This window comes from Streptomyces sp. NPDC050610, from assembly GCF_040654875.1.
Taxonomy (GTDB): Bacteria; Actinomycetota; Actinomycetes; order Streptomycetales; family Streptomycetaceae; genus Streptomyces.
Genome location: NZ_JBFAIV010000027.1, coordinates 57,672 through 113,091 on the forward strand (window position 1 = coordinate 57,672; position 55,420 = coordinate 113,091).

52 protein-coding genes and 1 riboswitch (2 of these 53 only partly in view) are annotated in these 55,420 nt (G+C 71.6%); of the genes, 29 read left to right on the plus strand and 23 right to left on the minus strand.

The window, feature by feature from the left end:
• On the plus strand, nt 1–131 hold the 3' end of the coding sequence (locus AB0I22_RS28470; protein ID WP_363133802.1) for a M4 family metallopeptidase. Its footprint begins 2,644 nt before the window's first position; only the last 131 of its 2,775 coding nucleotides appear in the window; its start codon lies beyond the left edge, outside the window; its stop codon occupies nt 129–131.
• 139 nt (nt 132–270) lie between these two features.
• Here the strand turns inward: AB0I22_RS28470 and AB0I22_RS28475 are convergent, their stop codons facing one another.
• Nucleotides 271–1,611 (minus strand): PLP-dependent aminotransferase family protein, encoded by a 1,341-nt coding sequence (locus AB0I22_RS28475; RefSeq protein WP_363133803.1) that lies wholly within the window; start codon nt 1,609–1,611, stop codon nt 271–273.
• Nucleotides 1,612–1,827: 216 nt separating this feature from the next.
• On the opposite strand from AB0I22_RS28475, the gene AB0I22_RS28480 reads away from it, so the two are divergent.
• Entirely contained in the window at nt 1,828–2,211 is a 384-nt protein-coding gene (locus tag AB0I22_RS28480; protein WP_363133804.1) for an alpha-hydroxy-acid oxidizing protein, read from the plus strand.
• Between the two features lie 396 nt (nt 2,212–2,607).
• Here the strand turns inward: AB0I22_RS28480 and aroF are convergent, their stop codons facing one another.
• Complete coding sequence (aroF, locus tag AB0I22_RS28485) at nt 2,608–3,660, minus strand: 3-deoxy-7-phosphoheptulonate synthase (protein ID WP_363133805.1); 1,053 nt, start codon at nt 3,658–3,660, stop codon at nt 2,608–2,610.
• Between the two features lie 435 nt (nt 3,661–4,095).
• On the opposite strand from aroF, the gene AB0I22_RS28490 reads away from it, so the two are divergent.
• From AB0I22_RS28490 to AB0I22_RS28510, 5 genes are all read left to right on the plus strand, one after another.
• Nucleotides 4,096–4,623: a hypothetical protein gene (locus tag AB0I22_RS28490; RefSeq protein WP_363133806.1), complete on the plus strand. Its 528-nt coding sequence runs from the start codon at nt 4,096–4,098 to the stop codon at nt 4,621–4,623.
• 531 nt (nt 4,624–5,154) lie between these two features.
• Nucleotides 5,155–5,439 carry a hypothetical protein gene (locus AB0I22_RS28495; RefSeq protein WP_363133807.1) on the plus strand — a complete coding sequence of 95 codons (285 nt, stop codon included), beginning with the start codon at nt 5,155–5,157 and terminating at the stop codon, nt 5,437–5,439.
• Between the two features lie 275 nt (nt 5,440–5,714).
• Nucleotides 5,715–6,812: a 4-hydroxyphenylpyruvate dioxygenase gene (gene hppD / locus AB0I22_RS28500; RefSeq protein WP_363133808.1), complete on the plus strand. Its 1,098-nt coding sequence runs from the start codon at nt 5,715–5,717 to the stop codon at nt 6,810–6,812.
• Between the two features lie 5 nt (nt 6,813–6,817).
• Nucleotides 6,818–7,951, plus strand: a complete 1,134-nt coding sequence (locus AB0I22_RS28505) for an alpha-hydroxy acid oxidase (RefSeq protein ID WP_363133862.1) — start codon at nt 6,818–6,820, stop codon at nt 7,949–7,951.
• Nucleotides 7,948–9,252 carry a PLP-dependent aminotransferase family protein gene (locus tag AB0I22_RS28510; protein WP_363133809.1) on the plus strand — a complete coding sequence of 435 codons (1,305 nt, stop codon included), beginning with the start codon at nt 7,948–7,950 and terminating at the stop codon, nt 9,250–9,252. Before AB0I22_RS28505 ends, AB0I22_RS28510 begins: the two co-directional genes overlap by 4 nt.
• Nucleotides 9,253–9,350: 98 nt before the next feature.
• Here AB0I22_RS28510 and AB0I22_RS28515 read toward each other — a convergent pair whose 3' ends face one another.
• Nucleotides 9,351–10,379: a helix-turn-helix transcriptional regulator gene (locus tag AB0I22_RS28515; RefSeq protein WP_363133810.1), complete on the minus strand. Its 1,029-nt coding sequence runs from the start codon at nt 10,377–10,379 to the stop codon at nt 9,351–9,353.
• Between the two features lie 375 nt (nt 10,380–10,754).
• On the opposite strand from AB0I22_RS28515, the gene AB0I22_RS28520 reads away from it, so the two are divergent.
• A complete protein-coding gene (locus AB0I22_RS28520; RefSeq protein WP_363133811.1) occupies nt 10,755–11,207 on the plus strand; it encodes a DUF1801 domain-containing protein in 453 nt (150 codons plus the stop codon).
• Between the two features lie 106 nt (nt 11,208–11,313).
• On the opposite strand, the gene AB0I22_RS28525 is transcribed toward AB0I22_RS28520, so the two are convergent.
• Together AB0I22_RS28525 and AB0I22_RS28530 are read right to left on the minus strand one after the other, a co-directional pair.
• The gene (locus tag AB0I22_RS28525) at nt 11,314–11,700 is read right to left on the minus strand and encodes a cupin (protein WP_363133812.1); all 387 of its coding nucleotides are present in this window, start codon (nt 11,698–11,700) and stop codon (nt 11,314–11,316) included.
• 155 nt (nt 11,701–11,855) lie between these two features.
• A complete protein-coding gene (locus AB0I22_RS28530; RefSeq protein WP_363133813.1) occupies nt 11,856–12,788 on the minus strand; it encodes an oxidoreductase in 933 nt (310 codons plus the stop codon).
• A gap of 144 nt (nt 12,789–12,932) precedes the next feature.
• Between AB0I22_RS28530 and AB0I22_RS28535 the strand changes: the two genes are divergently transcribed.
• Together AB0I22_RS28535 and AB0I22_RS28540 are read left to right on the plus strand one after the other, a co-directional pair.
• Entirely contained in the window at nt 12,933–13,595 is a 663-nt protein-coding gene (locus AB0I22_RS28535) for a TetR/AcrR family transcriptional regulator (RefSeq protein ID WP_363133814.1), read from the plus strand.
• A 118-nt stretch (nt 13,596–13,713) separates the two neighbouring features.
• Nucleotides 13,714–14,574 carry a LysR family transcriptional regulator gene (locus AB0I22_RS28540; protein WP_363133815.1) on the plus strand — a complete coding sequence of 287 codons (861 nt, stop codon included), beginning with the start codon at nt 13,714–13,716 and terminating at the stop codon, nt 14,572–14,574.
• A 9-nt stretch (nt 14,575–14,583) separates the two neighbouring features.
• On the opposite strand, the gene pip is transcribed toward AB0I22_RS28540, so the two are convergent.
• The 7 genes from pip to AB0I22_RS28575 all read right to left on the minus strand — a co-directional run bounded on the left by pip (nt 14,584) and on the right by AB0I22_RS28575 (nt 21,188).
• Nucleotides 14,584–15,510, minus strand: coding sequence for a prolyl aminopeptidase (gene pip / locus AB0I22_RS28545; RefSeq protein WP_363133863.1), 927 nt, complete (start codon nt 15,508–15,510; stop codon nt 14,584–14,586).
• A 147-nt stretch (nt 15,511–15,657) separates the two neighbouring features.
• Nucleotides 15,658–16,824 (minus strand): M20 family metallopeptidase, encoded by a 1,167-nt coding sequence (locus tag AB0I22_RS28550; protein WP_363133816.1) that lies wholly within the window; start codon nt 16,822–16,824, stop codon nt 15,658–15,660.
• Nucleotides 16,824–17,510: a DUF1028 domain-containing protein gene (locus tag AB0I22_RS28555; protein WP_363133817.1), complete on the minus strand. Its 687-nt coding sequence runs from the start codon at nt 17,508–17,510 to the stop codon at nt 16,824–16,826. The genes AB0I22_RS28550 and AB0I22_RS28555 overlap by 1 nt, the downstream gene beginning before the upstream one ends.
• Complete coding sequence (locus AB0I22_RS28560) at nt 17,507–17,980, minus strand: RidA family protein (RefSeq protein WP_363133818.1); 474 nt, start codon at nt 17,978–17,980, stop codon at nt 17,507–17,509. The genes AB0I22_RS28555 and AB0I22_RS28560 overlap by 4 nt, the downstream gene beginning before the upstream one ends.
• On the minus strand, nt 17,977–19,455 hold the full coding sequence (locus AB0I22_RS28565; RefSeq protein ID WP_363133819.1) for a 4-hydroxyphenylacetate 3-hydroxylase family protein: 1,479 nt from the start codon (nt 19,453–19,455) through the stop codon (nt 17,977–17,979). The genes AB0I22_RS28560 and AB0I22_RS28565 overlap by 4 nt, the downstream gene beginning before the upstream one ends.
• A gap of 102 nt (nt 19,456–19,557) precedes the next feature.
• Entirely contained in the window at nt 19,558–20,070 is a 513-nt protein-coding gene (locus tag AB0I22_RS28570; RefSeq protein WP_363133821.1) for a flavin reductase family protein, read from the minus strand.
• A gap of 209 nt (nt 20,071–20,279) precedes the next feature.
• Nucleotides 20,280–21,188: a LysR family transcriptional regulator gene (locus AB0I22_RS28575; RefSeq protein WP_363133822.1), complete on the minus strand. Its 909-nt coding sequence runs from the start codon at nt 21,186–21,188 to the stop codon at nt 20,280–20,282.
• A gap of 247 nt (nt 21,189–21,435) precedes the next feature.
• Between AB0I22_RS28575 and AB0I22_RS28580 the strand changes: the two genes are divergently transcribed.
• From AB0I22_RS28580 to AB0I22_RS28595, 4 genes are all read left to right on the plus strand, one after another.
• Nucleotides 21,436–22,914 (plus strand): cytosine permease, encoded by a 1,479-nt coding sequence (locus AB0I22_RS28580; RefSeq protein WP_363133823.1) that lies wholly within the window; start codon nt 21,436–21,438, stop codon nt 22,912–22,914.
• Between the two features lie 83 nt (nt 22,915–22,997).
• Nucleotides 22,998–23,660 carry a hypothetical protein gene (locus AB0I22_RS28585; protein WP_363133824.1) on the plus strand — a complete coding sequence of 221 codons (663 nt, stop codon included), beginning with the start codon at nt 22,998–23,000 and terminating at the stop codon, nt 23,658–23,660.
• A gap of 284 nt (nt 23,661–23,944) precedes the next feature.
• On the plus strand, nt 23,945–24,709 hold the full coding sequence (locus tag AB0I22_RS28590) for a DUF3592 domain-containing protein (RefSeq protein WP_363133825.1): 765 nt from the start codon (nt 23,945–23,947) through the stop codon (nt 24,707–24,709).
• Between the two features lie 168 nt (nt 24,710–24,877).
• Nucleotides 24,878–27,253 carry an FdhF/YdeP family oxidoreductase gene (locus AB0I22_RS28595; protein WP_363133826.1) on the plus strand — a complete coding sequence of 792 codons (2,376 nt, stop codon included), beginning with the start codon at nt 24,878–24,880 and terminating at the stop codon, nt 27,251–27,253.
• Between the two features lie 99 nt (nt 27,254–27,352).
• Here the strand turns inward: AB0I22_RS28595 and AB0I22_RS28600 are convergent, their stop codons facing one another.
• Nucleotides 27,353–28,591: a molybdopterin molybdotransferase MoeA gene (locus AB0I22_RS28600; RefSeq protein ID WP_363133827.1), complete on the minus strand. Its 1,239-nt coding sequence runs from the start codon at nt 28,589–28,591 to the stop codon at nt 27,353–27,355.
• Nucleotides 28,592–29,077: 486 nt separating this feature from the next.
• On the opposite strand from AB0I22_RS28600, the gene AB0I22_RS28605 reads away from it, so the two are divergent.
• The 3 genes from AB0I22_RS28605 (at nt 29,078) to AB0I22_RS28615 (ending at nt 32,972) form a co-directional block, all read left to right on the plus strand.
• Nucleotides 29,078–31,369 carry an FdhF/YdeP family oxidoreductase gene (locus AB0I22_RS28605; RefSeq protein ID WP_363133828.1) on the plus strand — a complete coding sequence of 764 codons (2,292 nt, stop codon included), beginning with the start codon at nt 29,078–29,080 and terminating at the stop codon, nt 31,367–31,369.
• Between the two features lie 186 nt (nt 31,370–31,555).
• A complete protein-coding gene (locus tag AB0I22_RS28610; RefSeq protein WP_363133829.1) occupies nt 31,556–31,873 on the plus strand; it encodes a hypothetical protein in 318 nt (105 codons plus the stop codon).
• Complete coding sequence (locus tag AB0I22_RS28615) at nt 31,866–32,972, plus strand: response regulator (RefSeq protein WP_363133830.1); 1,107 nt, start codon at nt 31,866–31,868, stop codon at nt 32,970–32,972. The genes AB0I22_RS28610 and AB0I22_RS28615 overlap by 8 nt, the downstream gene beginning before the upstream one ends.
• Before the next feature lie 85 nt (nt 32,973–33,057).
• Here the strand turns inward: AB0I22_RS28615 and AB0I22_RS28620 are convergent, their stop codons facing one another.
• Nucleotides 33,058–33,840, minus strand: coding sequence for a TetR/AcrR family transcriptional regulator C-terminal domain-containing protein (locus tag AB0I22_RS28620; RefSeq protein WP_363133831.1), 783 nt, complete (start codon nt 33,838–33,840; stop codon nt 33,058–33,060).
• A gap of 119 nt (nt 33,841–33,959) precedes the next feature.
• Here AB0I22_RS28620 and AB0I22_RS28625 point away from each other — a divergent pair, with 119 nt between their 5' ends.
• Complete coding sequence (locus AB0I22_RS28625) at nt 33,960–34,829, plus strand: alpha/beta hydrolase (protein WP_363133832.1); 870 nt, start codon at nt 33,960–33,962, stop codon at nt 34,827–34,829.
• Nucleotides 34,830–34,966: 137 nt separating this feature from the next.
• Nucleotides 34,967–35,449 (plus strand): Rieske (2Fe-2S) protein, encoded by a 483-nt coding sequence (locus AB0I22_RS28630; RefSeq protein ID WP_363133833.1) that lies wholly within the window; start codon nt 34,967–34,969, stop codon nt 35,447–35,449.
• A 54-nt stretch (nt 35,450–35,503) separates the two neighbouring features.
• Here AB0I22_RS28630 and AB0I22_RS28635 read toward each other — a convergent pair whose 3' ends face one another.
• Nucleotides 35,504–36,208, minus strand: a complete 705-nt coding sequence (locus AB0I22_RS28635; protein WP_363133834.1) for a cysteine hydrolase — start codon at nt 36,206–36,208, stop codon at nt 35,504–35,506.
• A gap of 171 nt (nt 36,209–36,379) precedes the next feature.
• On the opposite strand from AB0I22_RS28635, the gene AB0I22_RS28640 reads away from it, so the two are divergent.
• Nucleotides 36,380–36,844, plus strand: coding sequence for a pyridoxamine 5'-phosphate oxidase family protein (locus AB0I22_RS28640; RefSeq protein WP_363133835.1), 465 nt, complete (start codon nt 36,380–36,382; stop codon nt 36,842–36,844).
• Between the two features lie 121 nt (nt 36,845–36,965).
• Here AB0I22_RS28640 and AB0I22_RS28645 read toward each other — a convergent pair whose 3' ends face one another.
• The gene (locus AB0I22_RS28645; protein ID WP_363133837.1) at nt 36,966–37,874 is read right to left on the minus strand and encodes a LysR family transcriptional regulator; all 909 of its coding nucleotides are present in this window, start codon (nt 37,872–37,874) and stop codon (nt 36,966–36,968) included.
• 74 nt (nt 37,875–37,948) lie between these two features.
• Between AB0I22_RS28645 and AB0I22_RS28650 the strand changes: the two genes are divergently transcribed.
• Nucleotides 37,949–39,025 carry a DMT family transporter gene (locus AB0I22_RS28650; protein ID WP_363133838.1) on the plus strand — a complete coding sequence of 359 codons (1,077 nt, stop codon included), beginning with the start codon at nt 37,949–37,951 and terminating at the stop codon, nt 39,023–39,025.
• Nucleotides 39,026–39,032: 7 nt separating this feature from the next.
• Here AB0I22_RS28650 and AB0I22_RS28655 read toward each other — a convergent pair whose 3' ends face one another.
• Nucleotides 39,033–40,364: an aminotransferase class I/II-fold pyridoxal phosphate-dependent enzyme gene (locus AB0I22_RS28655; protein WP_363133839.1), complete on the minus strand. Its 1,332-nt coding sequence runs from the start codon at nt 40,362–40,364 to the stop codon at nt 39,033–39,035.
• Nucleotides 40,365–40,400: 36 nt separating this feature from the next.
• Between AB0I22_RS28655 and AB0I22_RS28660 the strand changes: the two genes are divergently transcribed.
• Both AB0I22_RS28660 and AB0I22_RS28665 read left to right on the plus strand, forming a co-directional pair.
• Entirely contained in the window at nt 40,401–41,108 is a 708-nt protein-coding gene (locus tag AB0I22_RS28660; RefSeq protein ID WP_363133840.1) for a pyridoxamine 5'-phosphate oxidase family protein, read from the plus strand.
• A gap of 42 nt (nt 41,109–41,150) precedes the next feature.
• Complete coding sequence (locus AB0I22_RS28665) at nt 41,151–41,810, plus strand: FMN-binding negative transcriptional regulator (RefSeq protein WP_363133841.1); 660 nt, start codon at nt 41,151–41,153, stop codon at nt 41,808–41,810.
• 332 nt (nt 41,811–42,142) lie between these two features.
• Here AB0I22_RS28665 and AB0I22_RS28670 read toward each other — a convergent pair whose 3' ends face one another.
• The gene (locus tag AB0I22_RS28670) at nt 42,143–43,177 is read right to left on the minus strand and encodes an EamA family transporter (RefSeq protein ID WP_363133842.1); all 1,035 of its coding nucleotides are present in this window, start codon (nt 43,175–43,177) and stop codon (nt 42,143–42,145) included.
• 227 nt (nt 43,178–43,404) lie between these two features.
• Nucleotides 43,405–43,872 (minus strand): Clp protease N-terminal domain-containing protein, encoded by a 468-nt coding sequence (locus AB0I22_RS28675; protein WP_363133864.1) that lies wholly within the window; start codon nt 43,870–43,872, stop codon nt 43,405–43,407.
• A gap of 391 nt (nt 43,873–44,263) precedes the next feature.
• Here AB0I22_RS28675 and AB0I22_RS28680 point away from each other — a divergent pair, with 391 nt between their 5' ends.
• Together AB0I22_RS28680 and AB0I22_RS28685 are read left to right on the plus strand one after the other, a co-directional pair.
• Nucleotides 44,264–44,884 (plus strand): HAD domain-containing protein, encoded by a 621-nt coding sequence (locus tag AB0I22_RS28680; protein WP_363133843.1) that lies wholly within the window; start codon nt 44,264–44,266, stop codon nt 44,882–44,884.
• A 131-nt stretch (nt 44,885–45,015) separates the two neighbouring features.
• Nucleotides 45,016–45,444 carry an SRPBCC family protein gene (locus AB0I22_RS28685; protein WP_363133844.1) on the plus strand — a complete coding sequence of 143 codons (429 nt, stop codon included), beginning with the start codon at nt 45,016–45,018 and terminating at the stop codon, nt 45,442–45,444.
• Between the two features lie 84 nt (nt 45,445–45,528).
• Here AB0I22_RS28685 and AB0I22_RS28690 read toward each other — a convergent pair whose 3' ends face one another.
• On the minus strand, nt 45,529–46,221 hold the full coding sequence (locus AB0I22_RS28690; RefSeq protein WP_363133845.1) for a PadR family transcriptional regulator: 693 nt from the start codon (nt 46,219–46,221) through the stop codon (nt 45,529–45,531).
• 228 nt (nt 46,222–46,449) lie between these two features.
• Between AB0I22_RS28690 and AB0I22_RS28695 the strand changes: the two genes are divergently transcribed.
• A complete protein-coding gene (locus AB0I22_RS28695) occupies nt 46,450–47,271 on the plus strand; it encodes a PhzF family phenazine biosynthesis protein (protein WP_363133846.1) in 822 nt (273 codons plus the stop codon).
• An 87-nt stretch (nt 47,272–47,358) separates the two neighbouring features.
• On the opposite strand, the gene AB0I22_RS28700 is transcribed toward AB0I22_RS28695, so the two are convergent.
• Nucleotides 47,359–48,180, minus strand: a complete 822-nt coding sequence (locus AB0I22_RS28700) for a CPBP family intramembrane glutamic endopeptidase (protein ID WP_363133847.1) — start codon at nt 48,178–48,180, stop codon at nt 47,359–47,361.
• A gap of 211 nt (nt 48,181–48,391) precedes the next feature.
• The gene (locus AB0I22_RS28705; RefSeq protein ID WP_363133848.1) at nt 48,392–49,900 is read right to left on the minus strand and encodes a glutamate--cysteine ligase; all 1,509 of its coding nucleotides are present in this window, start codon (nt 49,898–49,900) and stop codon (nt 48,392–48,394) included.
• Between the two features lie 485 nt (nt 49,901–50,385).
• On the opposite strand from AB0I22_RS28705, the gene AB0I22_RS28710 reads away from it, so the two are divergent.
• Together AB0I22_RS28710 and AB0I22_RS28715 are read left to right on the plus strand one after the other, a co-directional pair.
• The gene (locus tag AB0I22_RS28710; RefSeq protein ID WP_363133849.1) at nt 50,386–50,982 is read left to right on the plus strand and encodes a hypothetical protein; all 597 of its coding nucleotides are present in this window, start codon (nt 50,386–50,388) and stop codon (nt 50,980–50,982) included.
• Between the two features lie 341 nt (nt 50,983–51,323).
• Nucleotides 51,324–51,530, plus strand: a complete 207-nt coding sequence (locus AB0I22_RS28715) for a DUF5999 family protein (protein ID WP_363133850.1) — start codon at nt 51,324–51,326, stop codon at nt 51,528–51,530.
• A 177-nt stretch (nt 51,531–51,707) separates the two neighbouring features.
• Here the strand turns inward: AB0I22_RS28715 and gcvP are convergent, their stop codons facing one another.
• The gene (gene gcvP, locus AB0I22_RS28720) at nt 51,708–54,602 is read right to left on the minus strand and encodes an aminomethyl-transferring glycine dehydrogenase (RefSeq protein WP_363133852.1); all 2,895 of its coding nucleotides are present in this window, start codon (nt 54,600–54,602) and stop codon (nt 51,708–51,710) included.
• Between the two features lie 188 nt (nt 54,603–54,790).
• A riboswitch (glycine riboswitch) is annotated at nt 54,791–54,888 on the minus strand.
• 125 nt (nt 54,889–55,013) lie between these two features.
• On the opposite strand from gcvP, the gene AB0I22_RS28725 reads away from it, so the two are divergent.
• A protein-coding gene (locus AB0I22_RS28725) for a PRC-barrel domain-containing protein (protein ID WP_363133853.1) crosses the window boundary here: on the plus strand, nt 55,014–55,420 show its 5' portion. Its footprint extends 10 nt past the window's final position; the window shows 407 of its 417 coding nt (coding positions 1–407); it begins with the start codon at nt 55,014–55,016; the stop codon falls past the right edge of the window.

Below are 55,420 nucleotides of genomic sequence, written 5' to 3' on the forward strand. Positions count from 1 at the left end.
GGGTGTCCTGTGCCCGCGGCGAACAGCTGTGGGCAGCCGCTCCCGGTGGCCGCCAGGTCGTCTGGATCGACAGCACGACCGGCACCTCGCGCCTGGTCACGCGGTCACGGCCGGCGGGGCGGTGCGGATAGGAGAGTGGCTGCCGGGGGCGGGGGCGGGAACGCGGTCACGTCGCGGCCCGCCGGCCGTCACTCCCTCCACACCAACACGCTGCGCACCGCACACCGCACACAACCGGACCCGCTCCCGGCCGGTCATCGGAGCTCTGCCTCAAGAGCGGTCGGGGGCCGTCCGCATCCGCTCGTCGATCAGCTCGGCAAGCCGGTCCAGTCCCTGCTCGATACGGTCCGGGGTGAGCGTGCTGATCGACAGCCGCAGTTGCCGGAAGCCCGCCGTGGTGCCGTAGAAATGGTGCATCGGCGTGAACAGCACGCCATGGCGGCCGGCCGCGTACTTCAGGAATTCGTCGTCCACCGTGAACGGAACGGTGACCACCACGAAGAACCCGCCCGTCGGCGCGTTCCAGGAGATCTCGGGGCGGTCGCCCAGCCGCTTGGCCAGCCCGTGCAGCACCTGGTTGAGATTGTCCCGGTATACGGCCGCCTCACGGTGATTTGCCGCGATCATGCTGCAACCGTTGCTGAGCAGCTTTCCGCCGATCACCGCTTGTCCGATGGGCGAGGTGTTCACGGTGAGCATGCTCTTGATTTTCGACAGTTCGTCGGCGAACAGCCTGCCGTCTTCGCCGCCCCCGCCCTCGTTGGTCACTAGTTGGTCGGCGACCGCATAACCCACCCGCGCGCCCGGCACACCGGTTTTGGCGAACGAACCCAGATAGACGACACGACGCCGACGGTCCAGTGCCTTGAGGGTGGGCGGCCGGCCGGGTCCGCTGTGGAACAGCCCGTAGGCGTTGTCCTCCAGCAGGAGGATGTCCTCGCTCTCGGCGATTTCCAGCAGCCGGCGCCGGTCCGGGATTTCCATGCTGACGCCTACCGGATTGGCGAAATCCGGCGTCACATAGCAGGCGCGAACCCGCTTTCCCTCAGCCCGCGCGGCCCGCAACTGGACCAGGAGGTCGTCCAGGTCGATCCCGGACTCGCCGGTGCGCACCGTCCGTACGGGCAGGTCGGCGAGGAGCGCCGCGCCGGTCAGCCCGACGTAGGTGGGGCTGGGAGCGAGCAGTACGTCCCGGTCGTCGGCGCGCAGCGCGCGCAGTACCAGGAACATCGCCTCCTGGCAGCCGACCGTGACGACCACGGACCGGGGGTCGATCTCGATGCCCTCGTCCACGGCGAGGCTGCGCGCGACGAGATCGGTGATGATTCCCTTGGTGTCACCGTACTGATAGAGCGTGCGGGCCACTTGAGCATCAGTCATTCCGCATTCGGTTCTGAGGTGGTCGCAGAAGACCCGCAGGTATTCGTGCACCTGGGCCACGTCGTAGAACCCTTCGTAGGGGCGCCCGGCCGCGAACGAGACGGCTTCCGGATAGGTGCCCGCGATCTCGTTCAGCAGGTTCATGGACTCCATCGACGCGTCGCCCAGCGATGCGTGCAGCGTGGTCGCGTTCAACTCGGCGAGTACGATTTCCGATTGCACGTTTTCCATGGATGGATTCTTTCTCACGGACGACAACGCACGGAGGGCGACTCGCTGGCGACAAGGCACGGCACGGCACGGCACGTCGCACCAATATCATCACCCAGAACCGCTCACGCAGCAATGGACGTTCGCCCCGGACAGGCAGGGACAGCAGCCCTGAAATCGCTGCCTGACGTGCAGTCACAGTAGCGTCGCGGCGTCATTCTTGACAGGTGCGTACCCATGACCCTCACCTGGTCGCACGTGGCCGAGCTCCGGTCCCGTACCCGCCTTCCGCTCATCCTCAAGGGGATTCTTGACCCCGTCGACGCGTTGCGAGCCGTGGAGTTGGAGGTGGATGCCGTCGTGGTGTCCAATCACGGAGGCAGGCAGTTGGACGGCGCACTGCCAAGCGTCGATGCGCCGGCGGAGGTCGCGGGGGCCGTCGGCGACCGCTGCGAGGTCCTGCTGGACAGCTGGGTGCGCGGCGGTACGGACGTCCTCAAGGCGCTGGCGCTCGGCGCTCCCTCCCTTCCTCCCTTCCTCCCTTCCTCCCTTCCTCCCTTCCTCCCTTCCTCCCTTCAGCATGTCGCCGCCGATGATGCGGCAGCGGTCCGCGACCGATAGGACCCCCAGGAGCACGGGGCGTGCGGTATACGAGCGCCGCTGCCGTGCGGGGCGAACCCGAAGGAGTCGCACAGGCAGGCGGCCGCCTGGTCGGCGTCCTCACCATGGAGTTCGATGTGATCGATCGCGCGAATTTCCCTGCCACTACCCCCTTTTGGAACGTGTGGGAACGTGGCAGGCCACGATTTCGGCGCGCGTGCGCCTGCCCGACTCTCATGGTTCCCGGCGCCGACGACTTCCGCCGTCCATCCGGACGTATTTCGCACTTGGACGCCGCTTGGACATTGCTCGGACGCCGCAGCGGTGAATTCCCGGTATCGGCGATCCCACGCTCCGCTCGGACGGCGAATTCAGCCGCCCGCTCCGCGGCCCTCGATGGTCGAATGGGCCGTATGGTCAGCTGAACCAAGAAGCCCCGTCCCGCGCCGGGGGCCGGGCGAGAGTGCGGCCCATCAGCGGCGCGAGCACTCCGACGGCGCTGGCGATGTCCTCGATATCGGCGTCCACCAGCGCCTGGTCGCCGTCGCACAGCGCCCTCTTCGGCTCGGGATGCACATCGATCATCACCCCGTCCGCGCCGACCGCGAGGGCCGCCCGGGTCAGCGGCAGCACCAGCTCGCGCCGGCCGCCGGAGTGCGACGGGTCCACGATCACCGGGAGGTGGGACAGCCGCTGGGCGAGCGGCACCGCGCTGATGTCGAGGGTGTTGCGGGTCGCGGTCTCGAAGGTGCGGATGCCCCGCTCGCAGAGCACGATGTCCAGGTTGCCGCGCTGCGCGATGTACTCCGCCGCCATCAGCCACTCCTCGATCGTCGCCCCGAACCCCCGCTTGAGCAGCACCGGCCGGCCCGCCGCCCCTACGGCCTGCAGCAGCGCGAAGTTGTGCATATTGCGGGTGCCGACCTGGAGCATGTCCGCGTAGGAGGCGACCAGATCGACGCCGGCCGCGTCGATCACCTCGGTCACCACCGGCAGCCCGGTCTCGGCCCGTACGTCCGCGAGGACGCGCAGCCCGGCCTCGCCGAGCCCCTGGTAGGCGTACGGCGAGGTGCGCGGCTTGAACGCCCCGCCGCGCAGCAGCGACGCCCCGGCGGCCTTCGCCATGTGCGCCGCGGCCAGCGTCTGCTCCGGCGACTCGACCGCGCACGGGCCCGCGATCACCGTGAGGGTGTCCGGGCCGATCGGCACGCCGCCGACACTGATCACCGAGCGGGCCGCATGGTGCTCACGGCTGATCAGCTTGTACGGCACCGAGATCCGCACCGCGTCCAGCACACCGGCCCGGCTGCGCAGATTCAGCGCCTCGAACGCGTCCACGTCCCCGACGAGTCCGACGATCGTGCGCGTCACCCCGCGGCTGACGAAGGCGTCGCCGCCCGCCGAACGCACCAGATCGACGATTCCGTCGATTTCCTCCTGTGTGGCCTCCGGGGCCATCACCACCACCATGAGAGGTTCCTTCCGTCGCTGAGACTCCCGGGCCGCGAAGAGCCCTGGGAGCGGATGAAAGTCATTCGGCGCGCTTGTACGGGGAAATCCGTGCGTCTTCGCCGTCCGGCCCGGGGCGGACGAAAGGAATCCGGGTTGAACACGTGCGCGGCCATCGCCGGGAACACCGTGCTTTTCGTTCAACAGGTTACGAGCCCCGGGAGGGCCGCTCAACAATTCCATGCTCCTTCCCGTCCGGATTCCCGCGGACGGTAGACTGAACGGAAAGGACCGGGCCGGAGCGGCACCCCTCCGCGGTTCGGGCGCCATGTACTTCGTGCACCATGTACGGGCCGGGAAGAGGGGTTCTTCCGGCTTCTTCGCACGGTGCGGAGAACGACCTGATCATTTGATGCGCGCCACGGCGGCGCTGTCGCCGGGGAAAGTGAGCAACCCATGGCCATGGTGGGCCTGTTCTGGATCGCCGGCGGCGACGTGTACGTAGGCGCGAAGCCGTCGGGTCCGGGCCCCGGGGTCCGGCTGGCCCCCGAGGGCGTGATCGCCCTGGGCGACGAGCAGTCCGGTCTCTGCCTATGGGAGGACGTGCGTGCCCTGACGGTGGCGGACGTCCCCGTGAGATCCCTGATGCGGCGGGTCGGCGCGGTCAAGGACGTGGCACTGGAGACGGTGCTGAACCTGGCTCTGCCGAACGGTCCCGGCCGGGTGGACGAGGCCCCGCCGCTGATGACGGTGCGTGTGGAAACAGCCTCCGGCACCCGCGAGTCGGCCGTTTTCGCGGCCGCCGCCGTCGGCTATCCCCCGGCAGAGGTCGAACTCTCCCGCGTACTCCTGTCCCGTCTCACGGAGGGCGAGGCGACGAAGGGCACGACGCTGGCGGCGATGGCGGAGTGGGGCCGCGCGTGGGAGGGGAAGCCGCCGCGCGGTCCGGAGCGCGAGGCGCTGTTGCGGAAGTGGGCGGGCTGACGCGGACGCCCCAGACGGCTTCCTCCGTGGGGGCGGTACGTACGCAACGACCGGGACAGCGTCGCCGGTGCCGTCCCGGCGGAAGACGCCGCACCCGCCGACACGGGTCCCGAGGCCCGGGGGTACCGAGGCCCCGGCGCCCAGCCGAGTGGCATAAAGCGGCCTGGACGGTTCCGGCCCTCCGTTTCGCCTTCCCGGAACTCTCGGCCCCGGGTGACTATTGATCAAGGGGAACGGCGGTCCCGGCCAACCGACCACCAGGGCTCCCCTTCTCGAAAGGCCGATCGTCCTGACGACCTGACTATTTCCTGGGGAATTTCCATGCCGCTTTCCGCTCGGATTCCTGGAACCACCCGCACCGCACTGGTCATGCCGATGGAGCTCAGCGCGGCCGATACGGGCATGAACGCCACGTGCCGCCCTGGCGCCGGTCCGAGTGACGAAGTCGGCCCGGCCCCGGACCGCGAACCGACCGCATCCGCCGCATAGCCCGGCCGGCCGATTCGGTCGAGCCGCCTTATGCGTCTCATCATGGTCACGCTCGCGCCGCGCGGCCGGCATCCGGCGCACGAGCCGCCGGCCGCCGAGATCTCGGATGTGATGTGGGTGTTCGCCACTCCCGACGCCCAACTGGAGCACGTGAGCATCCGGTCCGGCGACCGCTTCATCCATCTCGGGTTCTACAGCCGGCTGGACAGCGCGGCAGCGGCCGCGGCGACCACGGCGATCTGCCGCAGGGCCCTGGCGTCGTCGCCCGTCCTGCGCGGCTGGGAGGTGGCCGCGCTCAGACAAGCGCCCGAGAATCCGGATCTCTGACCATCCGACCGCCGACCGCCTGTTTCTTCGCCCGCCGATTCCCCGCCCGCCCGTCGCACTGACCGACGACGGCCGGGGCCCGCCCCCGGCGCCCTTGACCACACCGGGTTCCGGCACGACGCTCTGTCCTGCCCGGAGGGTCTTCCCCCTCCCCGCGCGAATTCCGGCGCTCACCCCGGCGCTCACCCCGGCGTTCGCCCCGCCTATTTCACTCCGCCCCTCTTTCGACCCTCATCCCTTCCCGGCATCCCCATTGCCCGACGAATGGTTCTGTCATGACCTACGCACCCGATTTTGGCCTTGGCCATGTCGAGTTCCGCGTCGCCGACCTGGCGGCGGCCTCGACCGAGATGACCGACCTCTACGGCTTCCGCCCGGTTGCCCGAGCCGACGCACCGGACAGTGTTTCCCTGGCCCTTCAGCAGGGCCGGATCACCCTCGTACTCGCCCAGGCCCGTACGGAGAGCCATCCGGCGGCCGACTATGTCCGGGCGCACGGAGACGCCGTGTCGGATATCGCGTTCACCGTGCCCGATGTGCCGTCGGCGTACGCCGACGCCGTGGAGCGCGGGGCGGTTCCGGTCGCGTCGCCGTCCCGGCGCGCGGACGGCCGTACCACCGCGGTGATCGCGGGCTTCGGCGACGTGGTGCACACCCTCACCGAAGCGGGCCGGCCCGCGGTGCCGCCCGCCTTCACCGCGCTCCCGGACGTCGTCGGCGCAGCCGCTCCAGGCGCGACCGGTCCAATCGAACTCCTCGCGGACATCGACCACTTCGCGGTATGCCTGGAGTCCGGCGACCTCGACCGCACGGTGGAGTTCTACACCCGCGTACTCGGTTTCCGGATGACCTTCACCGAGGACATCAAGGTGGGAGCGCAGGCGATGGAGTCGAAGGTGGTCCAGAGCCCCTCCGGCGAGATCACCCTCACCCTGATCCAGCCGGTCGCCACCGCCGCGCCCGGCCAGATAAACCGCTTCGTCAAGGACCACGGCGGCCCCGGCGTGCAGCACCTCGCCTTCTCCACCGCGGACATCGTCGAGACGGTCGGCACGCTGAACGGGCGCGGCGTCGGCTTCCTGTCCGTCCCCGATTCCTACTACGCCATGCTGCCGGGCCGGCTCGACCTGGCCCGGCACACCACCGCTCGGCTGCGCGAGCGCAACGTGCTGGTGGACGAGGACCACGACGGCCAGCTGTTCCAGATCTTCACGCGCTCCACCCACCCGAGCAACACGCTGTTCTACGAGGTGATCGAGCGCTTCGGCGCCCGTACGTTCGGCAGCGGCAATATCAAGGCCCTGTACGAGGCGGTCGAGGCCGAGCGGCTGGCGTCGGAAGGTCCGGAGGAGTCCGCGGGAGGGTCCCGGTGAGCGGCCTGGAGCAGACCGCCGCGGCCGGTTCCGTGCCGCTGTCCGTCGCGGACTTCGAGGCCGTCGCCGAGCGGCTGCTGCCCCCCGAGGTCTGGGACTTCATCGCGGGCGGCAGCGGCGCCGAACTGACCCTCGCGGCCAACCGGGCGGCCCTGGACCGGATCGGGCTCGTACCCCGAGTACTGGCCGGGGCGGCCGGCTGTGACACCGAGACCGAGCTGCCCGGGGCTCCGACCGCCGCCCTGCCGGTCGCGGTCGCACCGATGGCGTATCAACAACTCGCGCACGCGGAAGGCGAGTTGGCTACGGCTCGGGCAGCCGCGGGGGCCGGAGTGCCGTTCGCCCTGTCCATGCTGAGCAGCCGGCCGATCGAGTCCGTCACCGCTCTCGGCGGTATCACCTGGTTCCAGCTGTACTGCCTGCGCGACCGCGGGGCCACGGCCGAGCTGGTGGTACGGGCCGAGGAAGCGGGCTGCGCGGCGCTCGTCGTGACCGTGGACGTGCCCCGGATGGGGCGGCGACTGCGGGACCTGCGCAACGGGTTCGCCCTGCCGACCGACGTGGCGGCCGCCAACCTGGACCCGGTGAGCGTTCAGGAGACCCATGACCGGCGGCCCGGTGTGTCCGCGGTGGCCGAGCACACGGCCAGTGCCTTCGCGGCCGGGCTGAGCTGGGACGACCTCACCACGCTGCGGGAGCGGACCCGGCTGCCGCTGATCGTGAAGGGGATCATGGACCCGCGGGACGCCGTGCTCGCCGCCGACCTCGGCGCGGACGCCGTGGTGGTCTCCAACCACGGGGGCCGCCAGCTCGACTCCGCCGTGGCCAGCGTGGAGATGCTGCCGGCGGTGCGCGAGGCGGTCCCGGACCGCTGCCGAGTGCTGCTGGACAGCGGCATCCGCGGCGGTACGGACGTGCTCAAGGCCCTGGTGCTGGGGGCGAGCGGCGTCCTGCTCGGCCGGCCCGCCCTGTGGGGGCTGGCCGCCGGGGGCGAGGCGGGTGTGCGCCGGGTCCTCGACCTGCTCGGCGTCGAACTGCGCTCCGCCCTGGAGCTCGCCGGCTGCGCCGACCTCGCCGCCGTCCGGCTGCTGACGGCGCGGGTGCCGGGCGGCCGTACGTCCGAAGGCGGTACCCGATGACGACCGTCGAACCCGCCGCGTCCGTCCGGCTCGACCCGGCGGATCTGCACGCCTCGCTCCGCGATCCGGCGATGCTGTCGATGAACTTCCTCAACGAGGTGGCGAACCGGTTCCCGGACGCGATCTCCTTCGCGCCCGGCCGGCCCTGCGAGGACACCTTCGACCTCGCCGACCTGCACCGCTACCTCGACGCCTACGCCGGCTATCTGACCGAAACGAAGGGGTACGACCGGACGCGGATCCACCGGGAGCTGTTCCAGTACGGGCGCACCAAGGGCATCGTCCACGAGCTCATCGCGCGGCAGCTCGCCGTGGACGAGGGAATCACCGTGGACCCGGAGGCCGTCCTGGTCACCGTCGGAGCCCAGGAGGCGCTCTGGCTGGTGCTGCGCGCCCTGCGGGCCACGGACCGCGACGTGGTGCTGGCCGTGGCGCCCACCTACGTCGGACTGACCGGCGCCGCGCGGCTGCTGGACTTCCCCGTCCATCCGGTCGGCGAGGGCCCGGACGGTGTGGACCTGGACGACCTGACCGCCCGGATCGCGGCCGCCCGAGCCGAAGGACTGCGGCCCCGGGCGCTGTACCTCGTGCCCGACTTCTCCAATCCGAGCGGCCTCAGCATGACCGTACGCAGCCGCCGGCGGCTGCTGGAGATCGCGGCCGAAGAGGACCTGCTCCTGCTGGAGGACAATCCGTACGGGTTCTTCCAGGCGGTGGAGGGCGAACGGCCGCCGACCCTGAAGGCGCTCGACACCGGGCAGCACGTGGTCTATCTCGGGTCGCTGGCGAAGACCTGCTTCCCCGGCGCGCGGGTGGGTTTCGCCGTGGCGGACCAGCGGATCGCTGGGCCGGACGGCGGGCTGCTGGCCGACGAGCTGTCGAAGGCGAAGAGCATGCTCACGGTGAACACGCCGCCGGTGAGCCAGGCTCTGGTGGGTGGCATGCTGCTGGAGCACGAAGGCAGTCTGCTGCGGGCCAACCAGCGGCAGATCGGCATCTACCGGCGCAACCTCGACTGCCTGCTGCGCGGGTTGAGCACACGCCTCGGCGGCCTGGACGGCGTCCGCTGGAACACCCCCGCCGGCGGTTTCTTCGTGGGGGTGACGGTGCCGTTCCCGGTCACCGACGAGCTGCTCGACATCGCGGCGAACCAGCACGGAGTGCTGTTCACGCCGATGCGGCACTTCCATGACAGCGATGTGGCGGCGCATCAGATGCGGCTGTCGTGCAGCTATCTGTCGACGGACCAGATCGAGACGGGGCTCGACCGGCTGACGAAGTTGATCACCGAAAGGATCTGACGGCCGGCCTCCGTCCGGGACCCCGACCCGACATGCCCCGTACGCCCGCCGCGCGGCCGACCCGGCTCGTAGCGGGCGTACGGGGAAGGGCCGGGGCGTCAGAGCCAGCCGTGCTGTGCGGCCTTGACGCCCGCTTCGAAGCGGCTGCGCGCGCCCAGGCGTTCCATGATCGAAGCCATCATGCGGCGAGAGGTGCGGGGCGAGATGAAGAGCTGAGCGGCCGCGGACTCGTCGGTGTGCCCTTGCGCGATGAGCAGGAGCAGTTCCCGCTCCTGCTCCAGCAGCCCCGCCCGGCCGGCCGCACGGTCCGCGCCCAGCGGGGTGGCGACGTCCCAGACGCACTCGAAGAGCGCGACCAGTGAGGCGATCACTCCCGGTCTGGTGAGGCAGAGCGCGCCCTTGCGGGGGACGGCGGGGTCGATGGACAGCAGGGCGACCGAGCCGTCCACGAGGACCATGCCCGGCGGCAGGCTCGCCGACGTACGGAACTCGCCGCCGCGGCCGGTGAGCCAGCGGGCGTAGTCCAGAGCGGCCGGGTCCCGGCGGATGGTGTCCGGGCCGATGGTGCGGACGGCTATCCCGCGCCGGAGAACCGATTCGTCATTGCGGCGCGCGGCCGCCAGTGACGACGGCGACTGGGCGTCGCCCGACATGAACGTCACCACGGTGCGGGAGGCGTTGCACGAGAGCTGTTCGATCCGCCGCCGCACGGCTCGGAGTCCGTCGAGGCGCTCGGTGCCGTCCCCGTCGCCGTCACCGGCGCGGTCGCGGACGGTCCGGTCGTGAACGGTCCGGTCGTGGACGGGCCGCCGCCCGTTCTCGGCCAGCATGCGGGTGATCATCTGCTGGCTGTCGGCGATCCGCTGCTGCCGCTCCAGCAGCTCGTGCCGCTCCCTGGCGAGCAGTTCCTGGAGGCCGACGATGGGATCGACGGCGAAGAGCTGGCCGGGGTTGTCGTAGGACTCCCTGAGCAGCCTGTAGTCGAAGAGCACGTCCAGAGCGGCTCGAATGTCGTCGCTGGACAGCGAGAGGCGGGCGGCGAGTTCTTCGACGGACAGCTCCTGGTGGTCGAGCATGGCCCGGTAGACGGTTTCGGTGATCCCCTGCACGCCGAGAAACGGAAGCAACGTACGACTCCTTGGACAGCCGGCGGCTTCCGCCACGGGGCGCGCACGCGGCGTCCCGACCCGGCCCGCGCGACGGCCCCGCGGCCACCGCCGTCATTGCGGACACGCGGGTACGGCTCGATGCTCTTCTCTTCTTCGCCCGAGGAACGCGCCCTCCCGCGCCCTCCCCGTGAAAGCCCGAGGCTAACGGGCGGCACGAAGATCGGCTATGGCCCCTGCCGCTCGGCTCGCGACGCGCCGTTGTCAGTGCCCACGACTACGCTCGCTTTTCAGTCGTCATCGGTATGGCACGAGCCGATGACGGGGTGGTGAGCCATCGCCGCCGCGCGTCCGCGCCCACGATCGGGCTCCAGGGTCCTCAAGAGGAGATCTGCCATGAGCAGCGGCGACAGCAGCACGCACGAGGGATTCACAGCCGAAGAGCGGGCCGCGATGAAGGACCACGCCAAAGAGCTGAAGAAGGCTACCCGCCGCGGCTCCCGCGCGGACAAGGCTGCCGAGGCGAAGCGGGACGTACTCGCGAAGATCGCCGAGATGCAGGACTCGGACCGCGTCATGGCCGAGCGCGTCCACGCCATCGTCACGGCCGGCGCCCCCGAGCTCGCCCCGAAGCTCTGGTACGGAATGCCCGCCTACGCGCTCGACGACAAGGTCGTCTGCTTCTTCCAGAGCGCGGCCAAGTTCAAGGCGCGCTACGCGACGCTCGGCTTCAGCGACCTGGCGAAGCTCGACGAGGGCACGATGTGGCCGAGCGCCTTCGCCCTGACCGAGGTGACGGACGAGGCGGAAGCGCGCATCAGCGCCCTCGTGAAGCAGGCGGTGGGCTAAGGCTCCTGCTCGACGGCCCCAGGCCAGGGGCCCGCCGGCCTCTGCCGAGCGGCGGCGGGCGCCCAGTCCCTACGGGCGGTCCTCGCCGACCCCGTGCTGGCGGCCGTCAGCCGGTCCGAGGCCGCACTTGAGTGCCGTGGCGCAGGGTCAGTGACATCAGGTCGGTCGGCTCGTCCAGTTCGATGCGGTGCCAGCGGCCGCGCGGCACGATGAGGCAGGTACGAGGGGTCAGGCGGGTCATCTCCTCGGCGTCTCCCGAGCGCTCCGGCAGCAGGTAGAGGCGCATGCCGCCGGACAGACAGCAGACCACCTCTTCGGCCGCCGGGTGCATCTCCCAGTGATCGGAGTGGACATCCTGATCGGTCTCGGCTCGGAAGGCGGCCAGTTGCCAGGCGTCGGGATCCCCGGCCGTCCGGGGCTCCGCATCGGTGACCGTTCCGCTTTTGTGGAAGTGGATCGCGCGGGCGAACATGTCGATCGGTAAGGCGGTCATCGTCGTTCCTTTCAGTGGGGGCCGTCAGGCCGGTTCGACGGGGCCGTCGGGCCGGTTCGTCGGTGCCGTCAGGCCGGTCGGTGTGCCGTCGATTCACCGCGCCGTCGTTCCGTTGGGGTGCAGGCGCCTTCCGCGCACGGAATTGTCGCCAGGCTCTACGGGAGGAAGCGAACGCCGGTGAATTTCTCGGACAGCTCCCACAGCCGACGGGCGGTGCCGGTGTCCCGGATGGCGCGCTCCCGGTCGCGCCGGACGGGCTCGCCTCGTAGCTGGAGCGGGCCGTCGGGCACGATGTACGTTCCGCCCGGCAGGTCGGCGACGGTCGCCGCGTACAGGGAGGTCTTGGCGCCTTCAGGGGTGGGGCGGAAAGCGACGCGGATCAGCAGTCGGGCCAACGCTCCATAGAGTCGGCCCCGGTTGCTGTTGGCACCGCCGGTGAGCACGTTGGTGCGGGTGAGCCCGGGCGCGACGGCCATGCTGCGCAGCCTCAGGCTGGCGGCGTCGGCGCGGCGTTGCAGTTCGGTGGCGAAGTAGAGATTGGCGCGCTTGGACTGCACGTAGGCGAAGGCGGCGCGATATCGGCGTTCGGCGTTGAGGTTGCCCAGGTCGAAGCGGGCGAACCGCTGGCCTTCGCTGCTGACGGTGACCACTCGCGGTTCGGGCGAGGCACGCAGGTGAGGCAGCATCAGCCCGGTCAGGGCGAAAGCGCCCAGGTGGTTGATCCCGAACTGCGACTCGAAGCCGTCAGCGGTCCGGGCGAACGGCACCATCGCCACACCGGCGTTGTTGACCAGCAGATCGAGCCGGTCATGGTCCCAGCCGGCGGCGAAGGCTCGGATGGAGGCGAGGTCGGCCAGGTCGAGGCGGCGCACCTCGGCCCGCGCGCCGGGCACCTCGGCGAGCAGGCGGTCCAGGGCGGCCCGCCCCCTCTCGGGACTGCGGCAGGCGAGCACGACGTGGGCTCCCCGGCGGGCGAGCGCCTCCGCGGTGACCTGGCCAATGCCGCTGTTGGCCCCGGTCACCACCGCCAGGCGGCCGGATTGGTCGGGGATGGAATCGAAGGTCCAAGTGCGTGGAGCACGAGACATGGCCTTCCCTCTCCTGGTCAAGGGCGTCCTAGGTGTTCTGTCCATGGAGGTTGGTGACAGTCAAGAACCTGCGTATCGCTACTTCTAGTTGCGATACGCTGGAGCCTGACACGGCATCACCCGCTAGCGCAACTAGGAGTTGCAATGGAGTTGGCGTCCTCCGACCCCGTACGTCCGGTCGGGCGCGGTCGCAAAGCGCAGGCGGCGGTGCGCGCCGCCACCCTCGCCGAACTGCTGGACCGGGGGTACGCCGACCTGACGGTCGAGGGCGTGGCCCAGCGGGCCGGGGTGCACAAGACGACGGTCTACCGGCGCTGGAAGAACCGCGAGAGCCTGGTCGTCGACGCGCTGGCCGAGCACTTCGCCACCGACATCCCCATCCCGGACACCGGCTCCGTGGAGGGTGACCTGCGCGCGCTCGCGCAGGCGCTCGTACAGAGCATGACGAGCCCGGTGGGCAGGGCGGTGCAGACCGCGATGCTCTCCGACGCCGGCCGGCTGCCGGAGATCGCCGAGGCTCGGCGGGGGGTCCTCGCCGACCGGTTCCGGCGGGCCGAACCGGTGGTCGCGCGCGCCGTCGAGCGGGGCGAACTCCCGGCGGACACCGACCCGGCCGCGCTGTTCAGGACGCTGGCCGCACCGGTCTACTTCCGCTTGCTGATCAGCGCCGATCAGGTCGCCGAGGGCGCGGAGAACGCGGAGGACGCGGAGGGTGTCGCCGACGAGACCGTGCGGGTCGCTCTCGCCGCCGCCCGCGCCGGCGCACTGGCCCGGGCCCGGCCCGTAACAGACGGCGAACAGGCATGAACGGCGGCGCGCCCGCCCCCTGCTCCGCGCGGCGCGCGCTTCATCGATGACGGGCCGGTCGGGCAGCGGCCGCAGGTGGGCCGAAGGCCGGTGCGGGCTTCGGCGATAACCTGTGGGCATGGTCGAACTGGAGACCCGGGAGCTTGAGTACTTCATCGCGGTCGCCGAGGAGCTGCACTTCGGTCGTGCCGCGGTGCGGCTGTCGATCGCGCAGCCGGCGTTGTCGAAGGCGGTTCGACGGATCGAGACGCGGCTCGGGGTGCAGTTGCTCGTACGGTCGAGCCGTCATGTCTCGCTCACCCCGGCCGGTGAGGCGTTGCTGCGGCACGGCCGGCACGCGGTGAACGCGGTGAGTGCCGCGGTGCAGAGCGCGCGGCGGGCCGGTGACGCCGAGGCTCATCTGCGGCTGGTGATCAAGCCCGGGGGCGATGCCCATCTGCTGTCCGGGATGCTCGCCGAGTACGCCCGGCGGCCCGACGCGCGCCGGGTGGACATTCTGTTCAGCGGCGGCACCGATCGTGTGGACCATCTGCGCGACGGGAGAGCGGATGTGGCCCTGCTGTACGTGCCGTTCGACGACCTTGAGGGGCTGGCGCACGAGACGCTGTACGTCGAGGGGCGCGTCGCGATTCTCCCCGCCGGCCACCGGTTGGCCTCGCGTACCGAGCTGCGGATGGCCGATCTCGACGGCGAGACGATGCCGCGCTGGAAGGGCGTTCCCGACGACGGGACCGGGCCGGAGGTCGTGGACGTGACGCAGATGGCGCACCTGATCAGCGTCGGGCGCATGATCGCGGTCCTGCCCCGCTCGCTCATCGAACCCGTTCCCCCGGGGCTCGTCTGCGTCCCGGTGACCGACGGGGGCGACAGCCGGATCGCCATCGCGTGGCCCGAGCTCGACCGCCGCCCCCTCGTCGCCTCCTTCGTGGACGCGGCGGTGGCCGCGAGCCCCTCGGCCGCGACCGGAACCGCTGTCTGACCAGCCTGATCAGCCCTCGCCTGACGCGCCGAAGGCGTCCAGCGCCTCCAGCACATGCCGGCCCGTCGTCCCGGTCCCAAGGTGGCCCGCGTCCTCGACGGTGATCAGCCGTGCGTCAGGCCACGCCCGGGCGAGTTCCCACGCCGTCTGAAGGGGTCCGCCCATGTCGAGGCGGCCGTGGATCAGGACGCCCGGAATCCCGGCCAGCCGGCCGGCGTCGCGCAGCAAGGCGCCCTCCTCCAGCCACGCGCCGTGGGAGAAGTAGTGGGAGCAGATACGGACCAGGGCGAGGCGAGCGGCCGGGGGACGGTCGCCGTACGGGTTGGCGGCTCCGTTCGTCTCGCCCGACAGAACCGCGTCCTCCCAGGCGCACCAGTCAGCCGTGGCCTTGTTCCGTACGGCGGCGTCGGGGTGCTCCATCAGGCGCGCGTACGCGCCGACGATGTCACCGTCGCGCGGGGTGCCGGGAGCTCCGGCGAGGAAGCGTTCCCACTGTTCGGGGAAGAAGCGGCTCACGCCCCGGTAGAGCCAGTCGGTCTCGGAGCGCCGGGTGGTGGTGACGCTCGCGATGACGATCTCCGAGACGCGCCGGGGGTGCTGCTCCGCGTAGGCCAGGAGGAGGGTGGAGCCCCACGAGCCGCCGTGGAGCAGCCAGCGGTCGATGCCCAGGTGTTCCCGCAGCCGTTCCATGTCGGCGATCAGGTGCCAGGTGGTGTTGTGCCGCAGGTCGGTCGCGGGGTCGGCGGCGTGCGGGGTGCTGCGGCCGCAGCCGCGCTGGTCGAAGAGGACCACGCGGTACCGGTCCGGGTCGAAGAACCGGCGCACGCCGGTGCCGCATCCCGAGCCGGGCCCGCCGTGGACGACGAGCGCGGGCTTGCCGGCCGGGTTGCCGCAGACCTCCCAGTACACGGAGTTGCCGTCGCCGACGTCGAGCATCCCCGTCTCGTACGGCTCGATCGGCGGATACAGCTCGTTCAAAGGGGGCCTCCCGGCGGCTCTATGCGGGGGGGCGGACGACACAGGCCGTCCGCCCCCCGCTCAACAGTGGGACCACCGTAAAGCCGGTCGGCCGGCCTCGGCCCCTCAGCCGATGAGCCGCTCCCGCTCCCCCGCTTCCGAGGCCACCGCCGCCGCTGTCAGCGCCATCGCCGCGGCTCCGTCGATGACGGCGCGGTCCGCCTCGCCGCCGACGCAGTGTGCGGCGAACTCCTTCTGGTGGTTCACCGCGGGCAGCGAACCGATGCCGAGGTAGGGGTGGATGGCGGGCAGGACGCGCGACACGTTGCCCATGTCGGTGGAGGCGCGGTTCATCCGGGCGGCGGGGGTGCCTTCGTCGAAGCGGCGGCCCAGCTCCCGGGCCGTGCGCCGGTAGACGGCGAGCAGTCCCGCGTCGTTGCGGAACTCCGAGTACGGGGGGCTCTCCGGCTCGATCTCCAGCTCGCACCCCGTCGCCAGCGCGCCCGCCTCGAAGCAGCGCTCGACGCGCGGGCGCAGCCCGTCGAGGTGCTCCAGGGTTCCCGCCCGTACGTACCAGCGGCCCTCCGTCAGCTCCGGGATGGCGTTGGGCGCCTCGCCGCCGCGCGTCATCATGCCGTGCACCCGGGTGCCGCCCGGCAGTTGCTGGCGCAGCAGGCCGATCGCGACCTGGGCGAGGGTGAAGGCGTCGGCCGCGTTGCGGCCCTGCTCCGGGTAGGCGGCGGCGTGCGCGGCCTTGCCGTGGTAGCGGACCTTGAGATGGGCGACGGCGAACGGGTCCGCCTCCGCCACGTCGACGGGCCCGGGGTGGACCATCATCGCCGCGTGCACCCCGTCGAAGGCGCCGCGCTCCAGCATCAGGATCTTCCCGCCGCCGCCCTCCTCCGCCGGGGTGCCGAAGACCGTGACCGTCAGGCCCAGTTCGTCGGCGAACGGGGCGAGCCCCGCCGCCGCGCCGACCGCCGCCGCGGCGATGATGTTGTGGCCGCAGGCGTGGCCGAGGCCGGGCAGCGCGTCGTACTCGGCGCAGATCCCGATGTGCAGCGGCCCGGTTCCGGCGGTCGCGGTGAAGGCGGTGGGCAGCCCGGCCGTGCCGGTCCGGACGGTGTAGCCGAGGTCGTCGAGGGCACTCGCCGTCCAGCGGGCCGCCTTCTCCTCCTCCCAGGCCACCTCCGGGTGCGCGTGGACGCGGTGGCTGAGGGCCAGCACGTCATCGGCCGCCGCCGCGACGGCACGGCGGATGCCGCTCGTACGCCCCCCGGTGCTGTCCGTCATCACGCGTCCCCCGGCACGCCGAACGAAGGCGCCTCGCCGGGAGCGAGCGCGCGCTGGACGTACGGCTGTTCCTGCGGCTCCCAGATCTTCCACAGTGCGGCCAGTTCGGCGATCGGGTCGCCGTCGGTCCAGTCGACGCGGAGGTCTGTCACCGGCCACGGGACGTCGCCGGCGACGAGCAGCCCGGCCGAGCGCACCGGTCCCTGCTCGCCGCCCGCCGCGGCGCCCGCGCCGAGCGCGTCGACGAGGCGCCTGGCGAGCGGGGCGGCCGGGTCGGCGGTGAAGGCGTCGAGGACGGCGTGCGGTACGCCGGGGTCCGCGAGGAGGTTTCCGGCGGCGACCGCGTCGGGGCCGACGGCCTCCGCGTGCCGGCCCAGGGTGTGCGCCCCGGAGTACGCGGCGCCCGGCCCGTCGGCTCCGACGGCGGTCAACTGCCGGTAGGGGATGTGCGGGCGGTGCGCCTCGGCGTGCGTGGTCCCGCGGATCGCGGAGGCGGCGGACGCGCCGCCCGCCAGCAGGTCGAGCAGGTGGGCGCCGAGCCGCGGATCGGTGATGTTCTGCGAGCAGACGGCGCCCACGCCCGCCCGGACGTACGCGCAGCGGGCGGCGACGGCGGGGGACGAGGAGGTGACGGCGACCCCGAACTGTCCGGTGCGTGCGCAGCGCGCGGCGATCGAGAAGGTCATGCTCCCTCCCCCTCCCGTACGGCCGCGGCCCGCACGGCGGCCGCTTCGGCGCGGCGCTCCGCCGGGATCACGGCCGTGGCGTCGATCTCGACGAGCCATTCGGGCCGGGCGAGCGCGGAGACGACGAGGCCGGTGGAGACGTAGTGGACGCCCTTGAGGCGGCGGCCCATGACGCGGTAGACGGGTTCGCGGAACCGGATGTCCGTCAGGTAGACGGTGATTTTGACGATCTCGTCGAGGCGGCTGCCGCACTCCTCCAGCAGCATCGCGATGTTGGCCATCGCCTGCTCGGCCTGGGCCGCCACGTCGCCGACCCCGACGTTCTCGCGCGTATCGAGGTCCTGGCCGATCTGGCCGCGCAGATAGACGGTGCCCTCGGCGACGACGGCTTGCGCGAGGTCGTTGGAGAGGTCCTGTTCGGGGTAGGTGGCGGCGGTGTCGAAGGGGCGGATGCGGTCGTGGACGGTCACTTGGCGGCCTTCCTTCCCAGCGAGCCGAGCACGTTGTCGGAGAGCCCGGCCGCGTCCTTGACCAGGTCGAGCGGCCCGTCCCAGCCGAAGTTGCGGTAGACGGCGCCGAGGTGGGCGAACGGCGGCGACTGCGCGAAGAGCTGGAAGGTGAGCCGGTGGCCCGCGTAGTCGGAGTTCAGCAGGTCGCGGGCGTACGCGAGGAGTTTGCGGCGGTCCTCGGCGACCCAGTGCTCGTTGACCGAGTAGAACTTCTCCAGCCACGGCCCGGTCTCGGGGTCCTCGAAGGACGCCTTGTCCGGGGTGATGCAGATCTGGCCGCCGCACAGTTCGCGGGCGATGTGCATCATCTCGTGGAGCTGCGAGCAGGCCAGCACGCGGCCGGTGTAGAGGAGTGACTGATTGGGCATCAGCAGCCCGCCGGGGCTGGGCTCCGCCATGGCTACGGCGGCGGTGAGGTGCGCGTTGATGCCCTCGCGGTAGCAGGCGAGTGTGGCCAGCTTCTCCTGTACGGCCTGCTGCTTCTCCAGACCGGTCTGCTTCACGTTCCACAGCGCGGCGCCGATCATCAGGTCGGCGAGGCGCAGGTTGCGCTGGGTGAAGGCGTAGGCGCTGTAGCGGTGCAGGGTGGCGCGGATGAAGGTGGCGGCCTTGGTGTCGCGGTAGAAGAGGATGTTCTCCCAGGGGATTTCGACGTCGTCGAAGACGACCAGGGTGTCGACCTCGTCGAAGCGGTTGGAGACGGGGTAGTCGTCGACGGGCTTGGCGCCGCCGGCGAAGCCGGTGCGGCAGATGTACTTGAGCCCGGGGGCGCCCATGTCGAGCATGAACCCGAGGGCGTAGTCGGAGAGTTCGGAGTCGCCCCAGTTGGCGATGGTCGGCTTGGCGAACGCCTGGTTGGAGTAGGCGGCGGCCGTCTCGTACTTGGCTCCCCGCACGACGATGCCGCGATCCGTCTCGCGGACGGCGTGCAGCAGCATGTCGGGGTCCTGGTCCTGGGGGCGCTTGGAGCGGTCGCCCTTGGGATCGGTGTTGGCGGAGACGTGGAACGGGTCGCCGAAGCAGGCGAGGTCGATGTGGCGCTTGACGTTCTCGGCGTAGGCCGGGTTGATCTGGTTGAGGACGTCCTGGCCGTCGATGAGGGACCACACCTCGCCGATGGTCTCGTCGCCGACGCGGGTGACGACGCCGCCCGCGTCGGTGAGCACCGCGTCGGTGGCGGCCCGCTTGTCCTCCCAGTCCTGGCGGGTACGGGGCGGCTTCTGCTGTACAGCGTTGAGTTCGCCGCTCTCCTCGTCCTTGTAGGTCATGACGCCGCTGGTGGCCGGGTCGTGTGCCATGTCGTAGATCCGGGCCCGGATGTCGACGAGCGGCTTGAAGGCGGGGTGCGTGGGCACGTCCTCGATCTTCTCGCCGTTCATCCAGACCTCGCGGCCGTCGCGGATCGACTCCCGGTACTGCTCTCCGGTGCGGATCATCTCCGTACTCCTTGTCCTGGGCTCTCAGAAGGGGGCGGCGGGGTCGGCTGAGGCGGACGCCGTCAGGGGGTGGCTGCGTAGAAGGGGTGGGCTGCGGCGCCGTCAGAGGGGGCGGTGCGTGCCGTACGTACGGGCGTGGTGCACCAACGGGCGGGCGTCCGGGGAGACTGCGGCGGCGGTGACGGCGCCGAAGAGGACGCGGTGCGTACCGGAGACGACGGCGTCGCCGAGCCGGCAGTCGAAGACGGCGGCGGCGCCGCGCAGCAGCGGTGAGCCGGTGCCGAGGGTGTCCCAGTCGGCGCAGTCGAAGTCGTACGGCGTGCCGGCGGTGGGCCGGCCCGCGAAGACGTCGGAGACGTGGGCCTGTTCGGCGCTCAGGACGCTGACGGCGAAGTGGCCGTTGCGGGCGGCGGCTTCGGCGAGCGGGCTGCGTTCGTTGACGCAGACGAGCAGCGACGGCGGGTCCGCGGTGACGGAGCACATGGCGCTCACGGTCTGGGCGAAGCGGCCGGCGGGTCCTTCGGTGGCGACTACGGTGACGCCGGTCGCGGCATTGCCCATGGCCGCGATGAAGTCCTGCCGTGGGGTGATGAGTCGGTCCGGGGCGATGCTCATGGTCGGCCTCCCTCGGTGCGGTGGAGCGGGCTCGATGGGGGTGGAGCGGGCTCGGTGCGGTGGAGCGAGCAAGCGCTGCGGGCCCGCCGTGCGGGCTTGGCGGGCTCGGCTGACGACCACTATGGGCGGACCGGGTAATTCCGTAAAGCAGATCTTTTTTCTCAACTGCATCTGATGAACAGATGCAGCAAGTCGGCGACCCCTTCGGCTCACCCGCGAAGGGTCTCCCGGCAGGTCGCGGCGAACGCCTGCGCGCGGCCCGTCAGACGGACGCCGCGGAGCTTGGCCAGGACGACGGGAAGGGCCGGCAACTGGTCGGCGATGGGCAGGCAGACGACGCGGGAGCCGCCGTACGTGCCGTCGTGCGCGGGCCGCTGGTTGAGCAGCGACCAGCCGTATCCGGCGGCGACCATGGAGCGCACGGTCTCGTAGTTCGTGGTGCGGTGGCTGATCTTCGGCCGCACCCCGGCCTTGGCCGCCGCGGACTGGAAGTAGTCGCGGCTGACCGGCAGGTCGAGCAGGACCATGGGCTCGCCGCCGAGGTCGGCGAGTCTGACCCGGCGGCTGCCCGCGAGCCGGTGCCCCTCGTGGACGAGCGCGTACGGGGGCGCCATGGCCAGTACCTCGTGCTCGATGTCCGCGTCCAGTTCGAGGTCGTACAGCAGCCCCAGTTCGCACTGTCCGGTGCGCAGCAGCCCTTGGACGGCGGGGGTGTCGCCCTCGTGCACGTCGACGCGGACGGCGGGGTGGCGTTCGGCGAACCCCCGCAGCAGGCGCGGCAGGTAGAAGGGGGCGAAGGTCTGGAAGCAGCCGACGGCCAGGTCGCCGACGAGTTCCGAACCGAGGCTGCGCGCCGATTCGGCCAGTTCGTCGGCGTGTGTGAGGAAGCCGCGCAGCTCGTGCTGGAAGCGCTCGCCCGCCGCCGTCAGCTCCAGCCCCTTGGCGTGCCTGCGGATGAGGAGCTGGACGCCGAGTTCGCGTTCGAGGTGGGTCACGGCGGTGGAGACGGCGGACTGCGAGACGTTGATGCGCTGGGCCGCGGCGGTCATGGATCCGAGCTCGGCGGCGGCGAGGAAGTAGCGCAGCTGGACGAGGGTGAAGTTGGTGTCGTGGGGCATGCCCGGATTTTTACATCTGGAAATCCGATGCAACCCCCGTGAAAACAATGTTTGACCGGGGATTTGGAATCTTCGAGACTTCCGAACCACCCGACCTACCCGCGCTGCCCACCCGCACCGCCCCCCTCAGCACCCGCGCCGCCGGCACCCCCTCGGCCGCACCACGCATCGACAGCACCCCCACGGCCCGCACCGCCCACCCGCAGTACCGCACCGCTCTTCGCCCCTCACGTTCTAGGGAGTCCGCATGTCCGGTCCCGGAGGATCCGCACCCGACACCCCCGCCGCGGCCGAGGCGCCCGCCGTGCCGGACGCGCCCGCCACGGTGGAGCAGCACACGATCGACCACATTCCCGACGACGAGCGCCACGGGCGGGTCAGAGACCTGTTCACCATGTGGTTCGGGACGAACATCGCCCCGTTGCCGCTGGTCACGGGCGCCATGGGGGTGCAGGTCTTCCACCAGTCGTTCTGGTCCAGCGTGCTGGCGATCCTCGTGGGCCAGCTCGTCGGCGGCGTCTTCATGGCACTGCACTCGGCCCAGGGTCCGCAGCTCGGCGTGCCGCAGATGATCCAGAGCCGGGCGCAGTTCGGGGTGATCGGGGCGCTGGTGATCGTGGTCGTCGCGGCGGCCATGTACGTCGGCTTCTTCGCGTCGAACATCGTGCTGGCCGGGAAGTCCCTGCACGGTCTCGCGCCCGCCGTCCCCGTCAACGGCGGCATCGTGCTGGGCGCGCTGGGCTCGGCGGTGATCTGCTGGGTCGGCTACCGCCTGATCCACACCCTGAACAAGATCGCGACCTGGGTGCTGGGCCTCGGGATAGCCGTCGGCATCGCGGTCGTGGCCTTCCGCGGCCTGCCGGACGACTTCTTCACCCGGGGCGGCTTCACCTTCGCGGGCTGGCTGGCGACGGTGTCGCTGAGCGCGCTGTGGCAGCTCGCGTTCGCCCCGTACGTATCGGACTACTCACGCTATCTGCCGCGTACCGTCCGCACTCCCGCGACGTTCTGGGCGACGTACTGCGGCTCGTGTCTCGGCTCGACGCTGTCCTTCCTGGCGGGCACGGTGATCGCGCTCGCCGCGCCGGGCGCCGACGACACGGTCGCGGGCTTCGACAGCGCGGCGGGCGCGTTCGGGCCCGTCGTGCTGATCCTCTTCCTCTTCAGCGTCATCAACCACAACGCCCTCAACCTCTACGGCGCCGTGCTCTCCCTCATCACGATCGGCCAGACCTTCCGCGCCCACTGGACCCCGCGCCGCACCGCCCGCGGGGTGGTCTCCGGAACGGTTCTGGTCGCCGCGCTGCTGGTCGCGGTCGGCGTGTCCGACGACTTCGTCTCGCGGTTCGTGAACCTGGTGAGCGTCCTGCTGATCGTGCTGATCCCGTGGACCGCGATCAACCTCATCGACTTCTATCTCGTGCACCGGGACCGGTACGCGATGACGGACTTCTTCGCCGCCGACGGAGGCCGCTACGGCCGCTTCAACCGCACGGCGCTCTCGTCGTACGTCCTCGGCATCGTCGTCCAGCTCCCCTTCGTCTCCACCGACCTCTTCACGGGCCCCCTGGTCGCCCCATTGGGCGGCGCGGATCTCTCCTGGCTGATCGGCCTGGTGGTGACGGCCCCGGTGTACTACTTCTGGGCCCGCCCGCGCACGGCGGAGCCGGAGCCTGCGGTGCGGGTCGCCCAGGAGGAGCCGGTGCGCACGGCGCCGACCGCCTGACGGCGTTCCGCCGCCCGCGGGCGCGCCGGACCGGTCGGATCAATCGTACTAAGGTGCGACGTGCGACAGGTTCGAGGAGACGCGTGGAACAGCGGGTGCGCATACACAAGGTCCGGCTGGGCGGCGGCGAGGTTCGGGTGATCCGGCCGGCCCCGTCCCCGGCGCGGCTGGCGCTGCGCGACGACGGCCATTGGCTGTCGATGTACGCCGACCGGGAGGGCGCCGCCCAGCTCGCCGGCGCGTGGGCGCTGGCCGCCCGGTCCGCCCGTTCCCTGATCCATCTGCCGATACGGGCCAACCCCGCCCCCGACGGCGCGGTCGGCGACGGGGAGCCGGTCGCGCTGGACCTCGTCCTGCTCCACCACAGCCTGCAGTTTCCGGCCGCGGCGTGGAAACGGGTCCGGGCCCGGCTCGGCGACGGCGAACCTCACACCGCGACCACCCCCGACCGTGACGTCCCCGACGAGAGCGCCGTCGACCACCGGCGGCGGCAGTACCGGACCTACCGAGACCATCTCGGCTTCGACATCGCCGCGCACACCCTCTTCGTCGTGGGCAGCTCCACCGCCTTCCGCGAGCACGGCACCGCGCTGCGCGGCCTCGTCGACCAGGCCCCGTCATACCGGCACCGCCACCCGGACGCGGGGCACTTCTGCGTCGAGTTCACCCCCGGCCCATGGTCACGGTCGCGGACCCGCCGGCACGTACCCGGCCTGCTGCACATCGAGTACTGCCACGCCTGGTGAACGCGGCATCCTTTACCGCACCGCCGCCTCGGCAGGCCGCTCGCCAACGGCCCCGGCACCGGTGCCGTTTCCGCGAGTCGGCCGGTTCGGGCCCTTGCCTCACGGCGGGCTGTGCGGGCCGCAACCAGGCGGGCGGACGGGGCGTCTGCTTCTCCGAGGCGCCCGGGGGCATGAGACGTACGGCCGAACGGGTACGGCGACAGCGACAGCGACAGCGACAGCGACACAGTCAATGATGGCGTCCTCCATGAACGAGCCGAGGCAGGCCGTCGAGAGGAGTTGCCATGGTGCAAGTCAGACTGATCGGCCTCCTGTTCCTGCTGGCCGGACTCCTCGGCCTCGCGTCGGTGACGCCCCGCGACTGGCGATCGCGACAGCTCGGGCGGCGTGGGGTCCGTACCTCCGGCACCGTGATCGACCATGTCGCCGATGACGAGGGCGTCTCGACGATGGTGGTCGAGTTCCCCGTCGAGCGGGATCGGAGCGTCTCGATCTCCGTCCATCCGGTCGACAGCCCCCGGGGCGTCCTCCCCCTCGGTGAGCAGATCGAGGTCCTCCACCTTCGGGACACCCCGATGCGGGCCCGTACCGTCACAGCGTCGGGGGGCCTCTTGCGGGGCAACCCGTTGGTCGTGGTCGTACGGCTCATCCTCCTGTTCCTGGAGAAAGAGATCGGGGCCGAGAAGCGCCTTCGCCGGAGCCTGCGCGAAAACGGCGTTCCGGTCATGGCCACCGTGACGGGCTATCGGTACGACGGTGAGGACGAGGACCGACGGGAACCGGTTCTGTGCCCGCTGATCGAATTCACCGACCACCAGGGCCGCATACGGTCCTTCGTCGCCCGCGCGCACAGGGACGACGGTCTTCCTCCGATCGGCCGGGAGATGGCTGTGATCCACCTGCCGGGGCCGCCGCGGTGGCTCCGCCCCACCGAGGCCACCCCTTCCGACATCCCCTCGCGCACCGAGGTCACCGGCCGGTTCCTGCTGCTCTGCGCCTGCCTGGCGATCGGCGGGTATCTGTTCACGTTGTCGTCCTCGGATCTCTGACCGCGCCACGGCCGATCCGGGAAACCCGGCGGGGCCCGGGGAGTCAGGGAGGCCCGGAAGCCAGGGCTGTCCGGGAACCAGGGCCCTCCCCTCCACGCGCCTCGAATGGCGGGCCCGTATCGAGCGGCTTAGCCTGCCCGAAAGTGCCGTTTTGCGCATTACATCCGCATGGTGGACGTGGAAGGGTCGAGAGTCTTGAGCGCCGACACCGACGAGCAGCAGCCGCGCGATCCCGAAGCGGAGCCTGGAGCGAAGCCCGGAACGGGGCCAGGAGCGGGGCCCGCTCCCGAGGCCGGGCCGGAGTTCCGCCCGTACCGCCATCCCGCCGCGGGCTGGGGCGCCGCCAAGAGCGTGAGCCGCTTCCTGCTGCGCGAGCGCGCGCTGGTGGACGGGCCGCGGGCGATCATGCGGATGAACCATGAGAACGGCGGGTTCGACTGTCCCGGATGCGCGTGGCCGGACGACATCAAGGGCCTGCACCTGGACATCTGCGAGAACGGGATCAAGCACGTCACCTGGGAGATGACCCGCAAGCGGGTCGGCCGCGAGTTCTTCGCCGCCCACTCGGTGACCGAGCTGTCCGGCTGGAGCGACCACGACCTGGAGAACCAGGGCCGGTTGACCGAACCGATGGTCTACGACCCCGGCACGGACCATTACGTCCCGATCGGCTGGAAGGACGCGTTCGAGCTGATCGGCAGCGCTCTGCGCGGCCTGGACAGCCCGGACCAGGCGTCGTTCTACACCTCGGGGCGGCTCGGCAACGAGGCCACGTTCCTCTACCAGCTGATGGCCCGTGAACTGGGCACGAACAACCTGCCGGACTGCTCCAACATGTGTCACGAGGCCAGCGGCCGCGCCCTCCAGGCGTCCCTGGGCACCGGCAAGGGAACCGTCGACCTCAAGGACTGGGAGACCGCCGACGCCCTCTTCATCCTGGGCGTCAACGCCGCCTCCAACGCGCCCCGGATGCTCACCGCGCTCGCCGAGGCCCACAGCCGCGGCGCGCGGATCGTGCACATCAATCCGCTCGTCGAGGCGGCGGCCACCCGCACCATCGTCCCGCACGACTTCCTGGACATGGCCCTCTTCAAGTCGACCCCGACCAGCTCCCTGAACCTCCAGGTGCGCATCGGCGGCGACATGGCCCTGCTGCGCGGCATGGCCAAGGCGGTCCTGGAGCGGTCCGCGACCGAATCCAAGGCACTGGACCGGGAGTTCATCGACCGCCACACCGTCGGCTTCGAGGACTACCGCGCGCTGTGCGAGGCCACGCCGTGGGAGGAGATCGAGCGCCAGTCCGGGCTGAGCCGCTCCGACATCCTCAAGGCGGCGCGCGTGTACGGCCAGGCCGACCGCTCCATCATCAGCTGGTGTCTGGGCGTCAGCCAGCACGAGCATGGCGTCGACACCGTCCGGGAGATCGTCAACCTGTTGCTGCTCCGCGGCAATCTGGGGCGCGAGGGCGCGGGCCCCTCCCCCGTACGCGGCCACAGCAACGTGCAGGGCAATCGCACCTGCGGCATCGACCACCGGCCCGCCGACGCGTTCCTGGACCGCCTCGCCGAGGTCTGCGGGATCGAACCGCCCCGCGAGCACGGTCTGGACACCATCGGCACGATCGAGGCGATGCGGAGCGGCGCGGTGAAGGTGTTCGTCGGCATGGGCGGCAACTTCGCCCTCGCCGCGCCCGACACCTCGGTCACCTGCGCCGCACTGCGCAACTGCGACCTCACCGTGCAGGTGAGCACCAAGCTGAACCGCAGCCACCTCGTCCACGGTCGCCGGGCCCTCATCCTGCCGTGCCTCGGCCGCACGGAGAAGGACCATCAGCGCGCGGGCGTCCAGAACACGTCCGTCGAGGACTCGATGAGCATGGTCCACCTGTCGATCGGCATGAAGCGGCCCGCCTCGCCGCATCTGATGTCCGAACCGGCCATCGTCGCCGGCATCGCCCGCGCCGCACTGCCCGACAGCGCCACGCGCTGGGAGTGGTACGTCGAGGACTACGACCGTATCCGCGACACCATGGCCCAGGCCCTCCCCGGCTTCGAGGACTTCAACCGCCGCGTGCGCCTCCCCCTCGGCTTCCGCATCAAGCAGCCCGCCCGCGAACTGGTATTCCTCACCCCGTCCGGCCGCGCCGAGTTCTCCACCGCCGCCCTCCCCGACGTCGTGCCCGCCCCCGGCACGCTGGCGCTGGGCACCATGCGCTCCCACGACCAGTGGAACACCACCGTCTACTCCGACGACGACCGCTACCGCGGCGTCAAGAACCTGCGCACGCTCGTCTTCATGAACCGCGCCGACATGCGCGACCGCGGCATCGGCGACCTCGGCCCCGTGGACATCACCAGCACCGCGAAGGACGGCAGCCGACGGCACCTGCACGGCTACCTCGCCATCCCGTACGACATTCCGCGCGGCTGCGCGGCCGGCTACATGCCCGAGATGAACGTGCTGTGCGCGCTCGTCGACCACAGCACCCAGAGCGACCAGCCGATCATGAAGCACGTCAAGGTCACCATCGAACCGGCCGCCTGAGCACGGGGGACGTACGGGCGGACACCGCGCTCACGGCACGGGCACAGGCCCAATGCGCCCGCCGCGCTCACGGTACGGACGGACGTACGCGCCGCGCGCTCACCGTCCGGGCACCTCCAGGATCTCGACGTCGGCCCCCGCCCCCGCGCCGCCGGGCGGGACCGCCGCGAGGCCGTCGGCGAGCGCCAGCCCGCGCAGCATCGCCGGTCCGTCGAACGGGAGCGGCGCCACCTCGTGCCCCATGCGGCGCACCGGCACCAGCCGGGTGTCCCGGGGGTGCCCTGGCAGTGCAACGGCGGCGGTCATCCGGAGCGGCTCCGCGTCCGCGTGTCCGCCGAGGCGGCGCAGCAGCGGTACGGCCAGGGTCGCCGTGCCGGCCACGGCGGCCAGCGGGTTCCCGGGGAGACCGACGAGGCGGCGGGGCCGGCCGTCGGCGGCCGGCGGGAGTTCGGCGAGCAGCATGGGGTGGCCGGGCCGTACGGCGACGGAGTCGACCAGCAGCCGGGCGCCCGCCTCGGCGAGCGCGTCGTGCAGGAAGTCCACCGGTCCGGCGGCGGTGCTGCCGGTGGTGACGACGACATCGGCGGTGGAGTCGCGGACGGCTTCCCGCAGCAGTCCGAAGTCGTCCGAGACCCGGCGGCGTTCGGTCACCCGCGCGCCGTGATCGCGCAGCCAGGACGGCAGGAGCGGGCCGAGCGCGTCGCGGACCCGGCCGGCGCGCGGCGGGCCGGACTCCAGCAACTCGTCGCCGAGCACCAGGAGTTCCACGGTGGGGCGCCGGTGCACGGTCAGCCGGTCGTACCCGGCCGCCGCCGCGAGGCCCAGTACGGTCGCGGTCACGGTCGTACCGGAGGGGAGCAGCGGTTCGCCCGCACGGCACTCCTGGCCCCGGGGCCGGATGTCGCGGCCCGGCGCCACCGGTCCGGGACCGGCGGAACGGTCGAGCAGCGTGCCGTCGCGTTTGTCGGTCTCCCCGTGCTCCCGGCGCAGCACGGCGCTCGCTCCCGCCGGCAGCGGGGCGCCGGTGGCGATGGGCACGGCCGTACCGCCGCTCAGCGGCTCGGGCCGCCCGCCGGCCAGCACGCCGCCGCCGCTCAGCCGCCACGGGCCCGGCCCGGCCACGGCCCAGCCGTCCATCGCGGAGGTGTCGAACGACGGCAGGTCGGTGAGCGCCGTCAGGGGTTCGGCGAGAGCGTGGCCGAGCGCGTCGCCGAGATCGCGGACGACGACCGGCGACGGGCGTACAACACAGCTCTGGGCGGCCGACCTGGCCTCTTCCCACGTCGTGGCGGCCCGCCGGGTCGCGCTCTCCAGTGTGCTCGTACGTACCACGGTCATGCGCTCCCTATGCGACTCGCTATGGCTCATCCCTGATGGCCTCGCCCCCGAAGCCAGAATCCGCAGACCGGAAACCGGAAACCGGAAATCATGAGCCGAAAGAGCCGAAAGAGCCGAAATCCGGAACGAGAAATTCGCCCGCGGACAACCCTCGGTGAATTCCCAGGACGAGTCAAAGAGAGGCTGTCGATCGGCCGATCGATGGCGGTTATCGTGCCCTCCCAAGACCGGCCCGACCGTACCAGCAAAGCCCTCCCGGCCCGGCACGGCGGCGGGAAAGACTGTTTGATAAGTCGCGTCTATCGCGTCATTCACGCAACCTCTTTGACATTTTCCCGGTGACCGACGGAAGCTGACTTCCGCACTGGGAGCCGGATATCCGCGGGCGGCGCGCCCGCATACACACGCGTATACGCACACGCACACACCGCGAAGATTCGGCGCACGATCCCGGCTGGTAAACAGGGAAACGAGGCGGACCAGATCATGAGCGGCAACGAGGACCCGAGCGACGACCTGAAGGTCACCCCGCCCAAGACCTGGGCGACGGGTGTGCCCGCGGTGGTGCACGCGCTGGAGTACTCCCTGAGCCAGACGTCCCCCCGGCGCACCGCGCTGACGCTGCTGAACATCAATCAGGCGAAGGGCATCGACTGCCCCGGCTGCGCCTGGCCCGAGCCCGCGGCGGGCAAGCGGCACATGAACGAGTACTGCGAGAACGGCGCCAAGCACATCAACGACGAGGCCACCTCGCGCCGCGTCACCCCGGACTTCTTCCGCGAGCACTCGATCGCCGAGCTGGACGCGAAGTCCGACTACTGGCTCAACCAGCAGGGCCGGCTGACCGAACCCATGGTCAAGCGGCCCGGCGCGACCCACTACGAGCCGATCGGCTGGGACGAGGCGCTCGGCCTGCTCGCCGACGAGCTCAAGGCGCTGGACTCCCCCGACGAGGCCCTCTTCTACGTGTCCGGCCGGCTCAACAACGAGGCCGCGTTCCTCCTCCAGCTCTTCGCCCGCGCGTACGGCACGAACAATCTGCCGGACTGCTCCAACATGTGCCACGAGTCCAGCGGCTCCGCGATGTCGGAGACGCTGGGCACCGGCAAGGGCACCGTCTCGCTGGACGACATCCACAACTCCGATCTGATCTTCGTCGTGGGGCAGAATCCGGGCACCAACCACCCCCGGATGCTGTCGGCGCTGGAGGAGACCAAGCGCAACGGCGGCCGGATCGTCGCGGTCAACACCCTGCCCGAGGCCGGGCTGAACCGGTTCAAGCACCCGCAGCGGCCGCGCGGGGTGGTCGGCCGCGGCACGCAGATCGCCGACCAGTTCCTGCACATCCGCGCCGGCGGCGACCTCGCCCTGTTCCAGGCGCTGAACCTGCTGCTGCTCGAAGCCGAGGACGCCGCGCCGGGCACCGTGCTCGACCGCTCCTTCGTCGAGCGGAACACCACCGGCTTCGCCGAGTTCGCCGAGCACGCGCGCGAGATCTCCTGGGAACACATCCTGGAGGCGACCGGGCTCTCCCGCGAGGAGATCGAGCAGGTCCACGAGCGGGTCCTGAAGAGCGAGCGGATCATCGTGTGCTGGGCGATGGGCCTCACCCAGCACAAGCACGGCGTCCCCACCATCCGCGAAGTCATCAACTTCCTGATGCTGCGCGGCAATATCGGCAAGCCCGGCGCCGGCGCGTGCCCGGTGCGCGGCCACAGCAATGTGCAGGGCGACCGCACCATGGGCGTATGGGAGCGGATGCCGCAGAAGTTCCTGGACGCCCTGGAGACCGAGTTCGGCTTCACCCCGCCCACGCGGCACGGCCTCGACGCGGTGAACGGCATCCGGGCCATGTACGAGGGCCGCGCGAAGGTCTTCCTCGGCGTCGCCGGCAATTTCGTACGGGCCACCCCCGACAGCGCGATCACCGAGGAGGCGATGCGGGGGTGCCGGCTCACCGCGCACATCTCCACCAAGCTCAACCGCTCCCACACCGTCTGCGGCGACACGGCCCTCATCCTGCCCACCCTGGGCCGCAGCGACCGGGACTTCCAGGCCACCGGCGAGCAGTTCATCACCGTCGAGGACTCCATGAGCGAGGTCCACGCCTCGCGCGGAAAGCTGCCGCCCGCCTCTCCGCATCTGCTCAGCGAAGTCGCCATCATCGGCCGGCTGGCGCGCAGGACCCTCGGCGATATGCCGCACATCCCCTGGAAGGAATTCGAGGCGGACTACGGCACCATTCGCGACCGGATATCCCGCGTCGTGCCGGGTTTCGAGGACTTCAACGCCCGGGTGTCCGTGCCGGGCGGCTTCCGGCTGCCCAACCCGCCGAACGAAGGGGTCTTCCCCACTCCGAGCGGCAAGGCCGTCTTCACCCGCAACGATTTCACGATGCCGCATGTCCCCGAGGGCCATCTGCTGTTGCAGACCCTGCGCTCGCACGACCAGTGGAACACCATCTGGTACGCGCCGAACGACCGTTACCGCGGCATTCACAACGCCCGCCGCATCGTGATGGTCAACCCCGCCGACCTCGACGCCCTGGGCGTAGCCGACCGCGGCACGGTGGACCTGGTGAGCGTCTGGCACGACGGGAAGGAGCGCCGCGCGGAGGGCTTCACGGTCGTCGCGTACCCCGCCAGCCGGGGATCGGCCGCCGCGTACTACCCGGAGACCAACGTCCTGGTGCCGCTCGACAGCGTCGCCGACATCAGCAACTGCCCCACCTCGAAGGGCGTCGTGGTCCGTCTGGAGCCTGTCGCCGACGCCGCGTGACTCCGCCGGGGGTGTGAACCGGCGTTGCTATGGCCCGGCAACATCCGTCAAACGTTGCCAGAATCCGCCAGTGCCGGTGTTGCCGGGCGCAACGCGCGCCGAGCGCTCCATGCTGTGCCGTGCCCCCGAGTAGCCATTCGGGGACACGAGGCGCGGCCGGGTCGGCCGCGGTCCGAGAGGGATGGCGTGGAACGATCACTGTTGTCGCTGAGGTCGGCGCTGGTGCTCTTACTGGCGGTGCTGACGGGCATAGGGGCCGGGGTGCTGACAGCCCTGGCCGGCGATGGCGTCGCGCGGAGCGTGCTGTGCGGCGCGGCCGCCGTCGGGGTGTCGGTGCTGTTCTTCGACCGGCTGGTCGCGGCGGAAGGCCACGGGACCTCGGAAAGCCGCGGGGCCGCGGAAGGCCAGGGAGCCGCGGAAGATCACTGGGCCGCCCGGGAGCACAGGGCAGCAGGCGGCCCGCGAAGTGCCCGCGGCGCGAGTTCGGGGGGCCGGCGTGGGTGACCTGCGGCCCCTGGCCGACGACTTGAACAGCGACGCCAAGGCGCTGGCGGCAAGGCTCCGTGAGCTGTTCGATGGACTGAACGTGTCGGTGCGCCGTTACGCCGCGCGCCGCCACCGGGATGCCGGCACCTTCTCGCGCTACCTCAACGGCACGCGCGTACCGCCCTGGGAGGTCGTCCTGGATCTGTTCACCGACGTGGCGGAGCACCGGGGCACGGCGGCTACTCCGGCCGCCATCGAGCTCGTACGCGGGCTGCATCAGACCGCCGTGCGCAACGGCGGCTCGCCGCAGCACGCGGTCGAGCTGATCGAGCAGCAGCTCGCCGACGCCGACCGGGTGGCCCGGCGCACCACCGCCCACGGGGACGTACTGGGCGACGCCCTGCTGGACCGGCAGCACCGGATCGCCGACCTCGAAGTGCGGCTGAGCCAGCTGGAGGCGGAGTGGACCGCCGAGCGGGCGCGCGCGGACGCCATGGCGGAGGCCGCGCCGGACGTGGACGGGCTGCTGCGGGAGCGCGACGCCCTGCAGACGGAGGTGCGGAAGCTGACGGGGGAACTGTGCGAGGCCCGGCGGCTGCACGAGGCGGCGGAGGAGCGGTGCGAGCTGCTCGAACGCCAGTTGGAGACCATCGAGGCCGCGCAGCGGGCGAACGGTTCCCACGCGCTGATCCCGGCCCCCGCAGCCGGCTGGCGCGGCATGCCCAAGGTGCTGGTCGTGGACGATCAGGCGGACAACCTCCTGGCCATGAACGCCGTGCTGTCCACCCTCGACCAGGAGGTGGTGGCCGTCTCCTCCGGCCGTGACGCACTCAAGGCGCTGCTCGACCACGACGACTTCGCTGTGATCATCATGGACGTCCAGATGCCCGACATGGACGGCTACGAGACCGCCGCCCACATCAAACGCCGCAGCCGCAACCGCGACGTCCCCATCATCTTCCTGACCGCCATGGGGGCCGACGCCGAACACTCCGCCCGCGGCTACGCCGCCGGCGCGGTGGACTACATAGGCAAGCCCTTCGACCCCTGGGTGCTCCGCGCCAAGGTCGCCGTGTTCACCGGCATCTTCCTCGAACGGCACGTCGCCGCCCGCTGAACGCGGCCGTCCTCCGTCGCCGGGCCTTCCAGGTCCGGCGGCGGCCGGGCCCGGTCCATGAGCCCTCCCGAAGCCCGGCGTACGGTCAGCGCGCGGCCGCGATGCCGTCCAGGAGTACGGCCAGCCCAACCGCGAACGTGTCGTCGACCTCCTGCTCCCACGAGGGCGAGGATTCGCCCTCGCGCATCGGTGTCGCCTCCGTAGCCAGCCGTACGGACATGGGGAACCGCTCCGCGAAGTCGGGGGCGACCTCCTTCAGCAGGGCCGAGCGGCCGGCCCACCACTCCTCGTCGGACACGCCGGTCGCCGACGCCGCTCGCCGGGACTCGGCGGCCGTCTGCGCGGAGCCGCGGACGAAGTGGAACAGCGAGCTCACGATGGCCCGCAGCGGCCGGGACGGCAGCCCGGCGCGGTACAGGACGCCCGCCAGCGACTCCAGTACGGCCTGTTCGTGCGGGCCGAGCACCGGGCGGGCGTAGGAGACCTGGAGCACCCACGGGTGCCGCAGGTAGAACGCCCGCAGCTCCGTGGCCCATGACGTCACCGCGGCCCGCCAGTCGCCGTCCGGGGCGTGGTCGGCGGCCAGTTCGGCGTGCGCCCGGTCGTACATCAGGTCGAGGAGTTCCGCCTTGCCCGGCACGTAGGTGTAGAGGGCCATGGAGGTGCGCCCGAGCCGCTCGGCCACCGTGCGCATCGACAGCCCCGCCATGGAGTCCGCGTCGGCCACGGCGATCGCCGCCGCCACGATGACGTCGACGCTCAGAGCGGGCCTGGGCCCCGGCGCCGTCCGCCGGGGGCGGTCGTCCGAGCCGGCCCACAGCAGGGTCATGGACGCGGCCGCGTCTCCCTGGCCGGCGATGACACTCACAAGCAAGCAACTCCTTACACCATAAGCTATTGTCCTCTCATTATTACTTTACAGCCTACGGAATCCATGGAACCGGTCGGCGGCATCCGCCCCGACCAGGACGGATCGGGAGAGGGACGATGAGCGAAGCGACCATGACCGAAGCGACGCTGCACGACGGAAACACCATCGCACTGGAGATCCACGGCACCGGGCCCACCGTCCTGCTCCCCGTCGACCCCCGTCCGGCCGAGGGCCCGCGGGCCGAGGAGATGCGCCGGTGGGGCGTGGACCCCGCGCTGGGCCGAGCGCTGATAGAGGGGCTCGGCGACCGTTTCCGAGTAGTGGCCTTCGACTACGAAGGCCACGTCATGGCGGCGCCGAAGCCCGACACCCTGACCCCCGGCAACGTGGCCGCCGATCTCCTGGCGGTCGCGGACGCCGCGGAAGCCCAGCGGTTCGCCTACTACGGCTACTCGTGGCTGGCCCTGAGCGGCCTCCAGCTCGCGCTGCGCACCGACCGCCTCTCGGCGCTCGTCATGGGCGGCTTCCCGCCCATCGGCGGCCCCTACGCCGAAATGCTCCGCGTCACCGAGGCCGCTCACGGGATGTCCGGACAGAGCCCGGCTCCGAGCCCTCCGCAGAGCGCCCAGCAGCCGGCCGACGACTACGACTGGTCGACCGTCGAGGTGTCGATGTCGGAGGCGCAGACCCGGCAGTTCGTCACGCTCTACCAAACGCTGCGGGGCTTTGACGACCGGGCGGCACAGACAGGAATCGGCTGTCCCCGCCTGTGCTTCGCGGGCTCGGCGGACGAGATCGCCTACGGCGAGCGCTGGGGCGGCGTGACCGTGAGCATCGGAAGCGAGGTAGTAAAGCGGCGCGCCGAGTTGGAAGCCGCCGGATGGGACGTACGCGTCCTGGACGGGCTCGACCACACCCAGGCCATGCAGCCCGCGAACGTCCTGCCCGTCCTGCGCCCCTGGCTCGCCTCCGAACTCGGCCGCTGATCCGCACCATCTCGCCCCGCGCCTCCCCTCCCCGTACGAGGGTGCCGTCGTACGGCCGTACGCCCCCTGGCTGCTGAACGACCGTGCCGCCAGGCCCGTATAGAGCCGTGAACCGTCGACGGAAGAGGAAACCCACCATGATGCACTCGCCCCAGGAGCCCGCCGCGCCGCGCCGCCGAACCGTCATCGCCGCGGCCGGCGGCGCGGGGCTCATCGCCACGCTCGCCGCGTGCGGCGGCTCCGGCAGCGAAACCAGCGGCGATCCGGCCTCCAAAGAGCCGCGGTCCAGCACCGGCACCACCCCCGGCGACGAGGGAGCCGACCCGCCCGGCGGCCAGGCCCTCGCGAAGACCTCGGAGATCCCGATGGGCGGCGGCAAGGTCTTCAAGGAGCGGAAGGTGGTGGTGACGCAGCCGGTGAAGGGCCGGTTCAAGGCGTTCTCGGCGGTCTGCACGCACCAGGGGTGCCTGGTCGGCGACGTGTCGAACGGAACGATCAACTGCCCCTGTCACGGGTCGAAGTACAGCATCGAGGACGGCAGCGTGCGGCACGGCCCCTCGACTCGGCCGCTGCCCGCGACACAGGTCTCCGTGCAGGGAGATTCGGTCCAACTGGGGTGAGGTCGCCCCGGGCCCTTGGGCCCCTGCGCGCCTCCTCCCCCTGCGCCGCCCCGCTCACCTCCGACCGCTCGCACGCCGGAAGCAGTCGAGTACGGAATCGGCCGTCGTGACCGTGGCGACGAGCGCGAGCGTGTTGCGGATCATCGCCGCGGTGTAGTCGGCGGGCACACCGGCGATGGCGTCCGCCGGCACGACGGCCGTGTAGCCGAGGTTCACGGCGTCGAAGACCGCCGCCGGGACGGCGACGTTGGCGGAGACGCCGGTGACGATCAGGGTGCGGCACCCGAAGTTGCGGAGCAGGGCGTCCACGTCCGTACCGGCGATCGGGGACAGCCCATGCAGGCGCCGTACGACGAGATCCTCCTCGCCGACCGGTATCGGCTCCGCGATCCGCACCGCCTCGGTGCCGGTGAGCTGCTGTACGGGCAGCCGCTCGGCGGCGCGGAAGAGGCGGGCGTTGTGGTTCGCGCCGCGACCGTCGGGGCGGCGTTCGGCGACGGCGTGCAGCACCTGTACGCCCGCCGCGTGCGCGCCCGAGACGAGGCGGGCCACTTGTGCGAGGGCCCCGGACTTCCGCGCGGTGTCGGCGAGTTCGGGCAGCGCGCTCCGCGGACCGACCACGCCGCGCTGGCATTCGACGGTGAGCAGCACGGTGGTCGCCGGGTCGAGCTGCGCGGCGAGCCGATCGTCGGGGCGTACCTCCGAGGGCCCGTCGGCCCGTGCCCCTGACGGCTCGTCGGACCGCGTCTCTGACGCCATATCTGATCCTCCCGACTCTCCCCCACGCGTACGGGCCTCGCACCGGCCCGGCCGGAGCGGGCGAGGCTAGCGACCATTGCGCGGAGAGGGAAGAGACTCCATGATTCCTGACACATAGTCAGCCAAGTGAGGCCGGCCACCCTCGGCCGGCCGCCGGAAGGGGAGGCGGACATGGCCCTCACGCAACGGCGAGGCCGCCGGATCATGATGTCGGAAGCGGAACTGGACGACTTCCTCGCCGAGGAGCGCACCTGCCGGGTGGCGACGGTCGGCCCGGACGGCGGGCCGCACGTCAGCACCCTGTGGTTCGCCTGGCACGAGGGCTCGCTCTGGCTGTACTCCATCACCCGCAGCAAACGCTGGGCCGATCTGCGGCGGGACGCCCGGCTCGCGGTCGTGATCGACGCCGGGGAGGAGTACGGCGAACTGCGCGGCGTGGAGCTGTCCGGCACGGCGGTCTTCGTCGGCGAGGCGCCGCGCACCGGCGAACCGTGCCCCGAACTCGACGCGCCGGAGCGGCTGTTCGCCGCCAAGCACTTCGGCCTGGACGCCATGCCGTACGACGGCCGGCACGCCTGGCTGCGCCTGACGCCGGAGTCCGTCGTCTCGTGGGACTTCCGGAAGCTGCCCCGCTGACCCTGGCCGCGACCCTCCGCGCCCCTCCGCACCCTGCGCCAGCCGCTCATCCTCGCCCCGACCCCGCCCCGACTCCCCTGCCCGTAACCCGCCCCGGCCCTCTATCGTTCGCCCCCGCCCCTTATCGGTCGCCGACCGCCGCCCCCGCCGCGCGCAGCGCCTCCACCGCCGCCCGGATCGACGGCCGGCGGTCCGCGTCCGCCCGCCAGATGGCGTAGATGTGCCTGCGCATGGTGTGCCGTACGGGCACCACGCGCACCCCCGCCGGCACCGGGCCCCGCCCGAGCCGCGGCGTGACGGCGACGCCGAGACCCGCGTCGATCAGGGCGAGTTGGGTGTGGTGCTCCTCGGCCATGTGGGAGATGCGCGGCTCGACGCCCTTGCCGCGCAGGGTCAGCATCAGCCAGTCGTGGCAGAACTCGCCCTTGGGCCAGGAGACCCATTCGTCGTGCGCGAAGTCCTCCAACTCCACCTGGTCGCGGTCGGCGAGCGGATGGTCGGCGGGCATCGCGAGGTCGGCGGGGTCGTCCAGGATCGGGGCCTTGGCCAGCCCTTCCGGCAGCGGCAGCGGCTTGTTGTACCAGTCGAGGACGATGGCGATGTCGATGTCGCCGCGCACCACGCGCGGCACCGCCACGTCCGGCTCCATCTCCTCCAGTCTGCTCCGGAGCTTGGGGTGCGCGCGGCGCAGTTCGGCGAGGGCGGCCGGGAACAGGCCCCGGGCGGCCGTCGGGAAGGCGCCGAGGAGCAGGTCGCCGACCGCTTCGCCGCGCTGCGCCTCCAGGTCGGCCTGGGCCAGTTCCACCTGGGAGAGGATGCGGGCGGCGTGGTCGGCGAGCAGCCGGCCGGCGTCGGTGAGGCGCACGCCGCGCCCGTTCTTGGCGAGCAGTTGCTGGCCTGTCTCGCGCTCCAGTTTCGCCAGTTGCTGGGAGACGGCCGAGGTCGTCACATGCAGTCCGTCCGCGGCGGCGCTCACCGAGCCGTGGCGGGCCACGGCGTGCAGCGTCCGCAAGCGATCAAGGTTCAACATGTAAGAGATGCTACGCGATAAAGCACATATTATTTCGCTTGTGCTAAGTGATTGCTCCCACCATCGTTGAGCCCATGAGCATCACCGCCGCCCGTCGGAACGCGTCCGCCTCCTCCGCCGCCGAGGCCGCTTCCCCCGCCACGGACTCCACCGCGGACCGCGCCGCGCCCCCTTCCTCCCCCGCCGCACCACGCCCCGGCGCCCTCGACTGGCGGATCCGGTTCGTCATCCTCTGCCTCATCTGGGGCCTCAGCTTCCTCTTCATCAAGGTCGGCACCGACGGGTACGCGCCGCTCAACGTCTCCCTCGGCCGGATGGTGTTCGGCTCCGCGGTCCTCGTCGCCGTGCTGGCCGTCAAGCGGCAGCGGCTGCCGCGCGCCGGGCGCACCTGGGCCCATCTGCTCGTCGCGGCCTTCTTCCTCAACGCCCTGCCGTTCACGCTCTTCGCCTACGCCGAGACCACCATCACCTCCACCCTCGCCGGCATCTGCAACGCCACGTCCCCGCTGTGGGGCATGGCCCTCTCGCTCGTCGCCCTGTCCGAAGACCGGCCGACCCGGCGGCGCTTCGCGGGGCTCGGCCTCGGATTCATCGGCGTGCTGACCGTGCTCGGCGCCTGGCAGGGGTTCTCCGGCCAGGACCCGGCGGGTACGGCGATGGCCCTGGTCGCGGCGGTCAGCTACGCCGTGGGCTGGATCTACGTCCGGCGCACCCTCACCGGCACCGGCGACTCCAACCTCTCGCTGGCCGGCGCCCAGCTACTGGTCGGCACCGCCCAACTGGCCGTTGCCACGCCGCTCTTCAGCCACTTCCCGCGCTCGTTCCCGCTGGTGCCGCTGCTCGCGATCGCGGCGCTCGGGGCGCTGGGCACGGGCGTCGCGTTCCTGATGCAGTACGGGCTGGTCGCCGAGGTCGGCCCCACCACCGCGATGCTCGTCACCTACTTCACCCCGGTGATCGCGACGGCCGCGGGCGTCACGCTGCTCGGCGAGCGGCTCACCTGGAACACCCCGGTCGGCGCGGTGATCGTGCTCGCGGGCGCGGCCCTCACCCAGAGCAGGCGGCGGCCCGCCGGGACCGGGCCTCAGCACGCGGCCGAGCAAGCCGAAGAGGCGGAGAAGGCCGAGAAGACCGAACCGGCCGGGCGATGACCGCTCCTCAGTCGTAACGCCCCGTAGGCGCCCACCCCGTCGCGGACGCCAGCGCGTCCGCGACCCGCTCCGCCTCCTCGGGGCCCATGGTCGAAACGGTCACCCGCACCCCGGGCGCCGACGACAGCCGGAAGCGGGCGCCGGGCGCCACCGCCCAGCCGGCGTGCAGCAGCCGCGCGACCACGCCCGTCTCGTCCGGCACCGGCAGCCATACGTTCATCCCGCTGCGCCCGCGCGCCTCGATGCCGCGTGTCCGCAGCGCCCGTACGAGCGCGTCGCGCCGCCGCCCGTACGAAGCGGCGACGGCCCGCGCGTCCACGGCCCCCGTGCGCCACAGCTCCACCACCGCGTGCTGGAGCAGATGGCTGACCCAGCCCGGCCCCAGCCTGAGCCGGCCGCGCACCCGGTCCACGGTGACGACGTCGCCGGTGAACGCCGCGAGCCGCAGGTCGGGCCCGTACGCCTTCGCCACCGAGCGGACGAGCGCCCAGTGCGCCGTGCCGCCCACGACGGGGCACAGGGGGACGTCCACGATGCCGTGGCCGTGGTCGTCCTCGATGAGCAGCGCCTGAGGATGGCCGGAGAGGACGGCGCGGAGTTCGCGGGCGCGCTCCGCGCCGATCGCCGCGCCCGTCGGATTCTGCGCCCGGGCGGTGATCACGATCGCCCGCGCGCCCTGCCGCAGCGCGCGGTCCACCTCGCCGGGGAGCGGGCCGTCGTCGTCGAGGGCGACCGGCACGGCGCGCAGGCCGAGGGCCGGGATCAGGTCGAGCAGGCTGCCCCAGCCGGGGTCTTCCACCGCCACCGCGTCGCCGGGCTTGAGATGCGCGTCGAGTACGCGCTCGATGGCGTCGAGCGATCCGGAGGTGACGGCGACGGGACCGTCGGGCACGCCGTCCGCGTCGAAGGCGGCGCGGGCGAGCCGCTCGAATTCCGGGTCGACGCCGGGCGCCCCGTACAGCGTGGGCGTCGCCACGGCGCGCGCGGCGGCAGCGGCCAGCGCCTCGCCGAGCGGCGGCAGCAGCGCCGGGTCGGGGTTGCCCGTGGCGATGTCCCGGGTTCCCTCGGGCGCCTCCACGCGCATGAGGTCGCGCGGCGCGCTGGCGGGCCGAGAGCGGACCCTGCTGCCACGCCGCCCCGCCGTCTCGATCACGCCCCGGTCGCGCAGCGCGCGGTAGGCGGACGCGACGGTATTGGGGTTGACCCCCAGTTCGACCGCCAACTCCCTTACGGGCGGCAGCATTTCGCCCGGGGCCAGCTCTCCGGCGCCCACCGCCCGTTCCACGCTCGCCGAGATCTCTGCTGCGCGACGACCTACGATCCGATACTCTCCTAGCACAAACAGCATTATGCACTAATACAATGGAGTCGCGCCATGACCGCCGCCCCACAGCACGAAGACCGCCGACTGGAGGACGTGAGCACCGCGTACGGACGCACGGACCGGACGACCCCCTCCCGCGACCGTGAACGCGTCTCGTACGACCGCGAGTCCGTGCACGCGATGCTCGACGAGGGGTACGTCTGCCACCTCGGCTTCCTCCGCGACGGCGCGCCCGTGGTGCTGCCGACCCTGTACGGACGGATCGGCGAGCGGCTGTACGTCCACGGCTCGACGGGCTCCCGCCCCCTGCGCACGGCCCAGCGCGCCGACGACGGCATGCCCGTGAGCCTGACCGTCACCCACGTCGACGGCCTCGTCCTCGCCCGCTCCGGCTTCCACCACTCCATCAACTACCGCTCCGTGGTGGTGCACGGCACCGCGCGGCCCGTGGCGGACGAGACGGAGCGCCGCACCGCCCTCGACGCGATCATCGACCAGGCGGTGCCGGGCCGCGCCGCCGACTGCCGGCCCGCCGACGCCAAGGAGCTGGCGGCCACCGCCGTCCTGAGCCTCGACCTCGCGGAGGTGTCGGCGAAGTGCCGCACCGGCGGGCCCAACGACGAGCCCGAGGACCTCGACCTGCCGTACTGGAGCGGTGTCGTGCCCGTCGCCCCCGTCTATGGCGCGCTCCAGCCGGCCGACGACCTGCGGCCCGGCATTCCGGTACCGGGCTACCTCGCCGATTTCCGACGGGCCTGACAGCTCCGACGGCCCTGACGTTCTCGCACAGGAGGCACGGACATGCTCATCCATCCCTGGGACGCCGCGCTGGACGACACCGAGTGGCAGCGGTGGCTGGCCGGACACGACTTCGGCCAGCTCGCGGTCAACGGCCTGCCCGGCGAGCCGCCGCACGTACAGCCGATGCACTTCGCCTACGACCCGGCCCCGGGCGAGCACGGCGAGGCGCTGGCCCATCTGGCCCGCCCCAACCCCATCTGGCCCGCGCTCCAAGCCGATCCGCAGGTCGTGCTGAGCGTCGTCGACGACTACGTCTTCGTCCCCGGCCCCTGGCAGGCCCCTGAGGGCGCACCGCCCGAACACGGCGTGCCCACCAGCTTCTACGCGGCCGTACAACTGCGGTGCACCGCCCATCTCGTGGACGATCCGCACGAGAAGGCCGCACTGCTGACGGCCCAGGTCGGCCACTTCCAGCCCGAGATCGACTCCGCGCCCGTAGCGCCCGGCGAGGAGCCGTACGGCCGGATGCTCTCCGGCATCCGCGGGCTGCGGCTCGAAGTGACGGACGTACGGGCCAAGTTCAAGTACGCGGGCCACAAGCCCGAGGCGGTGCGGCAGCGCATGGCGGCGGCCCTCGCCGCCCGCGCCGCCCCGCGCGACGCAGCGGCGCGCGCCCACCAGCTGCGCCGCGGGGCCACCGTCCCGGGCGCGGGCGGCTGAACTCCGCGCCTCCTCCGTCGCGCTTACCGCCCTGGGCACAGCAGCACAACCGCGCCCAGGGCGGCAGCGGCGGCGACGCCGGTGCACGCCGGCTCCGCGCACCGGATGAGGCTCAGGGGAGCCGGACCAGAGGCCCCGAAGGAGCAACCCTTCACACTCCGCGAAGAGTTCGGGACGCCGAACAGGGGCTTCCGGACGTTTTGGGGCCGCCTCCGGGCCGACTGACCGAGGCCGAAGCCACACAGAGCCTGAGACGCGCGACACCCCAACGCTCTGGCGGAGTGCACCACTCCGATCCACATCAGGGGCGCCCACGCGGCCTCGCCCCTGGTTCAGCGAGAAGCCCGGAGAGTGCCGTCGTCGGCACCGCTCCCGTTCGGACCGGGGCCGTCCTCGCCGGTGCCGCCGTCCCCTGCACCGTCCGCCGCCGGGGCCGCGACGTCTCCGCCATCGTCGCTCGCGCCCGGTCTGGCCACCTGGGCGATGAAGGCCCCCAGCAGCACCACGGCCCCGCCGACGAGCTGCGGCGCGGCCAGGTGCTCGCCCAGGAGCACCCAGGCCAGCACGGTCGCGATGACCGCCTCCAGGCAGGCGACCACACCGGCCACCTGTGGCGAGAGCCTGCGTACGGAGACGACGCCCGCGAGGTAGGCGATCACCGTCGCGAACAGGACGAGCCAGGCGAGCAGCAGCCCGGCCGGCACCGCCGCGCCGTTCAGCTCCACACGGCCGGCCAGTACGGAGAAGTCCATGTCCCAGGGCCGCGCGACGACGGTGAGTACGAGCGCGCCGACGGCCATCCCGTACGCGATGACCCCGACAGGGTCCGCGGCGTCCTCGCCCTCGCCGCCGTGGTCGGCGAGGATGAAGTAGCCGACCTGGCAGAAAGCCGCGCCGAGGGCGAGCAGCAGCCCCGCCGCGTCGAAGGTCAGCCCGGACCACACCTCGACGACCGACGCCAGCCCGCCGAGCGCGAGGACGACGCCGATCGCGGCCGACCGCGTGACCGGCTGCCGCCGCACGAAGCGCACCCAGCCCAGTACGAGGGCGGGCGCGAGGTATTCGACGAGCAGCGCCACGCCCACGGGGATACGGGAGAGCGCCGCGAAGTAGCACGCCTGGACGCCCGCGACGGCGAGCAGCCCGAATCCGGCGAGGAGGGCGGGGCGGCGCGTCACGAGACGGCGGTGGCGCCAGGCGAGCGGCAGCATGACCAGCGCCGAGCCCGCCGCTCGCAGCCACACCACGTGCAGCGGGTCGAGCCCCGCCGCGATCAGCGGTTTGGCTGCGACGCCGGAGCTGCCGAAGGCCAGCGCGGCCAGCAGCGCCAGTCCCGGACCGGCGTTCCTGCTCCCTGGCGCGCGCATCGGCACAGCATGACAGTCCGCGCCGGGTCAGGTCAGGCCCATCGCCAGGTTGGCTCCTGTCGAACCGATCGACGTCAGGTGAGCCGCACCATCAGGTCGACCGGCGCCAGGTGAGCCGCGTCGTCCATCCGGTCGACCGGCGTCACGTGAGCCGCATCGTCCGGTCCACCGGTGCCGGATCGGCCGGCGTCAGATCACGTCGAGGCGGAGTCGGACCGGCCGCACCGTCAGTCCGACTCCCGGCACGTCGCGCCGTCGAGCCGTTTGGCCAGTGAGTCGGGGTCGACGCCCGCCCGGTGCAGCACCTCCACGGCGCGGCATTCGCGGTCGTGGGCGAGGGCGGCGAGCAGGTCGACGCCGGTGGCGAGGTCCGCGCCGCGCGCGTGGGCGCGGCCGATCGCGCCGTCCATGGCGGCCGCGGCGGCGGGCGACCAGCCGGGCACGGCCTCGGCGTCCAGGACGGGGATGGCGCCGGAGTCCTCGACGGAGCCGTACCACCGCAGCCCGTATCCGATGGTGCGCTGGACGAGGTAGCCGAGCAGCCGCGCTATCTGCGGCGGGCCGCCGTCGAACGCGTCGCGCGCGCCGGGCGCGGATTCGAGAAGGGCGTGCAGCAGATGGGCGGTGTCGATCTGGGCGTCACCGTCACGCGCCGCACGCCGGCGCGCGCCCGCGACGACGGACGCCATCTCCATGCTGAGCTGGCCCTCGTGTCCGTCGCCGGCGGGATCGGTGGAAGGGATACGACTGTGCACTCTCACACCCCATCAGCCTCCGGCGGCCAAAACATCCCCGGCGGGGAGCATTTGCGCATCCCACCATGGTTGGGCACAGATGTCCGGGATCTCATCCTTGGGGAGGAGAAGGGGGCGTAGGTTTCAGGGACCGTTCAGGGACCGGTCTCAGGGGCCGACCTCAGGGGTCCGTACCGGGGCGCAGCCGGTGGCTCGCATGGCGCGCAAGGAGCGCATTCTCTGCCGCCGCACGCCCCCGAAGCAACCGAGGCCCGTGCGCCACACGTCCCTCACCGGCGACGGCAACCGCCATCCGCACCACACGGAGCACACCACGCGGAGAAGGAGACCGATGGCCACCAGACCACTGCTCTTCCTGGACATCGACGGAGTCCTCAACCCCGTCTTACCCGCCCCGGGCTTCACCGCCCACGACCTGCTCGGCTTCACGGTGCTGCTGACCGTCGACCACGCCGACTGGCTCCGCGAGCTCTCCGGCACGTACGACCTGGTGTGGGCCACCACCTGGGAACACGAGGCCAACCGCCATATCGCGCCGCTGCTGGAGCTGCCGCGACTGCCGGTCGTGGAGTTCACCGGCTACCGTCCGCAGCCCGGCGACCCGTGGCTGCCGGCCCGGGAACTCTTCGAGGGCCGCAAATGGGCGCCCCTGCTCCGCTACGCGGCGGGCCGCCCCTTCGCGTGGATCGACGATGTCATACCGCCTCGGCTGGTCCGCCGCGCCCGGCTGCGGCGAGACCGGCTGCTGCTGCCGATCGACCCTGGCCACGGGCTCACCAGGACCCACGTGGATCACCTTCTGGCACACCCGCCGGCGCCACTCTTCCGCCCCCGGCCACGGCGTCGCGGCAGAACTGACGACCCATCAGTATTGAATGTTTCGCGCCCTGGGGCTACGTTCCGCGACACCGCGGGGACACCGGCGCCGCGCCGCCGGAGCCGGCAGACATAGCCGTACGCCCAGACGCAGACGCGGGTGACGACGTCCGGCCGAGCCCGGCAACCGCACAACCGCACCAATCACGGACGAACACAAACGAACGAACGCACGCGAACGAACACGGATGCCTAAGGGGTGGTCGCATGGCCGAGGTCAGCGCAGAGACACGCATCGAGGCGCCCGCCGAGAAGGTCTGGGACCGGCTCACCGACTTCTCCACGTACGGGCAGTGGAACGCCACCCACACCAGCTTCCCCCACGGCGGCCCCGAGACCCTCGCGGTCGCGGCGACGTACCAGGAGAACATGCGGCTCATGGGCTTCCCGGCCGAGGTGACCTGGACGGTCACGGCCTGCGACCCCGCGCGGCTGCTCGTCACCAAGGGCAAGGGCCCGATGGGCGTCAACCTGGCCATGAGCTACGCGCTGACGCCCGACGGGGACGCGACGACCGTCCGGATCGACGGGGAGTTCACCGGGGCGGCGGTCTCGCTCATGGCCGGCAAGCTCAAGGATTCGGCGACCGCGGCGCTCAAGGAATCGCTGCGCAAGCTCGACGGACTCGTGGCCTGACCCCCCGGGGCCACTGCGCGACGGGGCCCCGCGGATGTCCGCGGGGCCCCGTCACCACTCCTGCCGAGTCTCAGGCCGAGCGCTTCAGCCCTCATCGGCGAGGATCAGGTACAGCTTCTTACGCGATTCGTTGATGACCGCGAGCGCCTTCTGGCGCTGCTCGGGACTGCCGGTCTTCCAGACCTGCCCGAAGGCTTCCATCAGCCCGAAGCCGGCCTGCCGGATCTCCTGCATGCCCTCCCAGTCGAGGCCGCGCCCGGCCTCTTCCCACGGAGCCTGCGGCCCCGCGTCGGCCTCGGCGCGCCCCTCCTCGGTGAGCGTGAACAGCTTCTTGCCGCCCTCGCTCTCGCTGGTGATCAGCCCCTCGTCCTCAAGGAGCTGGAGGGTGGGGTAGACCGAGCCGGGGCTCGGCTTCCAGGCGCCGCCGCTGCGTTCGGCGATCTCCTGGATCATCTCGTACCCGTGCATCGGGCGGTCCTTCAGCAGGGCCAGGATCGAGGCGCGTACATCGCCCCGCCGCGCCCGGCCGCGCGATCCGCCGCGCCCTCGGCCGCCGAAACCGGGGCCCCCGAAGGGCGGCCCGAACGACCCGAAGGCCGAACGACGCCCTTCGAAGTCACCGCGCTCTCCCCACTCTCCCCGCTCACGCCGACCGCGCTGGCCGGGTTCGCGGTGCTCGTGTCCATGGTCGTGCTCGTGATGGCGCCTCATGGCGTTTCTCCTATCGTTGATCGGTCGCGATGCGTCAACGATATATCGGGACCTGTCGCATGACAAGTCCCCTTACTGATCCAGAGCGCCGGGGCTCCCTGCCATCGAGCACACGCACCGCCCCGAGCCGGCCTGGTCGTGCGCGGGCCACGGCCTTCCCGCCGCACGCCAGAGCGCCAGTGCCGCAGCACTCTGCCGAGCAGCACCGACCGGGCAGCCCCAGTCGGCCGGCCGAGCCACTTTTCGGGAATTGGCCGTGGCCTGCGCATACGCGGCGCGGCTACCGTCCCTGCCATGCGGATTCGAATCGTCGACGCCTTCACCGACCGCGCCTTCGGCGGCAACCCGGCCGGAGTGCTGCTCTTCGACGCCGGGCCCTTCCCCGACGACGCCTGGCTCCAGCGGGTCGCCGCCGAGGTCAATCTCTCCGAGACGGCCTTCGCCCACCCGCTGCCCGCGGGGTCCGATGCCGACTGGGCGCTGCGCTGGTTCACCCCGGCCACCGAGGTCGACATGTGCGGCCACGCCACACTGGCCACGGCGCATGTCCTGCACACCACTGGCGCCGCCACCGGGACCGTCGGCTTCGCCGCCCGCTGCGGCACCCTCACAGCGACCGCGCGGGACGACGGCGCCATCACCCTGGACTTTCCGACCTCGCCCGTAACGCCGGTCGAGGCGCCCGCCGGGATGTCACAGGCGCTCGGCGCCGAACCGGTCTCGGTCCATGACTCGGGGCCCGACGTCGGCGACCTGCTGGTGGAACTGGCCGACGAGAAGACGGTACGGGCCCTGGCCCCGGACCTGGCGGCGCTCGCCCGGTGCTCGCGGCGCGGTGTCATCGCCACGGCCGCCGCCGAGGACCCCGCCCGCGGCTACGACTTCGTCTCGCGCTGCTTCTTCCCGAACGTGGGCGTCGACGAGGACCCGGTGACCGGCAGCGCGCACACCGTGCTCGCCCCCTTCTGGTCCGCTCGCCTCGGGCGCGCCGAGCTGACCGGCTTCCAGGGGTCCGCCCGCACCGGCCTCGTACGGACCGCGCTGCGCGGCGACCGTACGCTGCTGACCGGCACCGCCGTCACCATCATCGACGGCGAGTTGCTGGCCCGGCCCTGAGAGCCACGAGCCCGAGCCGGGTTCCGCGCCCGAGGCAGGCGGGCGGGCCGTTCCGTACGGCTCGGGTGTTTCCCCCCGGCCCCGATCTCAGGCCGTCGGCAGCCAGCCCACCTTCCCCGCCAGCAGCGCGTACCCGACGAAGGCCACGATGTCGATCAGCGAGTGCGCGGCGACCAGCGGTCCGACCCGTCCCCAACGCCGGTAGAGCAGTACGAAGACGACGCCCATCGCCATGTTTCCGAGCAGTCCGCCGATGCCCTGGTAGAGGTGGTACGAGCCGCGGAGCACCGCGCTGGCCACGAGCGCGGCCATCGGCGTCCAGCCCGTCTGCCCCAGTCGGCGCAGCAGGTAGCCGACGACGATGACCTCTTCCAGTACGGCGTTCTGCACGGCGGAGGCGATCAGCACCGGGATCTTCCACCACACTTCCGGCAGCGACTCCGGCACGACCGTCAGGTTGAAGCCGGCGGCTCGCACGCCGAGGTAGAAGAGCAGTCCGGTGCCGCCGATGGCGGCGGCGACCGCGACTCCCCACCGCAGGTCGAAACCGGGCCGTTGGCGGTCGAACCCGATCGCCCGCAGCCCCACGCCTTCGCGCAGCAGCAGATGCGCGACCAGGAATACGGGCACCAGCGCGGTGGCGATGCCGAAGAGCTGCCAGGCGAGGTCCAGCCAGGGGCGGCCCGGCGCGTGCGAGCCGACGAGCGTGGCCGCCTGGTTCTTCAGCTCGCCGGGCCGGGTGACGGACCCGATGAAGCTGATCAGCGCCGATACGCCGCTGGCGCCGAGCGACAGGGCGAGCACCAGGACCGTCTCGTTGCGCAGGACCCGCCGCGACAGCCCCTGTTCGGGCAGGGAGATCTCCACGTCACGCGCCTCCTGCAGCACACCATGCTCCACTTCCGCCATACCGCTTCACTCGCGCACCATCTCACCAGGGCCGCTCATACGGCGCGGAGACCACGCGCGAGGGGCCGCCGCGGCGCACGGCAGCGCCGTGCCGTCCTTCGAGAAGCCTCGCCCCTGGCCCCGGGACGTCATAGCTTGCCCGATGGCACGGCGCCGGACGACATGGGGGCACGCCGCGCGCCTCACTGGATGAGAGCGCGCCGCGGCCGCGTCAGTCCGCGGTCCCCACCGGCCACGTATGCACCGGCTCCCCCGTCCGCGCCAGCTGGCAGTAGCGGCGCGTGGTGGCCGCGAGGGCGGCGTCCCGTTCCAGCCCCGCCGTCAGTGCCTCGTGGTAGGTGGCGGCCTGCCAGGACGCGCCGTTGATCCGCCGTCGGCAGCGCTCCTCGATGATTCCCAGGTAGCGGTCGCGGTCGGCCGGTTCGACGCCCCAGGCGTCGAGGCCGGTCGCGGCCAGCGGCAGCAGATCCTCGCGGACCAGCTGTACGGCCGGGAGCTGTGCGAGTCCCGCGCCGGCGCCCCGGCCCCGGCGCGGCCAGCGCAGCGCGGCGTCGATGCCGTGCCGGCAGGCGGCTTCGAAGTTGTCCGCCGCCACGGCGAACGGCAGCCGCGTCCACACCGGGCGCGGCTCCTCGGCGAGCGCCCGGACCAGCCCGTAGTAGAAGGCGGCGTTGGCGATGACGTCGGTGACCGTGGGGCCGGCGGGCAGGACGCGGTTCTCGACGCGCAGGTGGGGGACGCCGTCGGCGACGTCGTAGACCGGCCGGTTCCAGCGGTAGACGGTGCCGTTGTGCAGCACGAGTTCCTGGAGGGAGGGGACGCCCCCGGCGTCGAGCACCCGCATCGGGTCCTGGTCGCCGCAGATCGGCAGCAGCGGCGGGAAGTAGCGCACGTTCTCCTCGAAGAGGTCGAACGCGTCGGTGATCCAGCGCTCCCCGAACCAGGTCCGCGGGCGCACGCCCTGGGCCTTCAGCTCCGGCGGGCGGGTGTCGGTGGACTGTACGAACAGGGGCGGGCGGGACTCGCGCCACAGCTCGCGCCCGAAAAGGAAAGGCGAGTTGGCGCCCACAACGATCTGGGCGGCGGCGATCGCCTGCGCGGCGTTCCAGACGGCTGCGAACCGGCCGGGGGTCACCTGGAGATGCAGCTGTACGGACGTACAGGCCGATTCGGGGGCGATGGACCGGGAGGTGCAGGTGAGCCGTTCGACGCCGTCTATGTCGATGGTGAAGTTCTCGCCCCGGGCGGCGACCATCTCGTCGTTGAGCCGCATGTAGCGGTCGACGTCGGAGAGGTTCCCGGGCACCAGGTCCTGGGCGGCGAGGGTGGGCAGGATGCCGATCATCACGATCCCGGCGCCGATTTCCTGGGCTCTTCGGTCGGCGTAGGCCAGCCCCGTGCCCAGCTCTTCCGCGAGCCGGTCGAGAACCCTGCCGCGCAGCCGGTGCGGCACGATGTTCACTTCAAGGTTGAACTGACCGAGCTCGGTCTGGAAATCACGGCTCGCAATGCGCTCCAGTACCTCCGCATTCATCATTCTCGGGGCGCCGTCTGCGCCCGCGAGATTCAGCTCGATCTCCAGCCCCATGAGATTCTTCGGGCGGTCGAAGCACCTGTCTTCCAGCAGCCTCGACAACCCCTCCAGACACTGCCGGAGTTTCCCGCGGTGGCGCTGCCGGTCGGACAGGTCGAACCCGGCGGCCACGACCTTCTCCCCCATCGAAGCGTCCTTCCTCGACTGGGTCGACCACGACGTCAGCCGCTGGTGTCACGTCTGATGATGCCCAGGAATGTGATCGATAACGCTCTCCCGAAACGGGTTACCCGATACGATCTCAACGAATCCCCGTGTCGGCACATTCAGTCGGCATAGCGATGTGTCCCAGGACATCGCACTTTCTCGGTGATAAGCACCGGCACTATCCGGCCTACCGTGCCGGAGGAATAACGCGAGGTGGCGGGCGTGGACCCGGTCACAGAATATCCGATATCGCCTGGAAGGGCGGTCCTGATTACGCCTTGTCAGCAATGCCCGAGACGGCTAGGCGAAACACCATATGAACACCTGTCGTATAAACTTCGCGAACGAGGCAGAGAGTTGGCGCCCCGGCAGTCGGTTCCGGCCCCCCTCTGACCCCGCACGCTGACAGCGCCGTCCGCACCTGCCCAGCACCACCGTGTCTCCTGAGTGAGAGGCGATTCACCATGCCGCTGCATGTACCCCCAGCCCCAGCCCCCGCCCTTCGCAGCGTCCTCGCGGCCCTCGGTTCCCCGACCGCCGTCCGCGCGGCCCGCACCCCGTCGCTGAAGACCCTCCAGGGCCAGCTGACTCCGGAATCCCCGCTTCCGGTGTACGTCCTGGACCAGATCACCCCGCTCGGCGGCCGTCCCCGCACGCGGCTCACGGGCTGGCGGTTCCTCATCCAGGGCGCCGAGCCCAACGCGGCAGCGGCGGCGGCAGCGGAGACGATGCTCACCCCTGACGGCTGGACGTTCTCGCACTTCTTCGAGGGCCCCTACGTCGCCTCGACCGAACGGGCCCTGCGCCAGGCCGAGTCGCTGACGACCGCCTACCAGCCCCGGCTGCTGTCCGTACCCGAGCTCTACATGCTCACGCTCTGGCTGCACGGCGACCCCGTCGCCGACGCGTCGAGCTGCCGGCCGGCCCCCGGCGACCTGCTGGTGCCGCTCGCCCCCGCGCCGCCCGGCATCGCCGCCCACCGTCCGCACCGGGTCGCCGATCTGCTGCCGGTGCTCACCCACCGGCTCACCCCGACACCGCTGCTCGGCTCCCCCGCCTGAACGGGCGTACGGCCGGCCTGTACGAGCGCGCCCCACGTCTTCCGGCCGTGGGGCGCTCCGCTGCGCTCATCGCCGTCCCGGCCGTCACAGCCGTCCATCACGTGGACTAGTCCACAATGACCACCCCGAACCACCCGAAGAGACCGCGTTGTTGGCGGCAACCGTCCTCGTGGGTGACGCGTCTTCCTCTAGCAGAGGAGAGCTCCCGTGAAATCCCTGCGAAATCACGCCCGTAGGGCAACACTGGGACTGACCGACTGAATTGACAACGGGGGGCGGCTTTGAAAACCGCATCGAGCAGCCGCAGCGAACTCAACTCACCGCAGCGAAAGAACCCATCCATGTGCCAGCACCAGCCAGCATGCCCGACAGCCGACTCCGCCGACCGTGAGGCCGCCCATCTTGTGGCGCACCACCCGGAACAGGGCTGGAGCCTGCTGTGCAACGGCGTCCTGCTCTTCGAGGACACCGGTGAGCTGCTGCCGGACGGGCAGATCATCGCCCCGCACCGGCCGCTCGGCACCGAACACGTGATGACCGCCGCCTAGTGCCCCTCCCGGCAGCCTCTGCCCCGCCGCGTCGCCCACCACGGACGACGCTCGCTCCGGGCAATCGCCGCCGGTCACAGCACTGGCGCGGCGCACACACAGCGCGGCAGGGGCCGGCCCGGCGAACTCGCCGAACCGGCCCCGACTCATGAGACGAGCGGCCCCGTCGGTCGACGGTCAGCCGTCGTAGTCCTCCAGCGGCGGGCAGGAGCAGACGAGGTTGCGGTCGCCGAAGGCGCCGTCGATGCGCCGGACCGGCGGCCAGTACTTGTCCGCGGCCGACACTCCGGCCGGGAACACCGCCTCCTCACGGCTGTACGGCCGCTCCCAGTCGCCGGCCAGCGCCGCCGCGGTGTGCGGGGCGTTGCGCAGCGGGTTGTCGTCCTTGCTCCACTCCCCCGAGCCGACCCGCTCGATCTCGGCCCGGATCGCGATCATCGTCTCGCAGAACCGGTCCAGCTCCGCGAGGTCCTCGCTCTCCGTCGGTTCGATCATCAGCGTTCCGGCCACCGGGAACGACATCGTCGGCGCGTGGAAGCCGTAGTCGATGAGGCGCTTGGCGACGTCGTCGACGCTGACGCCGGTCGCCTTGGTCAGCGGCCGCAGATCCACGATGCACTCGTGCGCGACGAGCCCGTTCGGCCCGGTGTAGAGCACCGGGTAGTGCGGCTCCAGGCGCTTGGCGATGTAGTTGGCGCCGAGCACGGCGACCTGGGTGGCGCGCTTGAGGCCCTCGCCGCCCATCAGCCGGACGTACGCCCAGGAGATGGGCAGGATGCCCGCGGAGCCCCACGGAGCGGCGGAGACCGGGCCGACGCCGGTCTCGGGGCCCGCGGTCGGCTGGAGCGGGTGGTTGGGCAGGTACGGGGCGAGGTGCGCGCGCACGCCGACCGGGCCGACGCCGGGGCCGCCGCCGCCGTGCGGGATGCAGAACGTCTTGTGCAGGTTCAGGTGCGAGACGTCGCCGCCGAACCGGCCCGGCTGGGCCACCCCGACGAGGGCGTTGAGGTTGGCGCCGTCCACGTAGACCTGGCCGCCCGCGTCGTGCACGGCCGCGCAGATCTCGCTGATGTGCTCCTCGAAGACGCCGTGCGTGGAGGGGTAGGTGACCATCAGCACGGCCAGCTCACCGCCGTACTGCTCGATCTTGGCGCGCAGGTCGCCGGCGTCCACCTCGCCGTCCTCGCCGGTCTTGACGACGACGACCTTCATGCCCGCCATGACCGCGCTGGCGGCGTTGGTGCCGTGCGCGGAGGAGGGGATGAGGCAGACGGTGCGCTGGGCGTCCCCGTTGGCCCGGTGGTACGCCCGTACGGCCAGCAGTCCGGCCAGCTCGCCCTGCGAGCCGGCGTTCGGCTGGAGCGACACCTTGTCGTAGCCGGTCACCTCGGCGAGGCGCTCCTCCAGCTCGGTGATGAGCGTGGTGTAGCCCTGGGCCTGGTCGACGGGGGCGAAGGGGTGCAGCGCGGCGAACTCGGGCCAGGTCACCGCCTCCATCTCGGTGGTGGCGTTGAGCTTCATGGTGCAGGAGCCGAGCGGGATCATGCCGCGGTCCAGCGCGTAGTCCCGGTCGGCGAGCTTGCGCAGGTAGCGCAGCATCGCGGTCTCGGAACGGTGCCGGCGGAAGACCGGGTGGGCGAGGTACTCGTCCGTGCGCAGCAGCCCCGTGGGGAGCGCGTCGGCGGCCGACGCGTCCAGGTCCTCGACAGCCGACGCGTCCGCGTCGACGCCGAAGGCGGCCCACACGGCGGCCAGCTGGGCGCGGCCGGTGGTCTCGTCGCAGGCGAGCGAGAGGGTGTCGGCGTCGACGAGGCGCAGGTTGACGCCGTTCTCGCGCGCGGCGGCGGCCACGTCGGCGGCGCGGCCGGGCACGCGCGCGGTGAGGGTGTCGAAGTACGCGCCGTGCACGACCTCGACGCCGCCGGAGCGCAGGCCCGCGGCGAGCACGGCGGCGTAGCGGTGCGTACGGCGGGCGATGGCGGCCAGGCCGTCCGGGCCGTGGTAGACGGCGTACATGCCGGCCATGACCGCGAGCAGCACCTGCGCCGTGCAGATGTTGCTGGTGGCCTTCTCGCGGCGGATGTGCTGCTCACGCGTCTGGAGGGCCAGGCGGTATGCCTTGTTGCCGTCCGCGTCCACGGAGACGCCGACGAGGCGGCCGGGGAGGCTGCGCGCGAACTTCTCCCGTACGGCCATGAATCCGGCGTGCGGGCCGCCGAAGCCCATCGGCACGCCGAACCGCTGGGTGGTGCCGACCGCGATGTCCGCGCCGAGCTCGCCGGGCGAGGTGAGCAGGGTGAGGGCCAGCAGGTCGGCGGCGACCGTCACGATCGCGCCGAGCTCGTGCGCCCGCTCGATCACCGGGCGGGGGTCGCGCACGGCGCCGGACGCGCCGGGGTACTGCACCAGCACGCCGAACACGCCGCGGTCGGCGATCTCCTGCGGGATGCCCTCGGAGAGGTCGGCGACGACGACCTCGACCCCGGTGGGCTCGGCCCGGGTCCGTATGACGGCGATGGTCTGCGGCAGCGCGTCGGCGTCGACGAGGAAGACGCCGTCCTTGACCTTGCCGACGCGGCGGGCCAGCGACATGGCCTCGGCGGCCGCGGTGCCCTCGTCGAGCAGCGAGGCGCCGGAGGTGGGCAGCCCGGTCAGGTCGGCGACGACGGTCTGGAAGTTGAGCAGCGCCTCCAGGCGGCCCTGCGAGATCTCCGGCTGGTAGGGCGTGTACGCCGTGTACCAGGCGGGGTTCTCCATGACGTTGCGCAGGATGACGGGCGGCGTGAACGTGCCGTAGTAGCCGAGCCCGATCATCGGGGACAGCACCTGGTTACGGTCGGCGAGCGTGCGCAGCTCGGCGAGGACGTCGGCCTCGCTGCGGGCCTCGGGCAGCCGGAGCGCCTCGGCGCTCTTGATCACATCGGGTACGGCGGCCGCGGTGAGCTCGTCGAGCGAGCCGAATCCGACCTGGGCGAGCATCTTGGCCTGCGCGGCGCTGTCCGGCCCGATATGGCGGTGCTCGAACGGCGTGCCGCGCTCAAGCTCGGAAAGGGGGATGCGGTTGTCGTTCATCTGCGGGGGCCTCCTGGTCGTCGCGACCTGCGAGGGGCACCGTGGCGCGGGTACCCGGACGGCCTCCCCCTCTGTCATCTCAACCTGAGAGCTTCACCGGCCGCCAGGAGCGAACCGGCTTTCACCGTCGGTGAGGAGGGGCTTCGGCGCTGTACCGGTGCGTGGCCCGCCCTGCTTTCCAGAGTGACCTCGTCCGTGCGGTACGTGTGCCTGAGAGATTCCGGGGAGGATTTGCTCCTTCGGCGCCTCCGACGAAGCCTTCGGAGGACTCTCCCGCACGGGGTCTGCAGCCGTCCGCCAGCCTACCAGCGCGATCTGTGGCCGATCCTTCAAGTGGCCAGTTGGCGAAATGTGGCTTTTCGTAGGTCTCGGGCAGTAGTTGTGATCTCCCGGGACCCATTGGAGGACCTCTTGCAGACCGACATCGATCCACGCGGACTCATCGGCCGCAAGGCGTTCGACCGCAACGGCACGAAGATCGGCACGGTGGACGAGGTGTACCTCGACGACGCCACCGGCCGGCCCGAATGGGCCGCCGTGCGCACCGGCCTGTTCAGCCGGGACGCGTTCGTGCCGCTGGAGCCGAGCGACCTCGTCGCGGACACGCTGCGCGTCCCGTACGACCGGGCACTGATCAAGGACGCGCCGGACTTCGGCGTCGGCCGCCACCTCTCCCCCGAGCAGGAGCTCCAGCTGTACCACCACTACGGGCTGGACGCCTCCGCCCCGGGCAGGGCCCCCGCGCCCGCCGCGGACTCCCCCGCCCCGGCTGGGCCGGGCGCCTCCTCGGACCGGGAATTCGGCCGGATCTCGGGCCC

Bases quoted from the DNA above. Each gene is read 5' to 3' on its own strand.
- AB0I22_RS28490 (WP_363133806.1), top strand. From the start codon at position 4,096: ATGGCCATGGTGGGCCTGTTCTGGATCGCCGGCGGCGACGTGTACGTA.
- aroF (WP_363133805.1), bottom strand. From the start codon at position 3,660: ATGGTGGTGGTGATGGCCCCGGAGGCCACACAGGAGGAAATCGACGGA.
- AB0I22_RS28570 (WP_363133821.1), bottom strand. From the start codon at position 20,070: ATGAGCATCGCCCCGGACCGACTCATCACCCCACGGCAGGACTTCATC.
- AB0I22_RS28650 (WP_363133838.1), top strand. From the start codon at position 37,949: ATGAGCATCACCGCCGCCCGTCGGAACGCGTCCGCCTCCTCCGCCGCC.
- AB0I22_RS28540 (WP_363133815.1), top strand. From the start codon at position 13,714: ATGGTCGAACTGGAGACCCGGGAGCTTGAGTACTTCATCGCGGTCGCC.
- AB0I22_RS28565 (WP_363133819.1), bottom strand. From the start codon at position 19,455: ATGATCCGCACCGGAGAGCAGTACCGGGAGTCGATCCGCGACGGCCGC.
- AB0I22_RS28685 (WP_363133844.1), top strand. From the start codon at position 45,016: ATGGCCGAGGTCAGCGCAGAGACACGCATCGAGGCGCCCGCCGAGAAG.
- pip (WP_363133863.1), bottom strand. From the start codon at position 15,510: ATGCTCGACGTCGGCGACGGCAACTCCGTGTACTGGGAGGTCTGCGGC.
- AB0I22_RS28600 (WP_363133827.1), bottom strand. From the start codon at position 28,591: ATGACCGTGGTACGTACGAGCACACTGGAGAGCGCGACCCGGCGGGCC.
- AB0I22_RS28665 (WP_363133841.1), top strand. From the start codon at position 41,151: ATGCTCATCCATCCCTGGGACGCCGCGCTGGACGACACCGAGTGGCAG.
- AB0I22_RS28535 (WP_363133814.1), top strand. From the start codon at position 12,933: ATGGAGTTGGCGTCCTCCGACCCCGTACGTCCGGTCGGGCGCGGTCGC.
- AB0I22_RS28625 (WP_363133832.1), top strand. From the start codon at position 33,960: ATGAGCGAAGCGACCATGACCGAAGCGACGCTGCACGACGGAAACACC.
- AB0I22_RS28595 (WP_363133826.1), top strand. From the start codon at position 24,878: ATGGTGGACGTGGAAGGGTCGAGAGTCTTGAGCGCCGACACCGACGAG.
- AB0I22_RS28630 (WP_363133833.1), top strand. From the start codon at position 34,967: ATGATGCACTCGCCCCAGGAGCCCGCCGCGCCGCGCCGCCGAACCGTC.
- AB0I22_RS28700 (WP_363133847.1), bottom strand. From the start codon at position 48,180: ATGGCGGAAGTGGAGCATGGTGTGCTGCAGGAGGCGCGTGACGTGGAG.
- AB0I22_RS28645 (WP_363133837.1), bottom strand. From the start codon at position 37,874: ATGTTGAACCTTGATCGCTTGCGGACGCTGCACGCCGTGGCCCGCCAC.
- AB0I22_RS28475 (WP_363133803.1), bottom strand. From the start codon at position 1,611: ATGGAAAACGTGCAATCGGAAATCGTACTCGCCGAGTTGAACGCGACC.
- AB0I22_RS28525 (WP_363133812.1), bottom strand. From the start codon at position 11,700: ATGACCGCCTTACCGATCGACATGTTCGCCCGCGCGATCCACTTCCAC.
- AB0I22_RS28695 (WP_363133846.1), top strand. From the start codon at position 46,450: ATGCGGATTCGAATCGTCGACGCCTTCACCGACCGCGCCTTCGGCGGC.
- AB0I22_RS28660 (WP_363133840.1), top strand. From the start codon at position 40,401: ATGACCGCCGCCCCACAGCACGAAGACCGCCGACTGGAGGACGTGAGC.
- AB0I22_RS28710 (WP_363133849.1), top strand. From the start codon at position 50,386: ATGCCGCTGCATGTACCCCCAGCCCCAGCCCCCGCCCTTCGCAGCGTC.
- AB0I22_RS28520 (WP_363133811.1), top strand. From the start codon at position 10,755: ATGAGCAGCGGCGACAGCAGCACGCACGAGGGATTCACAGCCGAAGAG.
- AB0I22_RS28550 (WP_363133816.1), bottom strand. From the start codon at position 16,824: ATGACGGACAGCACCGGGGGGCGTACGAGCGGCATCCGCCGTGCCGTC.
- AB0I22_RS28715 (WP_363133850.1), top strand. From the start codon at position 51,324: ATGTGCCAGCACCAGCCAGCATGCCCGACAGCCGACTCCGCCGACCGT.
- AB0I22_RS28510 (WP_363133809.1), top strand. From the start codon at position 7,948: ATGACGACCGTCGAACCCGCCGCGTCCGTCCGGCTCGACCCGGCGGAT.
- AB0I22_RS28635 (WP_363133834.1), bottom strand. From the start codon at position 36,208: ATGGCGTCAGAGACGCGGTCCGACGAGCCGTCAGGGGCACGGGCCGAC.
- AB0I22_RS28590 (WP_363133825.1), top strand. From the start codon at position 23,945: ATGGTGCAAGTCAGACTGATCGGCCTCCTGTTCCTGCTGGCCGGACTC.
- AB0I22_RS28680 (WP_363133843.1), top strand. From the start codon at position 44,264: ATGGCCACCAGACCACTGCTCTTCCTGGACATCGACGGAGTCCTCAAC.
- AB0I22_RS28575 (WP_363133822.1), bottom strand. From the start codon at position 21,188: ATGCCCCACGACACCAACTTCACCCTCGTCCAGCTGCGCTACTTCCTC.
- AB0I22_RS28480 (WP_363133804.1), top strand. From the start codon at position 1,828: ATGACCCTCACCTGGTCGCACGTGGCCGAGCTCCGGTCCCGTACCCGC.
- AB0I22_RS28675 (WP_363133864.1), bottom strand. From the start codon at position 43,872: ATGGAGATGGCGTCCGTCGTCGCGGGCGCGCGCCGGCGTGCGGCGCGT.
- AB0I22_RS28705 (WP_363133848.1), bottom strand. From the start codon at position 49,900: ATGGGGGAGAAGGTCGTGGCCGCCGGGTTCGACCTGTCCGACCGGCAG.
- AB0I22_RS28555 (WP_363133817.1), bottom strand. From the start codon at position 17,510: ATGACCTTCTCGATCGCCGCGCGCTGCGCACGCACCGGACAGTTCGGG.
- AB0I22_RS28580 (WP_363133823.1), top strand. From the start codon at position 21,436: ATGTCCGGTCCCGGAGGATCCGCACCCGACACCCCCGCCGCGGCCGAG.
- AB0I22_RS28605 (WP_363133828.1), top strand. From the start codon at position 29,078: ATGAGCGGCAACGAGGACCCGAGCGACGACCTGAAGGTCACCCCGCCC.
- AB0I22_RS28640 (WP_363133835.1), top strand. From the start codon at position 36,380: ATGGCCCTCACGCAACGGCGAGGCCGCCGGATCATGATGTCGGAAGCG.
- gcvP (WP_363133852.1), bottom strand. From the start codon at position 54,602: ATGAACGACAACCGCATCCCCCTTTCCGAGCTTGAGCGCGGCACGCCG.
- hppD (WP_363133808.1), top strand. From the start codon at position 5,715: ATGACCTACGCACCCGATTTTGGCCTTGGCCATGTCGAGTTCCGCGTC.
- AB0I22_RS28670 (WP_363133842.1), bottom strand. From the start codon at position 43,177: ATGCGCGCGCCAGGGAGCAGGAACGCCGGTCCGGGACTGGCGCTGCTG.
- AB0I22_RS28495 (WP_363133807.1), top strand. From the start codon at position 5,155: ATGGTCACGCTCGCGCCGCGCGGCCGGCATCCGGCGCACGAGCCGCCG.
- AB0I22_RS28530 (WP_363133813.1), bottom strand. From the start codon at position 12,788: ATGTCTCGTGCTCCACGCACTTGGACCTTCGATTCCATCCCCGACCAA.